At 73.7% G+C, this 56424-nt stretch carries 52 protein-coding genes (2 of these 52 running past the window's edge); 23 read left to right on the forward strand and 29 right to left on the reverse strand.

Annotated features, from left to right (window positions below):
• Both ACK8HX_RS09975 and ACK8HX_RS09980 read right to left on the reverse strand, forming a co-directional pair.
• Positions 1 to 707 carry the 5' end (the start) of an ABC transporter permease gene (locus ACK8HX_RS09975; RefSeq protein WP_411940538.1) on the reverse strand. It extends 892 nt beyond the left edge of the window, so the window shows 707 of its 1599 coding nt (coding positions 1-707); the start codon lies at positions 705 to 707; its stop codon lies beyond the left edge, outside the window.
• Entirely contained in the window at positions 704 to 1618 is a 915-nt protein-coding gene (locus tag ACK8HX_RS09980; protein WP_411940539.1) for an ABC transporter ATP-binding protein, read from the reverse strand. The genes ACK8HX_RS09975 and ACK8HX_RS09980 overlap by 4 nt, the downstream gene beginning before the upstream one ends.
• Before the next feature lie 60 nt (positions 1619 to 1678).
• Here ACK8HX_RS09980 and ACK8HX_RS09985 point away from each other — a divergent pair, with 60 nt between their 5' ends.
• Genes ACK8HX_RS09985 through ACK8HX_RS09995 form a run of 3 tightly spaced genes read left to right on the forward strand, consistent with a single transcriptional unit; the run spans position 1679 to position 3848 of the window.
• Positions 1679 to 2158: a GbsR/MarR family transcriptional regulator gene (locus ACK8HX_RS09985; RefSeq protein WP_411940540.1), complete on the forward strand. Its 480-nt coding sequence runs from the start codon at positions 1679 to 1681 to the stop codon at positions 2156 to 2158.
• A gap of 38 nt (positions 2159 to 2196) precedes the next feature.
• Positions 2197 to 3414, forward strand: a complete 1218-nt coding sequence (locus ACK8HX_RS09990) for an amidohydrolase (RefSeq protein WP_411940541.1) — start codon at positions 2197 to 2199, stop codon at positions 3412 to 3414.
• Entirely contained in the window at positions 3411 to 3848 is a 438-nt protein-coding gene (locus ACK8HX_RS09995) for a cytidine deaminase (protein WP_411940542.1), read from the forward strand. The genes ACK8HX_RS09990 and ACK8HX_RS09995 overlap by 4 nt, the downstream gene beginning before the upstream one ends.
• Positions 3849 to 3899: 51 nt before the next feature.
• Here ACK8HX_RS09995 and ACK8HX_RS10000 read toward each other — a convergent pair whose 3' ends face one another.
• Entirely contained in the window at positions 3900 to 4553 is a 654-nt protein-coding gene (locus ACK8HX_RS10000; protein WP_411940543.1) for a potassium channel family protein, read from the reverse strand.
• Positions 4546 to 5916, reverse strand: a complete 1371-nt coding sequence (locus tag ACK8HX_RS10005) for a TrkH family potassium uptake protein (protein WP_411940544.1) — start codon at positions 5914 to 5916, stop codon at positions 4546 to 4548. Before ACK8HX_RS10005 ends, ACK8HX_RS10000 begins: the two co-directional genes overlap by 8 nt.
• Before the next feature lie 151 nt (positions 5917 to 6067).
• Between ACK8HX_RS10005 and ACK8HX_RS10010 the strand changes: the two genes are divergently transcribed.
• The gene (locus ACK8HX_RS10010) at positions 6068 to 7357 is read left to right on the forward strand and encodes a thymidine phosphorylase (protein ID WP_411940545.1); all 1290 of its coding nucleotides are present in this window, start codon (positions 6068 to 6070) and stop codon (positions 7355 to 7357) included.
• The gene (locus ACK8HX_RS10015) at positions 7357 to 8457 is read left to right on the forward strand and encodes an adenosine deaminase (RefSeq protein ID WP_411940546.1); all 1101 of its coding nucleotides are present in this window, start codon (positions 7357 to 7359) and stop codon (positions 8455 to 8457) included. Before ACK8HX_RS10010 ends, ACK8HX_RS10015 begins: the two co-directional genes overlap by 1 nt.
• Positions 8458 to 8478: 21 nt before the next feature.
• Here ACK8HX_RS10015 and ACK8HX_RS10020 read toward each other — a convergent pair whose 3' ends face one another.
• Entirely contained in the window at positions 8479 to 9309 is an 831-nt protein-coding gene (locus tag ACK8HX_RS10020; RefSeq protein ID WP_411940547.1) for an RDD family protein, read from the reverse strand.
• Between the two features lie 78 nt (positions 9310 to 9387).
• On the opposite strand from ACK8HX_RS10020, the gene ACK8HX_RS10025 reads away from it, so the two are divergent.
• Entirely contained in the window at positions 9388 to 10386 is a 999-nt protein-coding gene (locus ACK8HX_RS10025; protein WP_411940548.1) for a stage II sporulation protein M, read from the forward strand.
• Between the two features lie 12 nt (positions 10387 to 10398).
• Here the strand turns inward: ACK8HX_RS10025 and ACK8HX_RS10030 are convergent, their stop codons facing one another.
• The 11 genes from ACK8HX_RS10030 to ACK8HX_RS10080 form a co-directional block, all read right to left on the reverse strand.
• Positions 10399 to 11691: a DUF58 domain-containing protein gene (locus tag ACK8HX_RS10030; RefSeq protein ID WP_411940549.1), complete on the reverse strand. Its 1293-nt coding sequence runs from the start codon at positions 11689 to 11691 to the stop codon at positions 10399 to 10401.
• The gene (locus ACK8HX_RS10035) at positions 11691 to 12683 is read right to left on the reverse strand and encodes an AAA family ATPase (RefSeq protein WP_411940550.1); all 993 of its coding nucleotides are present in this window, start codon (positions 12681 to 12683) and stop codon (positions 11691 to 11693) included. Before ACK8HX_RS10035 ends, ACK8HX_RS10030 begins: the two co-directional genes overlap by 1 nt.
• A complete protein-coding gene (locus ACK8HX_RS10040; RefSeq protein ID WP_411940551.1) occupies positions 12680 to 13930 on the reverse strand; it encodes a DUF4350 domain-containing protein in 1251 nt (416 codons plus the stop codon). Before ACK8HX_RS10040 ends, ACK8HX_RS10035 begins: the two co-directional genes overlap by 4 nt.
• Positions 13927 to 14568, reverse strand: a complete 642-nt coding sequence (locus ACK8HX_RS10045) for a DUF4129 domain-containing protein (protein WP_411940552.1) — start codon at positions 14566 to 14568, stop codon at positions 13927 to 13929. Before ACK8HX_RS10045 ends, ACK8HX_RS10040 begins: the two co-directional genes overlap by 4 nt.
• Before the next feature lie 4 nt (positions 14569 to 14572).
• The gene (locus ACK8HX_RS10050) at positions 14573 to 15496 is read right to left on the reverse strand and encodes a hypothetical protein (RefSeq protein ID WP_411940553.1); all 924 of its coding nucleotides are present in this window, start codon (positions 15494 to 15496) and stop codon (positions 14573 to 14575) included.
• Between the two features lie 289 nt (positions 15497 to 15785).
• The gene (locus ACK8HX_RS10055; protein WP_411940554.1) at positions 15786 to 16442 is read right to left on the reverse strand and encodes a uridine kinase family protein; all 657 of its coding nucleotides are present in this window, start codon (positions 16440 to 16442) and stop codon (positions 15786 to 15788) included.
• Positions 16443 to 16504: 62 nt separating this feature from the next.
• Entirely contained in the window at positions 16505 to 17425 is a 921-nt protein-coding gene (locus tag ACK8HX_RS10060; protein ID WP_411940555.1) for an aldehyde dehydrogenase family protein, read from the reverse strand.
• A complete protein-coding gene (locus tag ACK8HX_RS10065) occupies positions 17422 to 18870 on the reverse strand; it encodes an aldehyde dehydrogenase family protein (protein ID WP_411940556.1) in 1449 nt (482 codons plus the stop codon). The genes ACK8HX_RS10060 and ACK8HX_RS10065 overlap by 4 nt, the downstream gene beginning before the upstream one ends.
• Before the next feature lie 32 nt (positions 18871 to 18902).
• Positions 18903 to 19892: a deoxyribose-phosphate aldolase gene (gene deoC, locus ACK8HX_RS10070; RefSeq protein WP_411940557.1), complete on the reverse strand. Its 990-nt coding sequence runs from the start codon at positions 19890 to 19892 to the stop codon at positions 18903 to 18905.
• Positions 19893 to 20043: 151 nt separating this feature from the next.
• Positions 20044 to 21792 carry a phospho-sugar mutase gene (locus ACK8HX_RS10075; RefSeq protein WP_411940558.1) on the reverse strand — a complete coding sequence of 583 codons (1749 nt, stop codon included), beginning with the start codon at positions 21790 to 21792 and terminating at the stop codon, positions 20044 to 20046.
• Positions 21728 to 22567, reverse strand: coding sequence for a purine-nucleoside phosphorylase (locus ACK8HX_RS10080; RefSeq protein WP_411940559.1), 840 nt, complete (start codon positions 22565 to 22567; stop codon positions 21728 to 21730). Before ACK8HX_RS10080 ends, ACK8HX_RS10075 begins: the two co-directional genes overlap by 65 nt.
• A gap of 333 nt (positions 22568 to 22900) precedes the next feature.
• Between ACK8HX_RS10080 and ACK8HX_RS10085 the strand changes: the two genes are divergently transcribed.
• A complete protein-coding gene (locus ACK8HX_RS10085; RefSeq protein WP_411940560.1) occupies positions 22901 to 23119 on the forward strand; it encodes a hypothetical protein in 219 nt (72 codons plus the stop codon).
• Here the strand turns inward: ACK8HX_RS10085 and ACK8HX_RS10090 are convergent.
• Genes ACK8HX_RS10090 through ACK8HX_RS10105 form a run of 4 tightly spaced genes read right to left on the reverse strand, consistent with a single transcriptional unit; the run spans position 23050 to position 27008 of the window.
• Positions 23050 to 24129, reverse strand: a complete 1080-nt coding sequence (locus ACK8HX_RS10090; protein WP_411940561.1) for an ABC transporter ATP-binding protein — start codon at positions 24127 to 24129, stop codon at positions 23050 to 23052. The two genes, ACK8HX_RS10085 and ACK8HX_RS10090, sit on opposite strands and share 70 nt — an antisense overlap.
• Positions 24126 to 24977, reverse strand: a complete 852-nt coding sequence (locus ACK8HX_RS10095) for an ABC transporter permease (protein ID WP_411940562.1) — start codon at positions 24975 to 24977, stop codon at positions 24126 to 24128. The genes ACK8HX_RS10090 and ACK8HX_RS10095 overlap by 4 nt, the downstream gene beginning before the upstream one ends.
• Positions 24974 to 25867 carry an ABC transporter permease gene (locus ACK8HX_RS10100; protein ID WP_411940563.1) on the reverse strand — a complete coding sequence of 298 codons (894 nt, stop codon included), beginning with the start codon at positions 25865 to 25867 and terminating at the stop codon, positions 24974 to 24976. The genes ACK8HX_RS10095 and ACK8HX_RS10100 overlap by 4 nt, the downstream gene beginning before the upstream one ends.
• Complete coding sequence (locus tag ACK8HX_RS10105; RefSeq protein WP_411940564.1) at positions 25860 to 27008, reverse strand: ABC transporter substrate-binding protein; 1149 nt, start codon at positions 27006 to 27008, stop codon at positions 25860 to 25862. The genes ACK8HX_RS10100 and ACK8HX_RS10105 overlap by 8 nt, the downstream gene beginning before the upstream one ends.
• A gap of 234 nt (positions 27009 to 27242) precedes the next feature.
• On the opposite strand from ACK8HX_RS10105, the gene ACK8HX_RS10110 reads away from it, so the two are divergent.
• The 7 genes from ACK8HX_RS10110 to ACK8HX_RS10140 all read left to right on the forward strand — a co-directional run bounded on the left by ACK8HX_RS10110 (position 27243) and on the right by ACK8HX_RS10140 (position 36339).
• Positions 27243 to 28646 carry an NAD(P)H-quinone dehydrogenase gene (locus ACK8HX_RS10110; RefSeq protein ID WP_411940565.1) on the forward strand — a complete coding sequence of 468 codons (1404 nt, stop codon included), beginning with the start codon at positions 27243 to 27245 and terminating at the stop codon, positions 28644 to 28646.
• A gap of 302 nt (positions 28647 to 28948) precedes the next feature.
• Positions 28949 to 29227: an antitoxin gene (locus tag ACK8HX_RS10115; protein ID WP_411940566.1), complete on the forward strand. Its 279-nt coding sequence runs from the start codon at positions 28949 to 28951 to the stop codon at positions 29225 to 29227.
• 449 nt (positions 29228 to 29676) lie between these two features.
• Complete coding sequence (locus ACK8HX_RS10120) at positions 29677 to 34215, forward strand: Ig-like domain-containing protein (protein ID WP_411940567.1); 4539 nt, start codon at positions 29677 to 29679, stop codon at positions 34213 to 34215.
• A gap of 27 nt (positions 34216 to 34242) precedes the next feature.
• Complete coding sequence (locus ACK8HX_RS10125; protein WP_411940568.1) at positions 34243 to 34749, forward strand: phage tail protein; 507 nt, start codon at positions 34243 to 34245, stop codon at positions 34747 to 34749.
• A 16-nt stretch (positions 34750 to 34765) separates the two neighbouring features.
• Entirely contained in the window at positions 34766 to 35275 is a 510-nt protein-coding gene (locus ACK8HX_RS10130) for a phage tail protein (protein WP_411940569.1), read from the forward strand.
• Positions 35276 to 35282: 7 nt separating this feature from the next.
• On the forward strand, positions 35283 to 35810 hold the full coding sequence (locus tag ACK8HX_RS10135; protein ID WP_411940570.1) for a phage tail protein: 528 nt from the start codon (positions 35283 to 35285) through the stop codon (positions 35808 to 35810).
• A gap of 1 nt (position 35811) precedes the next feature.
• On the forward strand, positions 35812 to 36339 hold the full coding sequence (locus ACK8HX_RS10140) for a GNAT family N-acetyltransferase (protein ID WP_411940571.1): 528 nt from the start codon (positions 35812 to 35814) through the stop codon (positions 36337 to 36339).
• On the opposite strand, the gene ACK8HX_RS10145 is transcribed toward ACK8HX_RS10140, so the two are convergent.
• From ACK8HX_RS10145 to ACK8HX_RS10160, 4 genes are all read right to left on the reverse strand, one after another.
• Complete coding sequence (locus tag ACK8HX_RS10145) at positions 36318 to 36608, reverse strand: DUF6916 family protein (RefSeq protein WP_411940572.1); 291 nt, start codon at positions 36606 to 36608, stop codon at positions 36318 to 36320. The genes ACK8HX_RS10140 and ACK8HX_RS10145 overlap by 22 nt on opposite strands.
• 1 nt (position 36609) lies before the next feature.
• Entirely contained in the window at positions 36610 to 36987 is a 378-nt protein-coding gene (locus ACK8HX_RS10150) for a DUF6916 family protein (RefSeq protein WP_411940573.1), read from the reverse strand.
• Between the two features lie 147 nt (positions 36988 to 37134).
• Positions 37135 to 38922, reverse strand: coding sequence for an acetyl/propionyl/methylcrotonyl-CoA carboxylase subunit alpha (locus ACK8HX_RS10155; protein ID WP_411940574.1), 1788 nt, complete (start codon positions 38920 to 38922; stop codon positions 37135 to 37137).
• A 137-nt stretch (positions 38923 to 39059) separates the two neighbouring features.
• Positions 39060 to 39563: a MarR family winged helix-turn-helix transcriptional regulator gene (locus ACK8HX_RS10160; protein WP_411940575.1), complete on the reverse strand. Its 504-nt coding sequence runs from the start codon at positions 39561 to 39563 to the stop codon at positions 39060 to 39062.
• A gap of 31 nt (positions 39564 to 39594) precedes the next feature.
• Here ACK8HX_RS10160 and ACK8HX_RS10165 point away from each other — a divergent pair, with 31 nt between their 5' ends.
• The 4 genes from ACK8HX_RS10165 (at position 39595) to ACK8HX_RS10180 (ending at position 43348) form a co-directional block, all read left to right on the forward strand.
• On the forward strand, positions 39595 to 40536 hold the full coding sequence (locus tag ACK8HX_RS10165) for a DMT family transporter (RefSeq protein WP_411940576.1): 942 nt from the start codon (positions 39595 to 39597) through the stop codon (positions 40534 to 40536).
• 79 nt (positions 40537 to 40615) lie between these two features.
• A complete protein-coding gene (locus ACK8HX_RS10170; RefSeq protein ID WP_411940577.1) occupies positions 40616 to 41857 on the forward strand; it encodes a DUF2157 domain-containing protein in 1242 nt (413 codons plus the stop codon).
• Positions 41854 to 42438, forward strand: a complete 585-nt coding sequence (locus ACK8HX_RS10175; protein ID WP_411940578.1) for a GDYXXLXY domain-containing protein — start codon at positions 41854 to 41856, stop codon at positions 42436 to 42438. The genes ACK8HX_RS10170 and ACK8HX_RS10175 overlap by 4 nt, the downstream gene beginning before the upstream one ends.
• 52 nt (positions 42439 to 42490) lie before the next feature.
• Positions 42491 to 43348, forward strand: coding sequence for a tryptophan 2,3-dioxygenase (locus ACK8HX_RS10180; protein ID WP_411940579.1), 858 nt, complete (start codon positions 42491 to 42493; stop codon positions 43346 to 43348).
• A 102-nt stretch (positions 43349 to 43450) separates the two neighbouring features.
• Here ACK8HX_RS10180 and ACK8HX_RS10185 read toward each other — a convergent pair whose 3' ends face one another.
• Positions 43451 to 44353 (reverse strand): hypothetical protein, encoded by a 903-nt coding sequence (locus ACK8HX_RS10185; protein ID WP_411940580.1) that lies wholly within the window; start codon positions 44351 to 44353, stop codon positions 43451 to 43453.
• A 199-nt stretch (positions 44354 to 44552) separates the two neighbouring features.
• Between ACK8HX_RS10185 and ACK8HX_RS10190 the strand changes: the two genes are divergently transcribed.
• Together ACK8HX_RS10190 and ACK8HX_RS10195 are read left to right on the forward strand one after the other, a co-directional pair.
• Positions 44553 to 45476 (forward strand): PfkB family carbohydrate kinase, encoded by a 924-nt coding sequence (locus ACK8HX_RS10190; protein ID WP_411940581.1) that lies wholly within the window; start codon positions 44553 to 44555, stop codon positions 45474 to 45476.
• A 302-nt stretch (positions 45477 to 45778) separates the two neighbouring features.
• Positions 45779 to 47665: a hemagglutinin gene (locus ACK8HX_RS10195; RefSeq protein WP_411940582.1), complete on the forward strand. Its 1887-nt coding sequence runs from the start codon at positions 45779 to 45781 to the stop codon at positions 47663 to 47665.
• Between the two features lie 100 nt (positions 47666 to 47765).
• Here ACK8HX_RS10195 and ACK8HX_RS10200 read toward each other — a convergent pair whose 3' ends face one another.
• Positions 47766 to 48221: a MerR family transcriptional regulator gene (locus ACK8HX_RS10200; protein ID WP_411940583.1), complete on the reverse strand. Its 456-nt coding sequence runs from the start codon at positions 48219 to 48221 to the stop codon at positions 47766 to 47768.
• A 96-nt stretch (positions 48222 to 48317) separates the two neighbouring features.
• Between ACK8HX_RS10200 and ACK8HX_RS10205 the strand changes: the two genes are divergently transcribed.
• The gene (locus ACK8HX_RS10205; RefSeq protein ID WP_411940584.1) at positions 48318 to 49508 is read left to right on the forward strand and encodes an acyl-CoA dehydrogenase family protein; all 1191 of its coding nucleotides are present in this window, start codon (positions 48318 to 48320) and stop codon (positions 49506 to 49508) included.
• Positions 49505 to 51079: an acyl-CoA carboxylase subunit beta gene (locus tag ACK8HX_RS10210; RefSeq protein WP_411940585.1), complete on the forward strand. Its 1575-nt coding sequence runs from the start codon at positions 49505 to 49507 to the stop codon at positions 51077 to 51079. The genes ACK8HX_RS10205 and ACK8HX_RS10210 overlap by 4 nt, the downstream gene beginning before the upstream one ends.
• Before the next feature lie 47 nt (positions 51080 to 51126).
• On the opposite strand, the gene ACK8HX_RS10215 is transcribed toward ACK8HX_RS10210, so the two are convergent.
• The gene (locus ACK8HX_RS10215) at positions 51127 to 51801 is read right to left on the reverse strand and encodes a Maf family protein (RefSeq protein WP_411940586.1); all 675 of its coding nucleotides are present in this window, start codon (positions 51799 to 51801) and stop codon (positions 51127 to 51129) included.
• 149 nt (positions 51802 to 51950) lie between these two features.
• Between ACK8HX_RS10215 and ACK8HX_RS10220 the strand changes: the two genes are divergently transcribed.
• A complete protein-coding gene (locus ACK8HX_RS10220) occupies positions 51951 to 53042 on the forward strand; it encodes a winged helix DNA-binding domain-containing protein (protein ID WP_411940587.1) in 1092 nt (363 codons plus the stop codon).
• Between the two features lie 19 nt (positions 53043 to 53061).
• On the opposite strand, the gene ACK8HX_RS10225 is transcribed toward ACK8HX_RS10220, so the two are convergent.
• The gene (locus ACK8HX_RS10225) at positions 53062 to 54960 is read right to left on the reverse strand and encodes a cation:proton antiporter domain-containing protein (RefSeq protein ID WP_411940588.1); all 1899 of its coding nucleotides are present in this window, start codon (positions 54958 to 54960) and stop codon (positions 53062 to 53064) included.
• A gap of 73 nt (positions 54961 to 55033) precedes the next feature.
• Positions 55034 to 56424: the 3' portion of a DUF885 domain-containing protein gene (locus ACK8HX_RS10230; protein ID WP_411940589.1), read on the reverse strand. It continues 295 nt past the right edge of the window; the window shows 1391 of its 1686 coding nt (coding positions 296-1686); the start codon falls outside the window, past its right edge; its stop codon occupies positions 55034 to 55036.

The following is a 56424-nucleotide window of genomic DNA, read 5'->3' on the forward strand; positions in this document are numbered from 1 at the left end:
CAGCGTTCCTCCCCGAACGCGTCGAGGGCCTGCGCCCACCCGAAGGGCGAGAGCCACACGACCCCGGAGTCGCGCATCGCCCCGAGCCCCCGCACGAGGTAGCCGACCGCGACCGCGCCGCCTGCGATGGCGAGGGCGCCCCGGGTCGAGGTCGACAGCTGCGCGGCCACCAGTGCCACGGCCGTGTAGCAGACCCCGAGGAGGGTGAGCCCGAGCCCGTAGGCGAGCGTGCCCGTCGTGTCCAGGCCGGCCCCGAGCATCGAGGCCGTCGTGACGAGCCCGACGAGCGCGGCGGCGAGCACGCCGTAGCCGAGGCCGGCCACGGCCGCCGCGTTGCGCCCGAGGACGGTCGAGCGCAGCAGCTCGGCCCGGCCGGACTCCTCCTCGGCCCGGGTGTGCCGCACGACGAGGAAGGTCACCATGAGGCAGGTCCCGAGCTGGGCCACCTGGGAGATCTCGTTGGCGGTGATGCCGCCGATGGTGTCGATGCCGGCCTGGCGCCCCGACATCAGCAGGCTCACCGGGCTGGCGCCGACGCTCGCGGCGTAGCCGGCCACCTTGGCGGGGGTGTCGTACACGCCGGGGACGGCGGCGGCGCTCGCCGCGATGACGCCCCCGAGCCCGGCGACCCACAGGGGCAGCCGGACCCGGTCGCGCCGCAGGACGAGCCGGGCGAGGTGTCCGGTGCCGGCGAGGGTGCCGCTCACGCCGCACCCGTGTCGGTCGTGGTGGGGATCTCCTCGCCGTAGTGGCGCAGGAAGAGCTCCTCGAGCGTCGGGGGGTGGGCCGTGAGCGAGCGCAGCCCGAGCCCGGAGAGCACCGCGACGGCGCCGTCGAGGTGGTCGGAGTCGACGTCGAAGGTGACCCGCCCGTCCTGGAGCTGGGGCCGGTGCACCCCCGGCATCCCCGCGAGGGCCGTGGCCGGGGACGCCGTCTCGGCGACGACCGTGGTCCGCGTGAGGTGCCTCAGGTCGGCGAGGGTGCCCGACTGCACGACGCGCCCCGCCTTGATGATGCTCACCCGGTCGCTGAGCGCCTCCGCCTCGGCGAGGATGTGGCTGCTGAGCAGGATGGTGGCGCCTTCGGCCCTGACCTCGTGGACGCACTCCTGGAACTCGGCCTCCATGAGCGGGTCCAGCCCGGAGGTGGGCTCGTCGAGGAGGAGCAGCTCGGCACGGGAGGCGAAGGCCGCGACGACCGCGACCTTCTGCCGGTTGCCCTTGGAGTAGGTGCGGGCCTTCTTCGTCGGGTCGAGGTCGAACCGCTCGAGCAGCTCGGCCCGGCGCGCCTCGTCGATCCCGCCGCGCATCCGGGCGAGGAGGTCGATGACCTCGCCGCCGGTGAGGTTCGGCCACAGGGTGACCTCTCCCGGGACGTAGGCGAGCCGGGCGTGCAGCGTGCTGGCGTCGGCCCAGGGGTCACCGCCCAGGAGGCGGGCCGTGCCGCGGTCACGGCGGAGCAGGCCGAGGAGGATGCGGATCGTCGTCGACTTGCCGGCGCCGTTGGGGCCGAGGAAGGCATGGACCTCGCCGGTGCGGACCTCGAGGTCGAGGTCGTCGAGGGCGCGGGTGGTGCCGAAGGTCTTGACGACGCCGTGGAGCTCGATCGCGTGGGTCACGCGATCCAGAGTGTCACAAGTTTCACAAACTTGTGAAGAGTGTGACCTACACTCGCCCCCATGGACGGTCTCGCCCAGGCGGTGGAACGGCTCGGGCAGGTGCTCGAGGACAGCGGCATCCCCCGGATGCCGGCACGCGTCTTCGCGTACGTGCTCGCCGAGGACCGCGACCGGTACACCGCCGCCGAGCTGGCCGAGGGTCTCGACGTCTCGCCCGCGGCCATCTCGGGGGCGGTGCGGTACCTCACCCAGACCGGCCTCGTCGTGCGCGAGCGGCGCCCGTCCGGCCGCGGCGACCTGTACCGGATCGTCGACGGCGACGTGTGGGGGACGATCATGCGGGCGCGCCTGCCGATCCTCGACCACTACGTCGCCTCGCTGCAGGAGGCCGTCGCCCTCCTCGACGCCGGCAGCGCGGGGCGGGCCCGGCTCGAGGAGACGCGGGCGTACTTCGACTTCGCGCGCCGGCAGATGGCCGACCTCGCGCAGCGGTGGGAGGCCGAGCGCACGGGGGCGCGCGCGGACTCGTCCCGAACCTGACGGGGGAGGTGCCCCCGCCGAGTAGACTCGGCGCCCTGATGAACGACGATGCCCTTCTCGCCGCCCTCGGCGAGCGCATCTCCCACCTCGCAGCCGAGCTGATCGACGTCCGCCGGGACCTCCACGCCCACCCCGAGCTGTCCCGTGAGGAGACGCGCACGACCGAGCTCGTGGCCGCCCGCCTCGGTGCCGCCGGTGTCCGCGTGCGACTCCTGCCCGGAACGGGCCTGCTCGCCGAGGTCGGGGCCCCCGACCCCGAGCACCGCGTCGCGCTGCGCGCCGACATGGACGCGCTGCCCGTCAGCGAGCGCACCGGCCTCGACTACTCCTCGCAGGTCCAGGGCGTGTGCCACGCGTGCGGTCACGACGTCCACGTGGCGGCGCTGCTGGGCGCGGTGCTCGCCCTGCGCCAGTGCGAGCCCGCCCTCGTCGAGCGAGGGATCGCCGTGCGCGGCATCTTCCAGGCGGCCGAGGAGATCATGCCCGGCGGCGCACTCGAGGCGATCTCGGCCGGAGCCCTCGACGGCGTCGACACCGTGTTCGCCGTCCACTGCGACCCGACCCTCGACGTCGGTGAGGTCGGCCTGCGCGAGGGCCCGCTGACCGCCGCCTGCGACCAGGTGGCGGTCTCCCTCCACGGGCGCGGCGGCCACACCTCACGCCCTCAGCTCACGGAGGACCTCACCTTCGCCCTCGCCAAGGTCGTCACCGACGTGCCGGCCGCGCTGTCGCGCCGCCTCGACCCGCGCACCGGGACCGCGCTCGTGTGGGGGGCGATCAGTGCCGGTCGGGCCCCCAACGTCATCCCGTCCACCGGCGAGTGCCGAGGCACGCTGCGGATGCTCGACGCGCAGGCATGGCAGACGGTCGGACCGCTCCTCGAGGAGATCGTCCACGCGGTCGTCCAGCCGTACGGCGTGCAGGCGAAGGTCGAACGGGTCAAGGGCGTGCCGCCGGTCGTCAACACCGCGGCCGGCATCGAGGCCTTCCGCCTCGCCTCGCTCGCGAGCGGGATGCACCCGGTGCCCACGACGCAGTCCCTCGGGGGCGAGGACTTCTCGTGGTACCTCGCCCACACGACCGGCGCGATGGCGCGGCTCGGCACCCGCACCCACGGCGGGCCGACCTTCGACCTGCACCAGGGCGACCTCGTCGTCGACGAGGGCGCCGTCGTCCTCGGGGCCCGGCTCCTCGCTACGGTCGCCGTGCTGCGCCGCGGCGCCCGCCCCGACGAGCGCTCGCTGGAGGCCACATGAGCACCGTGCCCGGGTCCACGCCCCTCGACGTCGACTGGGACGCCCTCCACGCCGAGGCGGTCCGGATGACGACCCTCGCCTACGCCCCCTACTCGGGCTTCCCGGTCGGGGTGGCCGGGCTCGTCGACGACGGACGCGTCGTCTCGGGGTGCAACGTCGAGAACGCCGCCTACGGCGTGGTGCTGTGCGCCGAGTGCGGGATGGTGTCCGAGCTGCACAAGACCGGCGGAGGGCGGCTCGTCGCCGTGTCCTGCGTCGACAAGCACGGCGCCCCACTGATGGCGTGCGGCCGGTGCCGACAGCTGTTGTGGGAGAACGGGACTCCCGACACGCTCCTCATGACGCCCGAGGGCGTGCTGACCCTGCGCGAGGTGCTTCCCCAGGCGTTCGGGCGCGAGACCCTCGACGCCGTCTCACCCGTCCGCCCCGCCTGAGGCCCCGGGCGCCGGGGGTGGGTCCGGGCCGGGCGCCGCCGGCGTGGGACCTCACCGCGAGAGCTCGTCGACGGCCGCCACCGCGCCCGCGACCACGACGACGTCACCCGGGTCGATGCGGGTGCCGGGGGTGGTGTCGACGAACGCCCCGGTCCCGCTCCGGCGCGCGATGACCCGGACGCGGGGGCCGTTCGGCAGCCGGAGGAGGTCATCGAGCGGACCGTGCAGCGTCCTCGACGCCGTGCAGACGGCCACGGAGTAGTCCTCGCCGAGGCTCACGACGTCCCCGAGCCCGCCGGCCAGCAGCACGGACAGGCGCCGGGCGGCGTCCCGTTCGGGCCGGACCACGTGATGGGCCCCCATCCGCTCGAGGATCCGGGCGTGCCTGTCGCTGGTGGCCTTCGCCCAGATGTCCGGGACCCCGAGGTCGGCGACCAGCGAGGTGGCCAGCACGCTGGCCTCGAGCCCCTCGCCGATCGACACGACGACGCTGTCGTACCCGGCGATGCGGAGCTGGTCCAGGGCCTCGCGGTCGGTGGCGTCGGCGATGACGGCATGGGTCAGCTCGTCGGCCCAGGCCTGGACGACGGAAGGATCGGCGTCGAGGCCGAGCACCTCGGCGCCGCGGCGCTGGAGGTCCCGGGCCAGGGAGCCGCCCATCCGTCCCAGACCGATGACGGCGATGCGGCGACGGGTGCTAGCCAACGATGGGCCTCTCCTCCGGGTAGGCGACACGGCGCGGTCGCGTGCGCAGGGCGAGCGCGGCGCCCAGGGTCAGGGGGCCGAGGCGGCCGAGGAACATCAGGCCGGCGACGAGCAGCTGTGCGCCGGAGGGGAGCCCGGCCGTGATCCCGGTCGACAGGCCGACGGTCCCGAAGGCCGAGGCCGCCTCGAAGAGCACCTCGCCGAAGGGCAGGTCGGTCATCCAGAGCAGCGCGTAGGTGCTCCCCACGACGGCGGCCACCGAGAGCAGGGCCACCGTGAGGGCCTGTCGTTGGACGTCGGCAGGGAGCGTGCGGCCGCCGACGCTGACCCGGCGCTCGCCCCTCAGCTCGGCCCACAGGACGAAGCCGAGCAGGAGGAAGGTCGTCACCTTGATGCCCCCGGCCGTGCCCCCACTTCCTCCGCCGATGACCATGAGGACGGTGCTCGCCAGCAGGCTCTCGTCGTGCAGGTCACCGACGGGCACGCTGTTGAAGCCCGCGGTGCGCGTGTTCGTCGCGTGGAAGAAGCCGGCGAGCAGGCGAACCGGTCCGGGGTGCGCCCCGAGCGTGGCGTCGTTCGACCACTCGGCCGCGGTGATGACGACGGTGCTGAGGGGGAGGAGGGCCGCGGTGCCCCACACGGTGATGCGGGTGTGCAGCGACCACCTCCGGGGCGCGCGCCACGCGCGGCGCAGCTCCCACAGGACCGGGAAGCCGATGCCACCGCAGATGATGGCGAGCGCGACCGCCCCGCAGACCACGGGATCGGCGACGAAGCGCTCCAGGCTGTCGGCGTAGAGGGCGAAGCCGGCGTTGTTGAACGCCGAGACGGCATGGAACACGCCGAGGTACGCCGCCCGGCCGGGGGGCTCGCCGTGCGCCGTGGCGAGGCGGACGGCGAGGACCACGGCGACGGCCACCTCGAAGAGCAGGGCCGTCCGCACGACCGACCGGACGAGCTGGAGCGATCCGAGGGCCGGTGACCCGCGCTGCGCCTCCACCTCGGCGAGCCTGCTGGCCCGGATCCCGAGCCTGCTCCCGATGAGCAGCGCGACGACCGACGCGGTCGTCATCACGCCGAGGCCGCCGACCTGGATCAGGCCCAGGATGACGAGCTCCCCGGCCGTCGACCAGTGCGTGGAGGTGTCGACGACGACCAGGCCGGTGACGCACACCGCGGAGGTCGCGGTGAACAGGGCCGTCACGAGGTCCGCGGGTTCGCCGGTCTCGGTGGCCACCGGCGTCATCAGCAGCGCGGTGCCGACGCCGACGGCGGCAGCGAACGCCACGACGACGAGACGGATCGGGTTCGCGAAGACGTCGGTGAGCGTCGAGCGCTGGAGGACGACCGAGCCGAGGCGCACTCCACGACCCTACGAAGGGGCCGGGGCGGGTGGGAGGACCACGGCGTCAAGATGGCGTCAAGATCCGCCACTCCCGGGCCCTCCGACGGTGGGGGCTCGCGCCCGTCCGGGGTGGTGACGGGCCGGCCCCCACCCCTGCCATGATGGCCGGATGAGCGAAGCCTTCGACGCCGTCGACGTCATCATCCGCAAGCGCGACCGCCACGAGCTCTCCGATGACGAGATCCGCTGGGTCATCGACGCCTACACGCGCGGGGCCGTCGCCGACGAGCAGATGAGCGCGCTCGCGATGGCCGTCCTCCTCAACGGGATGACGCGCCGCGAGATCTCGACGTGGACCGCCGCGATGATCGCCTCCGGCGAGCGGATGGACTTCTCCTCGCTCTCCCGTCCGACCGCCGACAAGCACTCGACCGGCGGCGTCGGCGACAAGATCACCCTCCCGCTCGCACCCCTCGTCGCCGTGTTCGACGTCGCCGTCCCGCAGCTGAGCGGCCGCGGCCTCGGCCACACCGGCGGCACCCTCGACAAGCTCGAGTCGGTCCCCGGCTGGCGGGCCGGCCTGAGCAACGAGGCGATGATGGCCCAGCTCGAGGACGTCGGTGCCGTCATCTGCGCCGCCGGCTCCGGCCTGGCTCCGGCCGACAAGAAGCTGTACGCCCTGCGCGACGTCACCGGCACGGTCGAGGCGATCCCGCTCATCGCCTCCTCGATCATGAGCAAGAAGATCGCCGAGGGCACGGGCGCGCTCGTCCTCGACGTCAAGGTCGGCAGCGGCGCGTTCATGAAGAACCGCGACGACGCCACCGAGCTCGCCCGCACCATGGTCGACCTCGGCACCGACGCCGGTGTCAACACCGTCGCCCTCCTCACCGACATGTCCACCCCGCTCGGCCTCACGGCGGGCAACGCCCTCGAGGTCCGCGAGTCGGTCGAGGTCCTCGCCGGCGGCGGCCCGGCCGACGTCGTCGAGCTGACCGTGCGCCTCGCCGAGGAGATGCTCGAGGCCGCCGGCCGTGGCGGCGAGGACGTCGCCGCCGCGCTCGCCGACGGGCGGGCGATGGACGCCTGGCGCCGGATGATCGCGGCGCAGGGCGGCGACCCCGACGCGCCCCTCCCCACGGCGAAGGAGACGCAGGAGGTCCGCGCCACGAACAGCGGTGTGCTGCAGACGCTCGACGCGTACGCCGTCGGCGTCTCCGCCTGGCGGCTCGGTGCGGGCCGGGCCCGCAAGGAGGACCCGGTCCAGGCCGGGGCAGGCATCGAGATCCACGCCAAGCCGGGCGACACCGTCCGCGAGGGCGACGTCCTCCTGACCCTCCACACCGACACACCCGACCGGTTCGAGCGGGCGCTCGCCGCCCTGGACGGCGGCATCGAGATCGCCCCCGAGGGCACGACCGTCGAGCGCACCCCCATCGTCATCGACCGGATCGCCTGATGACGACCGCCGCCGTCCCCGCGACCGTCGTCGCGCGCGCCCCGAAGGCCCTGCTCCACGACCACCTCGACGGCGGCCTGCGCCCCGCGACGGTCGTCGAGCTCGCCGAGGCGTCCGGCTACACCGACCTGCCGACGACCGACGCCGACGCCCTGGGGCGCTGGTTCCGCGACGCGGCCGACTCCGGCTCGCTCGAGCGCTACCTCGAGACCTTCTCGCACACCGTGGCGGTCATGCAGACCGAGGAGCAGCTGAGCCGGGTCGCCCGCGAGTGCGCCCTCGACCTCGCCGCCGACGGTGTCGTCTACGCCGAGTCGCGCTTCGCCCCCGAGCTGCACATCGAGGGCGGGCTCTCCCTCGAGCGCGTCGTCGAGGCCGTCCTCGCCGGGTTCCGGGAGGGGGAGCAGGAGGCGGCCGCGGCCGGCACGCCCATCCGGGTGCGCACCCTCCTCACCGCGATGCGCCACGCGGCCCGCAGCCGCGAGATCGCCGAGCTCGCCGTCCGCTACCGGGACCGCGAGGTCGGCGGCTTCGACATCGCCGGGGCCGAGGCCGGCTTCCCTCCCACGCGCCACCTCGACGCCTTCGAGTACCTGCGCCGCGAGAACGCCCACTTCACGATCCACGCGGGCGAGGCGTTCGGCCTGCCCTCGATCTGGGAGGCGATCCAGTGGTGCGGCGCCGACCGGCTCGGGCACGGTGTACGGATCGTCGACGACATCACGCGCGGGACCGACGGCGGGCCGGCCTCGCTCGGCCTCCTCGCCGCCTACGTGCGCGACTGCCGCATCCCCCTCGAGATGTGCCCGAGCTCGAACATCCAGACGGGCGCCGCGGCCTCGGTGGCGGAGCACCCCATCACCGTGCTCAAGGACCTCCGCTTCCGCGTCACCGTCAACACCGACAACCGGCTCATGAGCGGGACGTCGATGACGCGCGAGATGCAGCTGCTCGTCGACGAGGCCGGCTGGTCGATCGAGGACCTGCGCTGGACGACGATCAACGCGATGAAGTCGGCGTTCCTCCCGTTCGACGAGCGCCTCGAGCTCATCGAGCACGTCGTCAAGCCCGGCTACGCGGCCCTCGGGGCGCACGCCTGACCCGAGTGGGGCCGGCAGGGGTCAGCCGCGGGGGAGCAGCGGGTCGGAGGGGAGGACGCGCGCCCGCAGGCGCTCCTCGCGCCACAGCCGTTCGAGGTCGCGCCGGCGCCGCTCGGCGACGACGGCCGCCAGGACGACCTCCGGGTGGTGACCGGCCGGGGGCGGCGGGCTGACGTGCGGGAGGGTCGTGTGGAGCAGCTCGACCCCGAGTCGGTGGCGCGACTCGGGTGAGAGCGACGGCGCGCGGGAGAGGAACTGCCGCACCGCGACCGTCAGCCCCGAGGGCAGGGCGGCGACGTCGGCCCCGGCGGCCCACTGCTGCAGCGACGGGTGCACCATCGGGGGCGCGGTGAGCCGCAGCCGGGCTCGCTGGGAGACCACCATGGTCCCGGCAGCCATGTCCCCCAACCGTTTGCCGCGCGGGTGGATCATCGCCGCAAGGAGCGCAGGGACACCGGTGAGGATGTAGACCTCGACGTACGCCACCAGCGCCCGGACGACGGCGTGCCGGGCCGTGATGGGCCCGCCGTCGTCGCGGACCACCCGCAGGCCGAGGGCGAGCTTGCCCAGGGTGCGTCCCCGGGTCACGGTCTCGAGGGTGGCGGGGAGCACGACGATGACGATGGTGCTCCACGCGATGCCGACGATGCCGACCATCGCGTCGGAGGCGTCGCCGAGGGCCAGGCCGAAGGCGATGATCCCGCCGATGAGCAGGGTGAGGGCGAGCACGACGTCGATGAGGCCGCTGGCCATCCGGGCCGCGACGCTCGCGGCCGGCACCTCGACGGCCACGCCCTCGCCGGTGACGAGGTCGTCGCCGGCGTAGCTGCGGTAGCCCCCGGGGTCGCTCACGCGGCGAGCCTAACCCGCCGACGGAGCGGGTCCCCCGGGTCCGCCGCGGCGGACGAGGGCCCGGGTTACGCTCACGGCGTGGACCTCGACGCCTACCTCATGGTGCACCAGCCCCAGTGGCGTCGGCTCGAGGAGCTGGCCTCCCGCCGGCGGCTGTCCGGCGCCGAGGCCGACGAGCTCCTCGACCTCTACCAGCGCGTCAGCACGCACCTGTCGGTCGTGCGGTCGGCCAGTCCCGACCCCTCGGTCGTCACCTACCTCTCGTCCGTCCTCGCGCGGGCGCGGGTCGCGGCGGCGGGCGGGCGGTCCTCCACGTGGTCCGACCTCCTCGCGTTCTTCACCCGCACCTTCCCCGCGGCGCTGTACCGCACGCGGTGGTGGTGGGGGACGACAGCGCTCCTCTCGGTCCTCCTCGCGACCGCCACGGCGTGGTGGGGCCTGTCGCACCCGGAGGTCTGGGAGTCGCAGATGACACCCGCCGAGATCGAGGCCTACGTCGGCACCGACTTCGAGAACTACTACTCGGAGTTCCCGCACGGGGAGTTCGGAACCCTGGTGTGGCTGAACAACGCCCGCGTCGCCGCGCTGTGCATCGCGCTCGGCGTCCTCGGCCTCCCGGTGCTGTGGATCCTCGGGCAGAACGTCGTCAACGTCGGGGTGGCCGCCGCCTTGATGATCGACCACGACCGGGGGGCGCTGTTCTTCGGGCTCATCCTCCCGCACGGCCTCCTCGAGCTGACCGCCGTCTTCGTCGCGGCCGGGGTGGGCCTGCGGCTGTTCTGGTCGTGGGTCGAACCGGGGGCGCGCAGCCGCCTCGACTCCTTCGCCGCGGAGGGGCGCACCGCCATCGCGATCTCGCTCGGCCTCGTCGCGGTGCTGCTCGTCAGCGGCTTCATCGAGGGCTTCGTGACCCCCTCCGGACTGCCGACGTGGGCGCGCATCGCCATCGGTGTCGTCGCCGAGGTGCTCTTCCTGCTCTACGTGTTCGTCGCGGGGCGGATCGCGGTCGAGGAGGGCGTGACCGGCGACGTCCTCACCCGCGACGCCGGCGACACCGCCCCCGTCACCGCCACCTGAGGACGCTCCGGCTCAGAGCAGGCCCTGGCGCTTGAGCATCAGGTAGTGGTCGGCGAGCCGCACCGGCAGGACCTCGGGGGTCGCGTCGAGGACGTCGACCCCGAGCTGCTCGAGAGCCGTGGCGGTGCGCCGCCGCAGAGACAGGGTGCGCTCGGCGGCGGCCGCGTCGTAGACGGCCCCGGTCGACCCGCGCTCGGTGCGCATCGCCTCGACGGCCGGGTCGGTGACCGACGCGATGACGACCCGGTGGTGCGCGACGAGCGGGGGGAGGACCGGCAGCAGGCCCTCCTCGACCGCCGACGACTCCAGCGCGGTGAGGAGGACGACGAGCGCCCGGTGCGTGCCGAGCCGGACGACCTCGGTGGCGAGGGCCGACCAGTCGGCCTCGACGAGCCGGGCCTCGACGGGCGCGAGCGTGCTGATCGTGTCGTGGAGCAGTCTGGCGCGGTCGGTGCCGGACACCCGGGCGTGGACGACGCGGTCTCCGGCGAGGACCTGCACGCGGTCGCGTGCGTGCCCCGCCAGCGCGGTCAGGAGCAGCGCGGCATCCATCGCGGCGTCCAGGCGTGGCGCGTCGCCGATGCGGCCGGCGCTCGTGCGCGAGGTGTCGAGGACGATGACGACCCGCCGGTGCTGCTCCGGCTGCCAGGTCCGGACGACGAGGTGCTGTCGGCGCGCCGTGGCCCGCCAGTCGATGGAGCGGACGTCGTCGCCGTCGACGTAGTCGCGCAGGCTGTCGAACTCGGTGCCCTGGCCGCGGGTGCGCACAGCCGCTCGCCCGTCGAGCTGGCGGAGGACGGCCAGCCGGCTGGGCAGGTGACGACGCGACGGGAAGGGGTGCAGGGCCCGGAACGACCCGGGCACCTCCACCGACCGCTGCCGGGCCGCGAGCCCCAAGGGTCCATGCAGCCGCAGGGTCACGCGGTCGGCGAGCCGGTCGCCGCGGCGGGTCGGGCGCAGGCGGGTCGTCACGCGGACCCGCTCGTGCGGCGGGACCTCGAGGCGGTGGACGGCGTCGACCGCACCCGCCGACGGCGGCCACGCGTCGCGGAGCAGCCCGCGCACCCCGCGGTCACCGGTGTTCGTGACCCACAGCGAGGTCGACGTCTCCTCGCCCAGGCGCACCTGGGTCGACGGGCCCCGCGACAGCCGCAGCACCCGCGGTGACGGCGCCAGGAGGACGTCGAGCGCGACGAGGACGACGACGACGAGGACCCACCAGCGCACCGTCGACCCCGTGGGCCACACGGCGACGGGCGCCAGCCCCAGCAGGGCCAGCGCGACGGCACGCCAGGTGATCGCCATCAGCGCGGGACGGCCACCGAGCCGAGGGCGCTGTCGAGGACCGACGCGACGCCGACACCTTCGAGCTCGGCCTCGGGGCGCAGGGAGAGCCGGTGGGCGAGGGTCGCGTGGGCGAGCGCCTTGACGTCGTCCGGGGTCACGTAGGTGCGCCCGGACAGCCAGGCCCACGCACGCGCGGTGTTCATCAGCGCGGTCGCGCCACGGGGGGAGACCCCGAGGGCGAGCGAGGGCGAGCTGCGGGTCGCGCGCGCGATGTCGACGACGTAGCCCGCGACCTCGTCCGAGACGGTGACGGAGCGCACCGCCGCAGCACCGGCGTCGAGGTCGGCCGCCGTCGCCACGGGCCGGATACCGGCCGCCGCGAGGTCGCGTGGGTCGAACCCGCCGGCGTGGCGGCGCAGGACCTGCACCTCGTCGGACCGCTCGGGCAGCGGCAGGACGACCTTGAGCAGGAACCTGTCGAGCTGGGCCTCGGGCAGCGGGTAGGTGCCCTCGTACTCGACGGGGTTCTGGGTCGCGGCGACCATGAACGGCGCGGGCAGTGGGTGCGGCTGGCCGTCGACCGACACCTGCCGCTCCTCCATCGCCTCGAGCAGGGCCGACTGGGTCTTCGGCGGGGTGCGGTTGATCTCGTCGGCGAGGAGGAGGTTGGTGAAGACCGGCCCCTGGCGGAACGAGAAGTCGCTGGCGCGGGCGTCGTAGACGAGGGAGCCGGTGAGGTCGCCGGGCATGAGGTCGGGGGTGAACTGGACGCGCTTGGTCCCGATGTCGAGGGCGGCGGCGAGGCTGCGCACGAGCAGGGTCTTGGCGACGCCCGGCACGCCCTCGAGGAGGATGTGCCCGCGGCACAGCAGCGCGACGAGGAGGCCCGCGACCGCGGCCTCCTGGCCGACGACGGCCTTGGCGACCTCGGCGCGCACCGCGAGGAGCGCCGCGCGGGCACCTTCGGCCGACGGGGCGGGCTGCGGTGGGGCGGACTGGTGGTCGGTCATGGGTGTCGGGCCCTCTCCTCGAGGTCGGTGAGCTGCTGCGCGAGCTGGATCAAGGCGGTGTCGTCGCCGGGGAGGGGGCCGGAGAGCGCCCGGGCGACGTGCAGGGGGTCGACGCCCGTGGCCCGGGCCACGGCATCGACGAGGACGGCGTCGCCGGCGGCCACCGGGACCGCGAGGCGGCGCCCGAGGCGTTCCCGGGTCGCGAGGCGCAGCACGGCGGCGGCCCTCGCCCGGTCCCCGGACCGGCGGTAGAGGCGGCCACGCGACTCGGTGGTCTCGACGGCCCGGACGACGACGGGAAGCGGCTCGCGGACGAGCCGACCGAGGCGGCGACCGCGCGCGGCGGCGAGGAGGACGACGGCGATGCCCAGCAGGGCGATGACCGGCCCGGTCCACACCGGCCAGACGTCGGAGAACCCGCCGTCCTCGCCCGGTCCGGGGGCGGTGAGGTCGCTCGTGCCCGGCTGGTACCAGACCACGCGCGGCAGCGACCCGAGGGCGCGGACGGCGAGCCCGGCGTGGCTGTCGGTGGTGATGTCCTCGTTGGTCCACGCCCCGCCGAAGCCGACGACGAGGGTCGACGGGTGGGCGGCGGACGCCGGCAGGTCGACGAGGGCCACGCCGGACGCCTCGGGGTCCGGTTCACCGTCCTCGCCCGGCAGGGGGAAGCACGAGGTGGCCCCGCGGGCCGCGGGCTCGGGCACGAAGCGGGTGTCGGTGCCGCTGACCTCGTCGTCGTCGCGGACGATCGGCGAGTCGCACCGCGCCGGGACGTCGTCGGCGCCACCGGGGTACGAGGCCAGTGGCACCTCGAGCCGGTCGAGCTGCTCGGTGCGCGGGCCGACGAGGACGAGCCGGCCGGCCGACCGCGCCGCTCCCGAGAGCCGCCGGGCGGCTCCGGGTCCGAGGTTCGTCGGGTCGGCGACGAGGACGGTGGTGCGGCCGTCGGGAGCGGCGCCCTCGAGCCCGGAGATGCTCCGCACGACGTCGACCTCGACGCCCCGGGCGCGCAGCACCTCAGCGAGGGCGCGCGCGCCCTCCGGCCCGGTGCCGCCGGGGTCGAGCGGGGCGACGGGGCGCTGGGCCGCCACGGCCAGGAGGGCGAGGAGGACGATGCCGAGCGCGACGACGCCGAGGTACGTCGCGGCGCGGCGCGGCGAGACGTCACGCCAGCCGCGCGGCCCGGTCGGTGTCGGGGCGTCCCGGGACACGGGGGCGGTGCCGGTGTCGGCCGATGTGGCGCTCAAGGCGTCACGACCAGGCCACCGGGGGCCCCGGGCAGGACCGGCCGCAGCACCACGAGCGCCTCGTCGAGGGCGACGACCTCGCGGGCCGACCCGGCGGTGGCCGGACGGCGCCCGTACCGCACCGCGTCGAACGCGTCGGCGGCTGCCGCCAGCCGCGCCGCCTCGGCCGGGAAGACCGGACCGAGCTGCACCGCCACCTCGTGGGCCGTGCGACCGGGGAGGTCGTCGAGGACGGTGCGCTCGACCGCGGCGCGCGCGATGGCGCGGTAGGCCTCGAGCACGGCGGTGTCGTGGTCCCCGGCGGCCAGGGCCTCCCGGGCGAGCGCCCGGTGCTCGGCCGCCGACCGGACCGGGCCGTCGAGGACACCCTCCCGGCGAGCACCCGTCATCCGGCGCTCGGCCCGCAGGGTGCGCGCGAGGACGAACGCGACGACCGCGATGCCGAGGGCGGCGACGAGCCAGATCGTCCACGACGGGAGGAGGGACGCCGAACCGGTGGAGCCGAGGAGCTCGACGAGCCACGTCCACAGCCGTTCGAGCAGCGAGGGCTGCTCGTGGTACATCCCCTTGCGGAGCTCGTCCTCGAGCCACTGCCGCGCCTCCGGCGACGTGGGGTCGAGGGGTGGGGCCGCGCGCACCGGCTCAGTGGGTCCGGGCGGCGCTCGGCCACGGCGCGGGCCCGCCGTGCTGGGCCGCGTGGATGAGCTGGACGTCGAGGCCCTCGCGGCGGATCCGCTGGTCGACGGTGAGGAGAGCGTCGACCCCGGCCGAGAACGGCGTGGTGACGGCGCCGCTGATGAGGCTGGCGACGCCGGTGAGGATCGCCTGCCACATGAACAGCTGGTCCTCGGCCCCGGCCGCGAGGACGAGGAGCACCCCACCGAGCGCGACGGGGATCGTGATGACCTGCGCGGCGAACCCGACGATGATCGCGGTGAGGAACCGGATGCCGAGGATCCGCCAGAAGTCGTGCCCGGACGTCAGCCGCCACGACCGCCCGAACGCCGCCCCGACGCCGCGCCCCTCGAGGACGATGAGGGCCGTGGTGAACCCGAGCCGGACCCAGAGGAAGAGGTAGAGCAGGAGCGCCACCAACGTCCCCACGACGGTGACGAGCAGCGCCACGGCGTCGAAGCCGTCGGCCTGCACGAAGAGGGCGACCCCGGGGCCGACGAGCACGGCGAGGACGACGACGGAGCCGAGCACGACGACGAGGACGGCGCCGAGCAGGGCCGGCAGGCGGCGCTTCGTGCCGTCCCACGTCTCGCCGATCGACACCTTGCGCCCGAGGACGGCCTGGCCGACGACGTAGGCGAGGAACCCGGTGAGCGCCACCGTGGACAGGAACGACCCGAGCGCCGGGACGTACTGGGCGAACAGGCCCACCCCGACCTCGGTGGACTCGAGCGACCCGGTCTCGAGGCTGCCCATCCAGCCGCCGAGGGCCGTGGTGGGGACGAGGCAGACGAGGGAGGTGACGACGGCGAGGCCGATCGTGGCCCCGACGTTGCCCCGGATCGCCTTCGTCACGGCCGAGTAGAGGTCACCGAGGGTGAGCGGCCGCAACGGGATGATGCCCGGCCGGAACTCCAGGCCGGCGACGTACGGCGAACCGGGGGTTCCGGGGGTCGGCGTGCCGCGCCCACCCGGTGGCGGGGGAGCCGGGGCAAACCCCGGCCCGGGCGGCGGGGGAGGTCCGGGCGGCGGGGCGGAGGGCGGGCTGGACCCGGGTGCCACCCACGGCTGGTCACTCATCGGTTCGCCCCCGTCTCCACCACGGCTCGACCCTAACCGACGCGGCCGACGCGGACGGCACGCTCGGTGCTTCCCCGTGACCGCCGCGGGTCACGGGTGATCACGGGGCGCCGCGCAGGGCCCGCTCGACGTCGGCCGCCCGCGCCGGGGTGGCGCCGAGGGCGGTCTGCCGACGGACGATCTCGGGCTCGTCGTGCATGAGGGTCAGGCCGCGGCGGACGAGGACGAGCGGCGGCTTGCGGCGCTCCTTGAGGTCGCGCAGGAGCCGGCGGACGAAGGTCACCACCGGACGGTGGTGGACGCTCCACGCGCTGTGCAGCACCCCGGACCCCTGTAGCCGCGCGATCACCTCGGCGGCGAAGATCCCCTCGGCCACGACGAGGTCGTGCGGGCCCGCGGTGAGCTCACGGCTGCCGACCGCCCGGCTGCGCGAGAGGTCGTAGACGGGGGTCCCGGTGCGTCCGGTGTCGACGAGGGCGCAGAGGGCGTCGACGGCCCGGTCGGCGTCCCAGCTGTCGGGGTGGTCCCAGTCGATGATGCCGAGCCCGACGTGCCGTGGCATCGCCGGGTCGTCCTCGTCGCGGTAGAAGTCGTCGAGGCGGAAGATCGGCCAGCCGTGGGCCTGGTGCAACCGCTCGGCCAGCCGGGACTTGCCGGCGCCGCTCGGTCCGGCGAGGACGACGACGCGGCGGCGGTCGGCGGCCCGGAGAGGAGGAGAGCCGGGGGCGGAAGCGGTCCCCGGCGCCTCGTCATCCACGGGTGAGGAGTCTAGAGGGGCGAGGGTCCGGTCCCGACGGTCGGCCCCGCCGGGCCGAACGGTCAGCGGCCCTTCGGGTGCCAGACGGTCTTGGTCTCGAGGAACGCCGCGAGCCGCGAGAGGTCGGGGACCGGCTCGAAGTCGGGCTCGACGGCCTCCGGGCCGGACCCGCCGGGTCGCACGACCCGCTTGAGGTTCTCGGCGGCGGCCAGCTCGAGCTCGCCCCAGACCACGCCCTCGGCATCGGCCGCGCCGGTGAGGTCGATGGCGTTGACGTCACGGTGGCTCGCGAGCCACGGGGCGACCTCGGCGGTGCGTCCGGTGATGATGTTGACGACACCACCCGGGACGTCGGACGTCGCGAGGCACTCGGCGAGCGTGACGGCCGGCAGGGGACGGTCCTCGCTGGTGAGGACGACGACCGTGTTGCCCGAGACGATGACGGGCGCGACGACCGACACCAGGCCCAGCAGGCTCGACGCCTGGGGCGCGAGGACCGCGACGACGCCGGTGGGCTCGGGGGCCGAGATGTCGAAGTACGGCCCGGCGACCGGGTTGAGGCCACCGAGCACCTGGGCGAACTTGTCGGACCAGCCCGCGTACCAGACCCACCGGTCGACGGCGGCCGAGACGACGGCCTCCGCGCGCGCGGGCGTCAGGCCCTCGCTGTCGCGGACGTCCTGGACGAGCTGGGCGCGGCGGCCCTCCATCACCTCGGCGACGCGGTAGAGCACCTGGCCGCGGTTGTACGCGGTGGCACCGGCCCACGCGGGCTGCGCCTTGCGGGCCGCGACGACGGCGTCGCGGGCGTCCTTGCGCGAGCCCATCGCCGCGTTGGCGAGGAAGCGCGGCGCGGCCGCGGCACCCCGGCGGCCGCCGGTCGGCGCGGCGAACACCTCGTACGAGCGGCCGCTCTCGCTGCGGGGGAACGTGCCCCCGATGTAGAGCTTGTACGTCTTGCGGACGTCCACGCGCGCGCTCACTTCGCCCCCCCGGTCGTGACGTAGGCCTCGAGGCCGTGGCGACCGCCCTCGCGGCCGTAGCCCGACTCCTTGTAGCCACCGAACGGCGAGGTCGGGTCGAACTTGTTGAACGTGTTGGCCCAGACGACACCGGCCCGCAGCTGGTCGGCCATCCAGAGGATCCGGCTGCCCTTCTCGGTCCAGATGCCGGCGGAGAGACCGTACGGGGTGTTGTTCGCCTTGGCCACGGCCTCACCCGGGGTGCGGAAGGTCAGGACCGAGACGACCGGGCCGAAGATCTCCTCCTGGGCGACGCGGTGCGCCTGGCTGACGCCGCTGAACACCGTGGGGCGGAACCAGTAGCCGGAGGTCGGCAGGTCGCAGCCGCTGTCCCAGCGCGTCGCGCCCTCGGACTCGCCGGCCTCGACGAGCGCCTCGATGCGGGCGAGCTGCGCGGCGCTGTTGATGGCGCCGACGTCGGTGTTCTTGTCCATCGGGTCGCCCACGCGCAGCGTCCCGAGGCGGCGCTGGAGCCGGGCGAGGACGTCATCGGCGATGTTCTCCTGCACGAGCAGGCGGCTCCCGGCGCAGCAGACGTGGCCCTGGTTGAAGAAGATGCCGTTGACGATGCCCTCGACGGCCTGGTCGATGGGCGCGTCGTCGAACACGATGTTCGCGCCCTTGCCACCGAGCTCGAGGGTCGCCTTCTTGCGCGACCCGGCGATGGCGCGGGCGATCATCTTGCCGACACCGGTCGAGCCGGTGAAGGCGAGCTTGTCGATGCCCGGGTGGTCGACGATCGCCTGGCCGGTGGTGCCGGCGCCGGTGACGATGTTGACGACGCCCGGCGGCAGGTCGGCCTGCTGGCAGACCTCGGCGAAGAGCAGCGCGGTCAGGGGGGTGGTCTCGGCGGGCTTGAGGACGACCGTGTTGCCGCACGCGAGGGCCGGCGCGATCTTCCACGCGAGCATGAGGAGCGGGAAGTTCCACGGGATGACCTGGCCGACGACGCCGACCGGACGGGGGTCGCGGCCGAGCGCCGCGTGCTCGAGCTTGTCGGCCCAGCCTGCGTGGTAGAAGAAGTGCGCCGCCGCGAGGGGGACGTCGACGTCGCGGCTCTCCTTGATCGGCTTGCCGTTGTCGAGCGTCTCGAGGACGGCGAACTCGCGGGCGCGCTCCTGCAGGATTCGGGCGATCCGGTAGAGGTACTTGCCGCGGTCGGCGCCGCTCATCCGCGACCACACGCGGGTGTAGGCCTGCCGGGCCGCGCGGACGGCGGAGTCGACGTCCTCCGGGGTCGCCTCGCTCACCTCGGCGAGGGTCTCCTCGGTGGCGGGGTTGACCGTCTTGAACGGGGTGCCGCCGCTGGCGTCGACGAACTCGCCGCCGATGAACAGCCCGTAGCTGCTGGCGATGTCGACGACGCTGCGCGACTCGGGGGCCGGTGCGTACTCGAAGGGGGGCATCTGTCGCTTCCTGGGGATCCGTGGTCGGCCGGTCAGTAGCCGCTGGGGGCGTCGTCGGCGACGTAGTCCGCGCCGGAGTAGGCCCCGGTCGCCATCTTCTGCCGCTGGAGGATGAGGTCGTTGAGCAGGCTGGACGCGCCGAAGCGGAACCACGTGTTGTCGAGCCACTCCTCGCCGGCGACCTCCGAGACCGTGACGAGGAACTTGATGGCGTCCTTGCTCGTGCGGATGCCGCCGGCCGGCTTCACGCCGACCATCTCGCCCGTGAGCCCCTGCCAGTCGCGGACCGCCTCGAGCATGACGAGGGTGACGGGCAGCGTCGCCGCGGGCGAGATCTTGCCGGTGGAGGTCTTGATGAAGTCGCCACCCGCGAGCATCGACAGCCACGAGGCGCGACGGACGTTGTCGTAGGTGACGAGCTCGCCGGTCTCCATGATGACCTTGAGGCGCGCGTCGCCGCAGGCCTCCTTGGTCTCGGCGATCTCGCGGAAGACCCGCAGGTAGTCGCCGGCCAGGAAGGCGCCGCGGTCGATGACCATGTCGATCTCGTCGGCCCCGGCCTGCACGGCGTCCGTGGTGTCGGCGAGCTTGACGGCGCGGCTCGCGCGCCCGCTCGGGAACGCGGTGGCGACCGCGGCGACCTTGACCCCGGTGTCGCCGAGGGCCTCCTTGGCGATCTCGACCATGTCGCCGTAGACGCAGACCGCGGCGGGGCGCGGCGTGGTGAGGTCGCTCGGGTCGGGGGTGACGGCGCGCGCGGCGAGGCCGCGGACCTTGCCGGGGGTGTCCGCGCCCTCGAGGGTCGTGAGGTCGATCATCGAGATGGCGAGGTCGATGGCCCATGCCTTGCTCGAGGTCTTGATCGACCGGGTGCCGAGCCCGGCGGCGCGGGCCTCGCAGCCGACCTGGTCGACGCCGGGGAGCCCGTGCAGCCAGGTCGTCAGCGCTTGGTTCGTCAGGCGGGAGACGCCGAGGAGGTCGCGGGCGCGCGCCGTGGGGTCGACAGCGGTCGTGGTGCTCACCGGTCGATTCTACGGGGGTGTCCGGTCCGTGGACACCGCCGGAGGGGGCAGCACCCGACGACGAGGCGCCGCGGATCCTGTCACTCCTCGCCCCGAGCCGGCCTGGGTCAACATCGACCAATAGGGCGATGTTGACCCGGCGCGGGTGGCCTCAGAGGCCGGTGGCGGCTTCGAGGTCGGCGCGGACGGCGGCGAGGCGGGTGGCCGCGCGCTCGCGGGCGCCCTTGAGGTCCTCGCCGGTCACCGGCTCGACGACCTCGAGGTAGACCTTGAGCTTCGGCTCGGTGCCCGAGGGCCGCACGATGACGCGGGAGTCGTCGGCGAGGTAGTAGCGCAGCCCCTCGGTGGGGGGCAGCCCCCCGTCGCCCCGCGCGAGGTCGTCGGCACGGGTCACGTCGACGCCCGCCACCGACGTCAGGGGCTCGGCGCGGAGCCGGTCCATGATCAGGCCGATGAGCGAGAGGTCCGCGACCCGGATGGAGAAGGCGTCGGTGGCGTGGACGCCGTGGTCGCGGGCGAGGTCGTCGAGCCGGTCGGTGAGCGACCGGCCCTGCGCACGGAGCGTGGCGACGAGCTCGGCGACGAGGAGCGCCGCCGAGACGCCGTCCTTGTCCCTCACGTGGACCGGGTCGACGCAGTAGCCGAGGGCCTCCTCGTAGCCGTAGCGCAGGCCCGGGACCCGGGCGATCCACTTGAACCCGGTGAGGGTCTCCTCGTGGCGCACGCCCGCGGCCCGGCACATCGCGGCGAGCATCCGCGAGGAGACGATCGAGTTGGCGAACACGCAGTCGGGGGAGTCGGGCCGCACGCCCCCGGCCGCGCCGCGCGCGAGGACGTGGGAGCCCAGGAGGACGCCGACCTCGTCGCCGCGCAGCATCCTCCAGCCGCCCGGACCCGGGACCGCCACCGCGCAGCGGTCGGCGTCGGGGTCGTTGGCGACGACGACGTCGGGGCCGGTCTGCTCGGCGAGGTCGAGGGCGGCGTCCATCGCGCCGGGCTCCTCGGGGTTCGGGAAGGACACCGTGGGGAACATCGGGTCGGGCTCGGCCTGTGACGGGACGGGGATCGGCTCCGCGTACCCGGCGGCCGCGAAGGCCCGACGGACCGTCTCCGAGCCGACGCCGTGCAGCGCGGTGTGGACCACCGTGACCTCGCGCGGGCTGTCGGCCTCGACGACCGTCACGACGTCGCGCAGGTACGACTCGAGGGTCTCGTCGTCGAGGGTCTCCCAGCCGTCGTCGGCGCGCGGCACCGAGGCCACGGACTCGATGGCGGCGATCTCGGCGGCGATGAGGCCGTCGACGGGCGGGACGATCTGTGACCCGTCGCCGACGTAGACCTTGTACCCGTTGTCCTCGGGCGGGTTGTGCGACGCGGTGACCATGACGCCGGCGTCGGCGCCGAGATGGCGGATCGCGTACGCCAGGACGGGGGTCGGCAGCGGGCGGGGGAGGACGACCGCGCGCCCCCCGGCCCCGGTCACCACCGCGCAGGTGTCGGCGGCGAAGACGTCCGAGCTGGTCCTTGCGTCGAAGCCGACGACGACGAACGGCTGCGGCCTGACGGTGCGCAGGTACGCGGTGAGGCCGGCCGCGGCCCGGATGACGACCGCCCGGTTCATCCGGTTGGGACCACCGCCCAGGCGGCCGCGGAGGCCGGCGGTCCCGAACTCGAGCATCCCGGACATGGCGTCGGCCAGCTCGGCCGTGGCCTCGGCGTCCCCGCCCTCGGCGCGGACGGCCAGGGACTCGAGATCGGCACGCGTCGCGGGGTCCGGGTCGTCGGCGGCCCAGGTGCGGGCGGCGGCGAGGAGGTCGGCGTCGCTCACGGGTTCCTCAGATGCGCTCGACGACGGCGGCGAGGAGGCGACCGCAGCGTGCGGCGGCCGCCTGCCCCGCATCGAGGACCTCCTCATGGCTCAGCGGCGTCTCGCTGATGCCCGCGGCGGGGTTCGTGACGAGGGAGATGCCGAGGACCTCGAGGCCGCTCTGCCGGGCGGCGATCGCCTCGAGGGCGGTCGACATGCCCACGAGGTCGCCGCCGATCGTCCTGGCCATCCGCACCTCGGCCGGGGTCTCGTAGTGGGGGCCGCGGAACTGGACGTAGACGCCCTCCTCGAGGGCCGGGTCGACCTCCTGGGCGACGGCGCGCAGCCGCGGCGAGTACAGGTCGGTGAGGTCGACGAAGTTCGCGCCCTCGATGGGGGAGTGGGCCGTCAAGTTGATGTGGTCGCGAATGAGCACCGGTGTGCCGGGGGCCCATTCGGGCCGGACGCCGCCGCAGCCATTCGTGATGACGATCGTCGTGCAGCCCGCCGCGGCGGCCGTTCGCACGCCGTGGACGACCGCCCGGACGCCACGGCCCTCGTAGAAGTGGGTGCGCGTGCCGTAGACGAGGGCCCTGCGTCCGGTGTCGCCGATGGCGACCGAGCGCATCTGCCCGCTGTGGCCCGCCACCGCGGCCCGGCCGAACCCGGGGACGTCGGTGTTCTCGATGGTCGCCAGGGTCTCGCCGATGAGGTCGCCCGTCTGGCCCCACCCGGAGCCGAGGACGAGGGCCACGTCGTGGCGCTCGACGCCGGTGCGCTCGCGGATGACGGCCGCGGCCGCCTCGGCGACAGCGAACGGGTCGGTGCTCGGGTCGGACAGGTCGTGGCTGGCGGCGCTCTCGGTCACGCAGGGGAGCCTACCGACGCGGCGTCCGCCCTCCTACGCCCCGCCTCGAGCGCGACCTACCGCCTGGTCAGTGCTGTGATCACGACCCTGACCAGGCGGTAGGTCGCTCCTTGAGGTGCCGAGGGGGCGCCGACCGTCGACGTCCTGCATCGGCAAGGTGTGGCAACCGCCGCGAGCTGCGCCTCACGGCACTCGGGGCGAAGCGGCTCGCCGCGGCCGGGGCCGTCCTCGGCGACGGCTTCGACGGCCTCGTCCGCTCGCTCGGTCTCGACCCCGCCGAAAGGGAGACCGGCCCCACCGCCACCTGGCTCGTGGCTCGGCTCGGGAACCGCGATGGTCTTCGCCTTGGCGGTCCCGGACCGGATGATCCCGACGTTCGCCGTCGAGGAGCCCCTCGGCGTGGCCACCGCCCTCGCCGCGGTGGGGCTCACGGTGGCGCTGCTCGTCGTGGCCGGCGACCGCCTGGCCCGCCGGGCCGACGGTCAGTCGGTCGTCACGGCGAGGGCGGCGTCGCCGCGCGGGGAAAGGCGCACGGGGTCGCCGGGCGCGTAGTCGGTGACGTCGGTGTTCGACACCTGCACGGTGACGAGCTCGTCGGACCCGGTCCGCGCGATGACACGGCCGTGCCCGCCGAGGAAGCTCGCCGACACGACGGTCGCGGACGACCCGTCGGACACCGTTCCCTCCGGGGCCCGTTCGACCCGTACGCCCTCCGGCCGGACGAGCACGACCGCCTCCGGCCCCGACGCGGACCCCGGCAGCAGCGGCACCGACCCACCGAGCACGTGCGCCCGCCCGTCGGCGATGCGTGCCCTCAGGCGGTTGGTCAGCCCGACGAAGTCGGCGACGAACGGGGTGACGGGGGCGTTGTAGAGCTCGTCGGGGGAGGCCAGCTGCTCGAGCCGGCCCACCGACATCACCCCCACCCGGTCGGCGACGGCCAGCGCCTCCTCCTGGTCGTGCGTGACGAACAGCGTCGTCGTGCCGACCTCGAGCTGGATGCGGCGGATCTCGTCGCGCAGCTGGGTGCGGACCTTGGCGTCGAGCGCCGACAGCGGCTCGTCGAGCAGGAGCACCTGCGGCTCGATGGCGAGGGCGCGGGCCAGGGCCACGCGCTGCTGCTGCCCGCCGGACATCTGGTGGGCGAACTTGTCGGCGTGCGCGCCGAGTCCGACGAGGTCGAGCATCTCGGCGGCCCGGGCCCGCCGGGACGCCTTGTCGCGCTTGCGCAGCTCGAGGCCGAACTCGACGTTCTGTCGCGCTGTCATGTGCGGGAAGAGGCTGTACGCCTGGAAGACCATCCCCATGTCGCGCCTGTTCGTGGGGATGCCGGTGACGTCGCGGCCGCCGACCTCGATGGTGCCGCTCGTCGGGTCGTCGAGCCCGGCGAGGCAGCGCAGCGCGGTGGTCTTGCCGCACCCGGAGGGCCCGAGGAGGGCGACGAGCTCGCCCGGCTCGAGGTGCAGGGTGAGGCCGTCCAGCGCGGCGACCCCGCCGTAGACCCGCCGCAGGTCGGTGAGCTGCACGGCGGTGCCGGTGCGCGTGGGCGTCGAGGTGGTCATGCGGAGGGCTCCTTGCGACGACGGAGTCGGGAGAACGGGGCGGTGCCGGCGCGACCGCTGCCGACGAACGACATCGCGAAGAGGATCGCCGCGACGAACACGAGCGAGGCCAGCCCGACGGCGACCGAGACCTTCGAGTCGGACTTGCCGAGCTCGTACATCGCGACCTGGAGGTTCTTCTTGGAGAACAGGTTCGCGATCGTGAACTCACCGAGGACGAGGGCCACGGACAGGAAGGACGCGGACAGCACCGCGGTGCGCAGGTTGGGGAGGATGACGCGCCACATCACCGTGCCCCAGCCGGCGCCGAGCGACCGTGCGGCCTCGGCGAGGGTCCGGACGTCGATCGAGCGGAGGCCGGCGTCGATGGCGCGGTACGCGTACGGCAGGACGAGGACGACGTAGGCGAGCCCGAGCCAGAGGGTCGAGTCGCCGAGGAGGTAGTAGACCCACGCGTAGACGGGGGTGAGCCCGACGACGAGGACGATCGCCGGCACCGTGAGCGGCAGCAGGCAGATGAACTCGACCGTGCGCGAGAGTCCGGGCAGGCGCAGCCGCACCCAGGTCATCGTCGGGACGAGGAGCAGGAGCATGACGACGACGGTGATGACGGTGAGCCCGAGCGAGGCGAGGAAGCCCTCGCGCAGCGCCGGGTACTCGAGCGTCACCGCGTCGACGTCGGCCAGCGTCCGCCACGTGTCGAGCGTGCGCCCCACCCCGCCCGGTCCCTGCGTCGTGAAGTCGAGCATCGCGAGGAGGGGAAGGGTGAAGAAGGTGAGGACGACCGTGAGGACGAGCCACCGGAAGAGCCGCTGCCGGCGGTGGAACGCCGCCCGCTGCCCGCTCATCGCTGCATCCAGCGGCTGGCCCGCTTGTCGAGCCACGCGTACAGGGCCATGACGACCGCGACGACGACGACCATGGCCAGGGCCATCGCCTTGCCGAGGTTCTCCTGTCCGAGGATGACCTCGGAGCGGAAGGTCGCGGCGATCTGGAGCGGGATGAGCGGCGAGCCCTGGGAGACGAGTGCGGCGGCGGTGGCGTACGCGGAGAACGCGTTGGTGAACAGCAGCAGCGTCGCGCCGACGAAAGACGGCAGGAGGATGGGGGCCGCCACGCGGCGCCAGTACGTCCACGACGTCCCCCCGAGGGTCTCGGTGGCCTCGCGCCACTGCGGGCGCAGGCCCTCGACCGCGGGGAGGAAGACGATGAGCATGAGCGGGATCTGGAAGTACAGGTAGACGAGCATGAGGCCCTTGTCCCACTCGTAGAGCCAGATCCCCGTGCCGGTGCTGACGCCGACCTTTCCGAGGAGCACGGTCAGCAGACCGGTGGTCCCGAAGGCCGCGATGAACGCGAACGCCAGTGCGACACCGCCGAACTGGGCGAGCACACCGCACAGCGAGGTGACGAACCGCTTGGTGACCGACCCCTCCCGCGCGGTGCTCACGGCATAGGCGAGGAGCGCGCCGATGAGGGCGCCGCCCACGGCCGTGACCGCCGAGAGGACGAGCGACTGGGTCAGGCCGCGGACGACGGACGGCGAGGTCAGGCCCTCGAGGTTGCCGAGGGTCGGTCGGTTCGACCCGTCGAGGAACGCCCCGATGACCACGACGAGCGTCGGGATGAGCAGGAAGACCGTCGTGTACGCGAAGAACGGTACGACGCCCACGAGGGCGCCGGACGGCCGCAGCCGTCCGAGCGCCCCCGCGGGTCGGGAACGGACCCTGTCAGCCAACCGCGTTGGCCCAGTTGTCGGCGAGGTACTTCTTGCCGGTGTCGGAGTCGGCCTGGGTCGGGACGACCGGCGTGCCCTCGACGGCGGGCAGCGCCGCGGCGGCCGTGGCGTCGAGCGTGCCGGCCTTCTGCATCGCGTCGAAGCGGACGGGGCGGGCCCCACCCTTGAGCCAGAGGTTCTGGCCCTCGTCGCTGTAGAGGTACTCCTGCCACAGGCGCGCGGCGGCCGGGTGCGGCGCGTCGACGTTGATCGCCTGGTAGTAGTACCCGGCCACGACGGCCTCCTTCGGCACGTAGACCTTCCACGTCGGGAGCTTCGCCGCGTACGCCGCGTTGAGGTAGTCCCAGTCGATGACGAGCGGGGTCTGCCCCGACTCGACGGTCGCGGCGGTCGGGTCGACGGGCAGGAAGTTGCCCGCTGCCTTGAGCTGCTTGAAGAACTCGACGCCCTTGGCGAGGTCGCCGGCCGTGCCACCCTCGGCGATGGAGACCATCTGCACGCCCGCGAAGGCGGCGCCGGCCTCGGTCGGGTTGCCGTTGAGAGCGACCTTGCCCTTGTAGTCGGCCTTGAGGAGGTCCTTGACGCTCGTCGGCGCGGGGACCTTGGCGGAGTCGTAGCCGATGCTCATGTAGCCGCCGTAGTCGTTGATCCACTTGCCGTCCGGGTCCTTGAAGTCGGCGGGGACGTCGTCCCACGTCGAGACCTTGTACGGGGCGAACATGTCGGTGTTCGCGAGGGCGACCGCGGCACCGAGGTCGAAGACGTCCGGAGCGCCGGACTGCCCCTTCAGCCGCTTGGCGGTGGCGATCTCGTCGGCGCTGCTGGCGTCGGGCTGGTCGCTCGTGACCTTGATCTCGGGGTACTTCGCCTGGAAGCCCTTGATGACCTCGCCGTAGTTCGCCCAGTCCGGCGGCAGCGCGATGACGTTGAGCGCCCCCTCCTTCTTGGCGGCGGCCTCGAGGCCCGCCATCCCGCCGAGGTCCGCGGCGGACGTGGCGGTCTTGGCGTCGCCGGCGGCGGCGGAGCCCGATCCCGAGCTGCCGGAGCCGCTCTCGGTGGGCGGGGAACACGCGACGAGCGCGACGGCGACGAGCCCGGTGGCCGCGAGGACCCCCGCGCGCCGGCCGATGTGGTGGGACATGTGCCTGACCTCCTGAAGGGGTGCGGCGCGAGCCATCGAGCGGCGTCGCTCCTGAGCCGCACTGTAGGGACATCGGTGAAGGTCCGGAAGCGCACCATTGGCTTTTCGCGCATTCGTTCCCGGGTCGTGACCTGCTCGTCAGCCCCCGTGCACCGAGACGTTGCGCGATGCGCACCCCTCCCGAGGGGCGCCGGGCCTTCGGGCCGGGGCCCGCCCGGATGGTTGGATGGGCCCGTGAACGCGCGCTCCAGCAGAGTCGTCATCCTCGGCGGCGGCCCCGGCGGGTACGAGGCCGCCCTCGTCGCCGCGCACCTCGGGGCCGACGTCACCGTCGTCGAGCGCGACGGCATCGGCGGGGCGGCCGTCCTCACCGACTGCGTCCCCAGCAAGACGCTGATCTCGACCGCCGACTACATGAGCGAGTTCGAGACCGCCGCGGACCTCGGCGTGCACCTCGAGGACGTCGAGGGCGACGAGGTGACCGACGCCGTCGCCGACCTCCCGGAGGTCAACCGCCGTGTCCTCGCCCTCGCGGGCGCGCAGAGCCGCGACATCGCCGCCCGCCTCGCCGAGGTCGGCGTGCGCACCGTCGAGGGCACCGGCTCGCTCGTCTCGCCGACCCTGGTCCGCGCCACGACCGCCGAGGGGCACGTCGACCTCGGGGCCGACATCGTCCTGCTCGCCACGGGGGCCCGGCCGCGGGTCGTGGACAGCGCCCAGCCCGACGGCGAACGCATCCTCACGTGGCAGCAGATCTACGACCTGCGCGAGCTGCCCCGCCGCCTCGTCGTCGTCGGGTCGGGTGTCACGGGCGCGGAGCTCGCGCAAGCCTACCTCGGGCTCGGCTCGGAGGTCGTCCTCGTGTCCTCGCGCGACCGGGTCCTGCCCGGTGAGGATCCGGACGCCGCGCAGGTCATCGAGGACGTGTTCCGCAAGCGCGGGATGGAGGTGCTCGGCCGCTCGCGGATGGCGTCCGTCGAGCGCACCGCCGACGGTGTCGTCGTCCGGCTCGAGGACGGCCGCGAGGTCGCCGGGTCGCACGCGCTCCTCGCGGTCGGGTCGGTCGCCCAGACGCAGGGGATCGGCCTCGAGGAGGTCGGGGTCGACCTCCTCCCCTCGGGCCACGTCGCCGTCGACCGGGTGTCGCGCACCTCGGTCCGGGGTGTCTACGCAGCCGGCGACTGCACCGGGGTGCTGCCGCTCGCCTCGGTCGCCGCGATGCAGGGCCGGATCGCGATGTCGCACGCCCTCGGCGACGCGGTGGCCCCGCTCGCCCTCGGCGTCGTCTCGGCGAACATCTTCACCGACCCGGAGATCGCCACGGTCGGGGTCTCCCAGAAGGACGTCGACGAGGAGCGCGTCGACGCCGACGTCCTCACGCTCGCCCTCGGTCGCAACCCGCGGGCCAAGATGCTCGGCATCACCGACGGATTCGTGAAGCTGTTCGCGCAGAAGGGCTCCGGGGCCGTCATCGGCGGTGTGGTCGTCGCCCCGCGAGCCTCCGAGCTGATCTTCCCGGTCACGCTCGCGGTCCAGCACCGGCTCAACGTCGACCAGGTCGCCTCGACGTTCACCGTCTACCCCTCGCTCTCGGGCTCGATCGCCGAGGCGGCGCGCCGCCTGCACGCCACCGGCTGAGCCTGCCCGGACGGAGCGGGAGCCCTCGCCGTCCGCCCGCTCGGATGGCTCGATCGGGCCATGGGCAGCCGCGCCCGGCGCTGCTACGGTCGCGCCACCAGAGGAGCCGTCACCGACGCGGCCCCCTCGTCGGGGCGAGTCGGTGACGGGTCTCGGGTGCAGCGTCGCCCCGGACCGCACGTCACCCCCCACGGTCCCCTCCCCACGGGGGTGGCGTGCTTCGCCTGCTCGCCGCGGAACTCCGGGACCGCCTGACGGGTTACGGTGTCAGACCCTGCCGACACCACACCGAAGGCACACCGATGGCCAAGATCCCCACGAAGTCCCTCATCGCCATGGCGGGAGCAGCCGCCATGAAGGCCCGTGACTACGCCCGCCAGAACCCCGACCAGGTGGCGAAGGCGCTCGACCGCGTCGAGGCGACCGTGAGCAGCCGCACCCACGGCAAGTACGACGCCAAGGTCGGCAAGGGCAGCAGCGCCCTGCGCAAGTCCCTCGGCCTGCCCACGACCGGCACACAGCGCCCCGGCGTCACCAGCACCCCGCCCCCGCCCCCGCCCCCGCCGCCCACGGCGGGCTGAGGCCCGCGGGTCCCGCAACCCCCTGTCGCCCGTCCGCCGGTCTAGCGTGACGAGGGTCCGCAGCGCCGTGCACGGAGCGAGGGAGTAGGACCGATGACTGGTCAGCAGCCGTTGAAGGACCCGGGGTCGACGCCCGACGTCCCGCCGACCGAGCCGGACCAGCCGGCGCCCACCCCGGACGCGCCGCCGCCGGTGACGGAGCCGACGACCGCGCCGAACCCGGCCCCCGGAACCTGGGACGACCCGCAGCCGCGCTCCGTGCCGGCTGGTGACGGCTGAGCGAGTCCGGGCGCAGGAGTGGGCAGTTCGCACGTGCCGCATGGCCCGATGTGACTATGTCCCGCCACCCGGCGCCGGTGCTACGTTCGGCGAGCCCGCGGCACGTCCGGGGGGCGCGGCACTGACCAGGCGGGGCTGCGCCCGTGAGGCGGTACGGGCAGGGAGTCCGAATGCGCTCGTTGCTCGTCCGTCTCGTCGCGATCGTCGCCCTCGTGCTGGCCGGTGCGGCCGTTCCCCTCCAGGGGGCCGCCGCCAACGGGACCACCCCGCCGGAGCTGTCCTTCGCGTGCGCCCTCAAGAGCAACGGCCAGCTCCGCGTGGTCACCTCGCTCTCGCAGTGCACGAAGAACGAGACGAAGATCCAGATGAAGCCCGGTCCGGTCCTCGTCTGCGTCCAGCCGTCGGGCTCGTCGAGGTACGTCACGTCGTTCTCCCAGTGCAAGCCCCCGGCCCGCACACTGACCCTCCCGCCGACGAGCGGGGTCGTGACCTTCTGCGCGGACAACGCCACCCGTGTGCTGCGGTACGTCACCGACCCGTCCCAGTGCCTCGCCACCGAGACCGCGTACCAGGTCACGCCGAACGACGCCGCGCCGACGCTCGCGTCGAGCACGCCGGCCGACGGTGCCACCCGGGTCGCCACGACGGCGACCGTGAGGCTGACGTTCTCGGAGGCGGTCAGCGCCCCCGCCTCCGCGTTCGTCCTCGCGTGTGGGGGTGGACCGCTGGCGACCGTCCTCACGGGGAGCCCCGGGACGACGCTGCAGCTCTCACCCATCGCCGCACTGCCCGAGGGGGCCACGTGCACCGTCGACGTGACCGGCAGCGCCGTCAGCGACGTCGACACCCTCGACCCCCCGGACACGATGGCGACGAACCCGCGCGTGTCCTTCAGGGTCGACACCGCGCCGACGCTGACGTCCACGACCCCGGCGCACCTCGCCACCGGTGTCGCCGTCGACGGTGACCTCGAGCTGACCTTCAGCGAGCCGGTCGACCTGGACCCGGGGGCGGTGTCCCTCACGTGCGGTGACAGCGAAGGCCTCGCGCTCGGCGTCACCGGCAGCGGCACCTCCACCGTCACCGTCGACCCCGTCGCCACGCTGCCGGGCGGCAGCACCTGCAACCTCGTGGTGACGGGCAGCAAGGTGCACGACGTCGACGCCGGCGACCCCCCGGACGTCATGGCGACCGACCGGAGCGTCGTCTTCGTCACCGAGGACGCCGCCCCGACGGTGGTCTCGACGTCGCCCGTCGACGGAGCGGTCGACGTGAGCCCCAGCACGACGCTGTCGGTGACCTTCAGCGAGTACGTCACCGCCGCAGCCGGTGCGTTCTCGCTCGAGTGCGGCGCGAGCCCCGTCGCGGTGACCTTCGACCCCGGTCCCGCCCTCACCCTCGTCGTGACACCGACCGCCGCGCTGCCGAAGTCGAGCGCGTGCACGCTCACCGGCTCGGCCACCGCCATCAGCGACAGCGACACCGTGGACCCGCCGGACCACCCGGCCTCCGACCTCGAGGTCTCCTTCACGACCGCCTCGAACAGCGACCCGACCGACATCGCCCTCTCCCCGAGCGCCGTCGCCGAGAACCAGCCCCCCGGGACGACCGTGGGCTCGCTGAGCACGACCGACGCCGACCCCGGTGACACCTTCACCTACACGCTCGTCAGCGGCACGGGCGACACCGACAACGGCCTGTTCCAGGTCGACGGGACCTCGCTCGAGACGGCCGCCGTCCTCAGCGCGGAGGACGGGGCCACGCGCTCGGTCCGCGTGCAGACCGAGGACAGCGCGGGCGGAACCTTCACGAAGGTCCTGACCGTGACCGTGACCGACGTCAACGAGGCGCCGACGAGCCTCGCCCTGAGCCCCCGGTCCGTGGACGAGAACGAGCCGGCCGGCACGACGGTCGGGGCCCTGAGCGCCAGTGACGAGGACACCCCGCCGCAGGCCCTCACCTACAGCGTCGAGTCCAGCGGCTGCGGCGGCACCTACCCAGACGCGGCGGCCTTCGCCGTCTCCGGTAGCGACCTCGTCACCGCAGTGGTCCTCAACTACGAGGTCAAGAGCTCGTACGAGGTCTGCGTGCGCGTCACTGACGACGGCACGCCGGCACTGGGTGCCGACCGGCTCTTCACCGTCACCGTCAACGACGTCAACGACGCACCGAGGACGCTCCCCGACAGCTACACCGGCGCGGTCGGCAACACCATGTTCGCGCTCAACCTGCCCGGCACGCCGGCGCCGCGCGTGGCGGTCACCGGGTCGGTCCTCACCGCGAACGACTCGGACGAGGACGGGGACACGGTCACGGCGGTCGCCGAGACGGTGACCTCCGCCGGAGGCGGGACGGCCACCATCGACACCGCCGGCAACTTCACGTTCCTCCCGGGGGTCGGTGACAAGAACCAGACCGACTCCTTCACCTACCGCGTCACCGACGGCACCGCGACGACGGCGGGCACGGTGCAGGTCGCGATCACCGGGGCGCTCATCTGGTGGGTCGACAACTCCTCCACGACGGCCACGCCCGACGGTCGCTCGACGTCGCCCCTCACGAGCCTCACCGCGCTCAACGGGGCCGACCCGTCGGCCGACCTCGACGGCACCGGCGAGACGATCTTCGTCTGGACCGGGAACGCCACGTACGCGGGCGGGCTGCGCCTGGAGGCGAACCAGTCGCTGCTCGGCGAGCGCGCAGGCGTGACCGTCGGCCCCATGCCGCTGCTCCCTGCGGGCGCCACCGCGCCGGTGCTGACGAACGCCTCCGGCAACGGCGTCGACCTCGCCGACGTCACGACGGTGTCCGGCATCGACATCGCGAACGCCTCCGGCGACGGGGTCCACGGCGTCGGCATCGGCACCGCGACGATCGGCTCCAGCGGGAACGTGACCATCTCCGGTTCCGGCGCCGACGGCATCGACCTGTCGGGAGCCGGCTCGGGCGCGATCTCGGTCGGCGCCTCGGTGACCACGAGCACCGCGCGGTCCCTGGCCGTGAGCGGCCGGACCGGGTCCACCGTGGCCGTGTCCGGGGCCATCACCGGCAAGGGCGTCGAGCTGTCCGGCAACACCGGCGCCACGATCGCGTTCACCGGAGCCCTCGCCCTCTCGACGACGACCACGCCGGCGTTCTCGGCGACCGGCGGCGGCACGGTGACGGTCGCCGGCTCGACGAACACCGCAACGAGCACCACGGGCGGGGCGGTGGTCGTGGAGAACACGACGATCGGCGCCGCCGGGATGACGTTCCGCTCCGCGAGCGCGAACGGTGCCGTCAACGGGATCCGGCTCACCAACACCGGCGCAACGGCGGGCCTGTCCGTCACGGGAACCGGCTCGGTGGTCCAGGGCGGCGACGCGTCCGGTGGGACGATCCAGGCGACGACGGGCGCCGGCATCGTCCTGACGAACACGAGGACCCCGTCGTTCAACAACGTCTCGGTCCTCAACGTGCCGACGGCCGCCGGTGTCCGGGGCACCAGCGTCTCCGGGTTCACCTTCACGAACGGAAGGGTCAGCGGCAGCGGGCTCACGGGCAGTGACAACGCCAGTGCCAACCTCGCCTTCAACGCGGTCTCGGCCGGTGTGACGAACCTGTCCGGTGCCGTGAACGTCTCGAACTCGGTGCTCGAGAACGCCTACGGCAGCGGCGTCGACGTCTACAACGAGAGCGGCACGATCTCCTCGCTCACGGTCAGCGGCAACCTCATCCAGAGCACGACCTCAACCGCGACGTCGAAGGGCCACGGCGTCATCGTGCAGTCCCTGGGCTCGGCGAGCGCCGCATCCGGTGTGACGACCGCGTCGATCGCGGACAACCGCGTGCTCCACTTCCCGTCCGGTGGCGGCATCCTCCTCTACGGCGGCAACGTCTCCGGACTGGCTGCCCCGGCGACGACGCTCGGCGCCGGCGCCGGCGCCAAGGTGCTCGTCTCGGGCAACGTCGTGCGCGGAGCGTCGGATGCGGTGCCGATGAACACCAACTGCATCTACGTCAGTGTCGCGGGGCGCGGCACCGGCTTCGTCGACGTGCAGGCCAACGGCACCGCCGGTGAGCCGCTCGGCGCCAACCGGGGCAACTGCATCTCGGTGAACTCGACGGGGTCGGCCACGCTGGTGTCGCAGGTGACGGGCAACCGGGTCAGCCCGGGGGCGGGCCACGTCGACGGGGCCTTCGGCATCACCGCCGGTGCCGCCAAGCAGACGGTGGTCGGGCCTGCCGACCTCAACAGTGCCGTCCTCGACCTCACCGTCGACGGCAACACCGTGAGCGCGAGCAAGAGCACCGGCATCTTCCTCCTCACCCGCGACAGCGGCACGCTGCGGACGCGGGTGCAGAACAACACCGTGGCCGCACCGGTGGAGCTGGCGGGTGAGGCGGGCATCGTCGTGCGTTCCGGTGACCTCGCCGCCGGGGACGCCAGCGTCTGCCTGCAGATCCAGTCGAACACGACTGCCGGCAGTGTCAACGGCGCGACCGGCGACCGGGCGCCCGGGATCGGCCTGCGCAAGCAGGGCGCCGACGCGGCGATCAACGACTTCGGCGTGGTCGGGCTGGTCAGCAGCCCAACCCTGCAGGCCGGCGTCGTCTCTCACGTCTCGAACAGCAACCCCGCGAGCGCGCTCGGGACGGGCGGTTACGGAACAAGCGGTGCCTACGTCATCAGCGGGAACAACTTCGTGCCCTGCACCCTGCCCTTCTGACCGTCGAGGCGACCCCGAGGAGCCACCGTGTCCGAGCCCTTCCTCTCCGAGATCCGGCTGATGTCGTTCGTCTTCGCCCCCCGCGGCTGGGCCCTGTGCAACGGCCAGCTGCTGCCGATCAACCAGAACCAGGCCCTGTTCTCGCTGCTCGGCACGACCTACGGCGGCGACGGGCGGGTCAACTTCGCGCTGCCGGACCTGCGGGCCCGCGCACCCGTCCACGAGGGCGACGGGCACACGCTCGGGGAGCGAGGCGGGGAGCAGGCGCACACCCTCTCGATCGCCGAGCTGCCCACCCACGCCCACACGGTGGTGGGCACGACCGCGTCCGCCACCGGCCGCCTCGTGGGGCCCACCGTGGGCCTCGCGGCGAGCACGGGGTCGGCGGCGTACTCCCCTCCCGGGGCGCCGGTGACCATGGCCCCCAACGCCTTGGGAAACGTCGGGGGCAGCCAGGCCCACGAGAACCGGCAGCCCTTCCTCACCGTCAGCTTCTGCATCGCCCTCCAGGGCATCTTCCCCTCTCCCAACTGACAGCAGGAGGCACGCCATGGGTCAGCCGTTCGTGGGGGAGATCAGGATCTTCGCCGGCAGCTTCGCGCCCGCGGGGTGGATGTTCTGCGACGGCCAGCTGCTGGCCATCAGCGAGAACGAGACGCTCTTCCAGCTCATCGGCACGACCTACGGCGGCGACGGGCAGAGCACCTTCGGCCTGCCGGACCTGCGGGGCCGGATGCCGGTGCACCAGGGCAGCGGGCTCGTCCTGGCCGAGACCGGAGGGGTCGAGTCGGTCACCCTCACCTCGCAGCAGATCCCGGTCCACACCCACCCCCTCGTCGGATCGGCCGCGAACGCGTCGGCGACCAGTCCGGCGGGTGGAGTGCCCGGGACGATGCCCGAGGTGGCCGCCTCCGCCTACGGCAGCGATGCGCCGCTGACGACGCTGACGCCCCAGAGCATCTCGCCCGTGGGGGGCTCGCAGCCGCACGAGAACATGCAGCCGTACCTCTGCGTGGCCTTCATCATCTCGCTCTTCGGCATCTTCCCCTCCCCGAGCTGAGGACACCATGACCGACCCCTTCATCGCCGAGATCCGGCTGTTCCCCTTCAACTTCGCACCCAGGGGCTGGGCGTTCTGTGACGGGCAGCTCCTGCCCATCTCGCAGAACACGGCCCTGTTCTCGCTGCTCGGCACCTTCTACGGGGGAAACGGCACGTCGACCTTCGCGCTCCCGGACCTGCAGGGCTGCGTGCCGGTGCACCCGGGCCAGGGTCCGGGACTGTCCGACCGTGTCCTCGGGGAGACCGGTGGCAGCAGTGCGGTCACCCTGCTGGAGAGCGAGGTCCCCGTCCACACGCATGCTCTGGCGGCGTCCGCTGCCGCCGCCTTCGCCCGATCCCCCTCGGGTGAGCTGTTCGCCAACCAGAGCGGCGGGGTCAACTCGTATGCGGCCCCCGGTGGCGCGCCGGCCGCCCTGCTCGCAGCGGCCTCCCTCGGGCCGTCCGGCGGGAACCAGCCGCACAACAACCTGGCGCCCTACCTCGTCGTCAACTTCTGCATCGCGCTCCAGGGCATCTACCCGCCCCGCACCTGAGGTGACGCTGACCTCCCGGCCGACGGTCGACGGCGATCTGCCGTTCCTGCTCGACCTCTACGCTGCGAACAGGTCCGACGAGTTCTCGCTGCTCGGATGGACCCCGGAAGCGCTGCGCTCCTTTCTCGAGCAGCAGTACCGTGCGCGCCAGGTCGCCTGGGGGCTGACCGCGCCCGCGGCGGACGACAGGGTGCTCGTGCGCGACGGCTGCCCGGTCGGCCGACTCGTTCTCGACCGGAGAGCAGAGGGCGTCCGGGTCGTCGACATCGCCGTGGTGCCCGAGGAGCAGGGCCGCGGCATCGGGACCACCGTGCTGCGCCGGGTCCTGGACGAGGCGGAAGATGCCCGCCTGCCGGTCACGCTGCACGTCGTTGCCGCGAGCCGGGCGCGACGACTGTACGAGCGCCTCGGGTTCCGGACCCTGCGCGAGGACGGGGTGCACGTGCTGATGGGCCGGACGGCTGGGCAGGCGCCGGAGACCTCCAGGCGCGCGGAAGGCGCTGCCGTTCAGCCGAACACGGCCACGTAGAGAGGACCGTCAGCGTCGGGGGCCGCCGGCACGAGGAACAGCTCGAGGGAGCCAGCCGTCTCGTGGGTCAGCGACATCATGCCCTGCGGCAGCGGTGGGGTGGGGCCGCCGCGGAACACCAGGCGAAAGGAGCGTGGTCCGGTTCCGCTGGAAGCCCGCTCGACCGCGACCAGGACGAGGTCGAGGGCATCGCCGTCGGGCAGGGCGGCGCGCCACGGCGTGTCGACGAGCGGCTCGAAGTGCGACGGGCCCGCAGTCGCGAGGTCCACGTCAGATGCAGTTGACGGTGGCGAGGCCACCGCCCCCACTCGCCACGATGAACAGCGGTGTCGCCGCGAAACCCTTACGGGCGAAGGAGTAGACCCCGTCACCCGGGCCCGCGCCGGAGAACGCCGCGGCGAACTGCTTCTCCGCCCCGGGGACCCCACCGGGCGCCAGGTCCTCGACGGCATCCAACACGACCGACCAGCGCCCGGCAGGCGACGTCATCGTGAACGTCGACCCGACGTGCTGCGTGAACCGCGACCGGCGCAGCAGGTCGGTGGCCGGACGCGCCGCGTGTGCAGCGGGTGCCGTACCTGCGCCCACGGCGCCGACGACCGCAACCGCGGAGCCCGAGATGACGGTCCGACGTGGGGGAGCGGTCATGGGGGCCTCGTCTCTCTGCGCGCGAAGGCGCACCCAAGGGGTGCGTCAGGCTCCCAGTGTGCCGGGCGGGGATGCGGCTGTCACCGGCCCGAAAGGACCATCTGCCGGTCCGACTCGATGGGCCGGGGGCGCGGGCACCTCTCGGTGTCAGGCGTCGGTGATCTCGCAGAGGACCGCGCCGTTGGTGACGGTGGCCCCGACCTCGGCGGTGAGCCGGGAGATGGTCCCGGCCTTGTGCGCGGTGATGGGCTGCTCCATCTTCATGGCCTCGAGGACGACGACCAGGTCGCCCTGGGCGACGGTGGCACCGTCCTCGACGGCGATCTTGACGATGGTGCCCTGCATCGGCGCGGTGAGCGAGTCGCCCGAGGCCGCGGCCCCGGCCTTGCCGCCCGAGCTGCGCCGCGGGGCCTTCTTGCGGGCCGCGCCGGCGCCGCCGTTGCCGCCGTTGCCGCCGCCGAGCGACAGCCCGCCGGGGAGGGAGACCTCGAGGCGCCTGCCGCCGACCTCGACGACGACGGTCTGGCGCTCCTCGGCCTCGGGTGCGTCGGCCGACGGCCCGGACCAGGGCGTGATGGTGTTGTCGAACTCGGTCTCGATCCAGCGCGTGTGCACCGAGAACGGATCGTCGGCCTCGGCCGGGGCGAAGGCGGGGTCGGCGACGACGGCACGGTGGAACGGGGTGACGGTGGGCATCCCCTCGATGACGAGCTCGGCCAGCGCCCGGCGGGCCCGCTCGAGCGCCTGCTGGCGGTCACGGCCGGTGACGACGAGCTTGGCGATCATCGAGTCGAACGCGCCGGCGACGGTGTCGCCCTCGACGATCCCGGAGTCCCAGCGCACGCCCGGGCCGTGGGGGACGACCATCGTCGTGACGGTGCCGGGCGCGGGCAGGAACCCGCGGCCGGCGTCCTCGCCGTTGATCCGGAACTCGATGGAGTGCGCGTGCGGCTCGGGGTCGGGGTAGCCCAGGGCCTCGCCGTCGGCGATGCGGAACTGCTCGCGGACGAGGTCGATGCCGGTGACCTCCTCGGAGACCGGGTGCTCGACCTGGAGGCGGGTGTTGACCTCGAGGAAGGAGATGTCGCCGGCAGGCCCGACGAGGAACTCGCAGGTGCCGGCACCGACGTAGCCCGCCGCCTTGAGGATCTCCTTCGAGGCGCGCAGGAGCTCGGCGTGCTGGGCCTCGGTGAGGAACGGCGCGGGCGCCTCCTCGACGAGCTTCTGGTTGCGGCGCTGCAGCGAGCAGTCGCGGGTGGAGACGACGACGACGGTGCCGTGGCGGTCGGCCAGGCACTGGGTCTCGACGTGGCGCGGGCGGTCGAGGAAGCGCTCGACGAAGCACTCGCCGCGACCGAACGCGGTGACGGCCTCGCGGACGGCGGACTCGTAGAGCTCGGGGATCTCCTCCATCGTCCGGGCGACCTTGAGACCGCGGCCACCGCCGCCGTAGGCCGCCTTGATCGCCACCGGCAGGCCGTGCTCGGTCGCGAACGCGACGACCTCCTCGGGGCCGGAGACGGGGTCCTTGGTGCCCGGGACGAGCGGGGCGTTCGCGGCGAGGGCGATGTGCCGCGCCTTGACCTTGTCACCGAGGGCGTCGATCGCCTCCGGGCCGGGGCCGATCCACGTCAGTCCGGCGTCGATGACCTTCTGGGCGAACTCGGCGTTCTCGGCGAGGAAGCCGTAGCCGGGGTGGACTGCGTCGGCCCCGGCAGCCCGCGCGACCTCGATGAGCTTGTCCTGAAGCAGGTACGAGTCGGCCGGTGTCGTGCCCCCGAGCGCGTGCGCCTCGTCGGCGACCCGGACGTGCAGGGCGTCGCGGTCGGGCTCGGCGTACACGGCGACCGAGCGCAGCCCGTGGTCGCGACACGCCCGCGCGATGCGCACCGCGATCTCACCCCGGTTCGCGATGAGGACAGTGGAGATGGCCATGGTCCCGGACTCTAGCGGCCCGGGTGGGGCCCCACCCGGTGGCCCCGGTGCGTCCCGCGCCACACTCGTGGCCGTCCTCGCGCGGGTCGCGGCGGCGCTGCGCGGGCGCCGCGCCCGGCTGGTCCGGCAGGGGTCGGTCAGACCCCCAAGGAGGCCGCGAGGCGCCCGAGGAGGGCGGCCAGCGCCTCGCGCTCTGCGGCGTCGAGGCCGCCGAGGAGTCGGGCCTCGTTGGCGACGTGGTCCTCCATCGCGGCGTCGATGACGCCTCGCCCCTTCGCCGTCAGGACGACGGTCCGTGACCGCCGGTCGGTCTCGCTCGGCCGGCGCTCGACGAGCCCGCGGGCCTCGAGCCGGTCGACCCGCTTCGAGACAGCGCCGGACGTGACGAGCGTTCGCTCGACGAGCTCGCCGGGTGTGAGGGCGTAGGGCGCCCCCTGGCGCCGCAGGGTCGCGAGCACGTCGAAGTCGCCCTCGCCGAGGCCGTGCCGGGCGTACACGGCCACGAGCTCGGGGGTGAGGGCGTTCGCGACCCGGTGCACGCGCCCGATGACGAGCAGGGGGGAGGTGTCGAGGTCGGGGCGCTCGTGCCGCCACTGGTCGACGACGTGGGCGACGTGGTCGGTCTGCCTCGAGGGATCCATGGCGGGGAATGTATCTTCCGTGGAAGGTATTATGTCTTCCGTGGAAGAGAAAACTGCCGGACCGTGGACCGTCGTCCTCACCGCCGTTCCGCCCGTCGTGTGGGGCTCGACCTACGCGGTGACCCAGCTCTGGCTCCCGGCCGACCGCCCGTTCTTCGCGGCGGCCGCCCGGGTCCTGCCGGCCGGGCTGCTGCTGCTCCTCTGGGTGCGGCGGCTGCCGACCGGTGCGTGGTGGGGCCGCTCGCTCGTCCTCGGCGCCCTCAACCACGCCGTCTTCTTCGCGCTGCTCTACGTCGGCGCCTACCGGCTGCCGAGCGGCCTCGGCTCGACCCTGACCGCCGTCGCACCGCTCGTCATGATGGCGGTCGCCTTCCTCGTCCTCGGCGAGCGGCAGGCCCGCGTCACGGTCGTCGCCGCGCTCGCAGGCGTCGGCGGGGTCCTCGCCCTCGTCCAGCAGGTCGACCGGTCCGGCCCGGTCGACCCGGTCGGGGTGGCGGCGGTGCTGGGGGCGGTCGTGTCGTCCTCGGTCGGGTTCGTCCTCGTCAAGCGGTGGGCGCCGCCCTCGGACGTGCTGACGACGACCTCGTGGCAACTCGTCGCGGGCGGACTGCTCCTCGTCCCGCTCGCCTGGGGGGTCGAAGGGCCCCCGCCGGCGCTCGACCTCGCCGCCGTCGCCGCCCTCGCCTACCTCGGGCTCGCCGGCACCGCGCTCGGCTACGTCCTGTGGTTCCGGGGTCTCACCCGGATGGAGGCCGGCGCCGTCGCGATGGTCGGCCTCGTCAACCCCGTCGTCGGCACGACGCTCGGGGTCGCCCTCCTCGGCGAGCCGTTCGGCCCGGTGCACCTCGTCGCGATGGCCGTGACGCTCGGCAGCGTCCTCGTGGCCCAGGCGCCGGTCCGCCGGGTCCTCGCTCGGCGCGTCGAGCCCCTGACCTCACCTCGACTGTGGCGGACCAGACACGCCGCTGAGTAGCGGTGCTCATGGCGGCGTGTCGCGGCCGGGAGGACGATGGAGGGGCACCCACGAGGGTGCCTGACCCCAGGAGCCCGCGATGACCGCGCCCCCCGCCGCCGCACCTGACGCTCCCGCGCACCGAGACCCCACGCTGCACGCCGCCAGCCCGGCCCAGCTCCACTGGCTCGAGACCGAGCTGCGCGCGTGGCACGCCGAGGGCATCGTCGACGACCGGACGGCCGCGTCGATCCGTTCCCGCTACGTCGAGGTCCGCAAGGTCACGCTCGCGCGCATCGTCCTCACCCTGGGTGCCTGCTTCGTCGGGCTGGGCCTCATCTGGCTCGTCGCCTCCAACCTCGACGCGATGGCCCCGCTCACCCGGTTCGGCCTCATGGTCCTCATCTGGCTCGGCCTGGTCGTCGCGGCCGAGCTGCTCGCCACCCGGCGCGACCGCGAGGGCGACGTCGCCTCACCGGTCGTCGGTGCCGTGCGGCTGCTCGCCGCCGGTGCCTTCGGGGCCGTCGTCTTCCAGGCCGCCCAGAGCCTGCAGGTGCCCGCGTACGAGCCGCTGCTCCTCGGCGTGTGGGGGCTCGGGGCGGTCCTGTGGGCGTACGCCGTGCGGGGCGTCGCCCCGCTCGTCCTCGGGGTCGGGCTGCTCGCGGCATGGTTCGTCTGGCAGGTCGGTGACGTCGCCGACGACGCCTTCTCGGTCTCCACGGCCCTGGGTGCGGCCGCTCTCGCGGCGGTCGCCCTGGGGGTCGGCACCGCAGCCCTCGGCCGGCGCGAGCTGGCCGTGCCCTGGCGCGAGGTCGGCGCCGCCCTCGCCCTGGTGGCCCTCTTCGTCGCCGCCCTCCCGTACGCGTGGGGCGAGCCCGCGACCTCGTGGGCCCTCTGGGCCGGCCTGGGCGCGGCCGTCGTCCTCGGCGCCCTCGCGGCCCTGCGCGGCGACCGGCACGACCGCCTCGAGGTCGCCCTCGCCGCGGTCGCCCTCGCGATGACCGTCGGGCTGGCGCTGTGGCGCTACGAGACCGACTCGATGTCGCCCGAGGACCTCTCGGCCGGGATGTGGCTGCGGGCCTTCCTCTCCGTCGCCGCCTACCTGCTCGTGGCGAGCGGGTACGCGGTGCTCGGCGGGCTGCGCGACACCGGACGCCTCACCTGGATGGCGACCGCCGCCCTCGTCGTCTTCGTCACGACCCAGGCCTTCGCCGTCTTCGCGCCGATCCTCTCCGGCGCCACCTTGTTCCTCGTCGTCGGCGTCGTCCTCCTCGTCACCGGGGTCCTGGCCGACCGTGGCCGACGACGGCTCGTCCGCGAGGCGAAGGAGGCCCGGTCATGACGACGTCCCCCGGCACCGAGGTGCTCCCCCCGAACCCGCCCGCCCAGCCTCCCGCCGCCCTGCCCGAGGGCATCCGCCGCCGCCGGATCGCCGTCCTCGTCGTCGTCCTCGTCCAGCTCGCGCTCGTCGTCGTGGCGGTGTGGTCGCCGCTGGCGGCGCGGCTCACCGGCGAGGAGGTCCGGCTGCGCGTCGCGCCCGTCGACCCCGTCGACCCGTTCCGGGGCGCCTACGTCGACCTGGCCTACCCGGACCTGCCCGACCAGCCAGGTGGCCGGTCCGAGCCGCTCACCGACGCCGAGCAGAAGGCCGTCGACGAGCAGCGGGGCGAGGCCTTCGTCCCGCTCACGCGCGAGGGCGAGGTCTGGGTCGGGGGTCCGGTCCAGCGCACTCGCCCGACCGACGGGCTCTACCTGCGCTGCGACGACTCCGACTGGCGCCTGGACTGTGGCATCGAGAGCTGGTTCCTGCCGCAGGACGAGGCGCGCGCCCTCGAGGACGCGGTGCGCGCCGGGACGGCGGTCGCGACGCTGCGGGTCGACGGGCGCGGCAACGCTGCCCTCGTCGGCGTCGACCCCCGCTGACGCGCGCGTGCCGCCGGACGCTGGGGCGCCCGAGGCCCGGCATGATGCGCGCATGAGCAGCGACGCCGTCGACCGTGCCCAGCGCGCCCTCGAGGAGGGCATCTCCACCGACTTCAGCCGGGCCATGTCGTACGGCGACTACCTCGACCTGCCGACCCTGCTGTCGGCCCAGCACCCGCGCAGCGAGCCCGCGCAGCACGACGAGCTGCTCTTCATCGTCCAGCACCAGGTGGCCGAGCTCTGGCTCAAGCTGCTCCTCCACGAGGTGCACTCGGCGCGCTCCCTGCTCGCGTCCGACGAGCTCGCGCCCGCCCTCAAGCGGCTCGCGCGGGTCAAACACGTGCAGAAGCAGCTCGTCGAGCAGTGGGACGTCCTCGCCACGCTGACCCCGAGCGAGTACGCGCAGATCCGGCCCTTCCTCGCGACGAGCTCGGGGTTCCAGAGCCACCAGTACCGCGCGGTGGAGTTCCTCCTCGGCAACAAGAACGCCGACATGGTGCGGGTGTTCGAGCACTCGCCGGAGGAGCACGCGGGGCTGCAGCGGCTGCTCGGCGAGCCGACGCTGTACGACGAGTTCCTCCGCCACCTCGCCCGTCAGGGCTACGCGGTGCCGGCCGAGGTGCTCGAGCGAGACATCACCCAGCCCTACCGGATGTCCGAGGCGCTCGTCGACGTCGTCGCCGAGGTCTACGCCGACCCGGCCTCGCACTGGGGCGTCTACGAGACCTGCGAGGAGCTCGTCGACATCGAGGACCTGTTCCAGCAGTGGCGTTTCCGGCACCTCCAGGTCGTCTCGCGCACCATCGGACAGCGTCAGGGGACCGGCGGCAGCAGCGGCGTCGACTTCCTGCGGCGCGCCCTCGACCTCACGTTCTTCCCCGAGCTGTACGCCGTCCGCACCCGCGTCTGAGGCCGGCGTTCGTGCGTTCGGCCGCGGGGTGGGTCCGGCGAAGGGTGGCGAGTGGCTGCTCGTCCGGTGCCCGAGGCGCCCTTTCCCACCCCTCACGGCATCTCAGGGGAGCAGCAGGCGGGTGAGCCGGCGGCGGAGTGTCTCCCGGCGCGGGGCGCTCGAGAAGGACAGGGCGGTCATGTCGACGTAGGCCCAGCCCGAGTCCTCGATGGAGGCGCGTCGCTCGCGGTCTCGCTGCCAGGTGCGGCGGTCGGTGCGGTGGACGTCCCCGTCGTACTCGCCGACGACCCGCTGCCGGCGCCACACGAAGTCGCTCGTCGCGAGCCAGCCGCCGTGCTCGTCGCGGACCGCGGCGTTGAGCTCGGGCTCGGGTAGCCCCCACATGGCGAACCACCAGCGCGCGACGCTCTCGCCGGGCGAGGCCGACGCCGAGCGGGCCAGGGCCGCGACGGCCCGGAGGTCCGCGGCTCCACGCCGTCCGGTGCGGGCGGAGGCGGCGGTGCGCATCCCGTCGCCCGTGGTGTGTCGGCGACGGAGCAGGACGTCGGCGGCCGCCAGCAGGTGGGCGGGGTCCCACCGGCCAGCGAGGTCGCACCACGTGTCGAGTGCTGACGTCACGCGCAGCCCGGCGACGACGTGCACCTCCCGGTCGCCCAGTCCCCGGTGGTGGCGGCAACCGGAACGCTCGATGCGCGGGCGGTCGTCGGCGCGCATGACGTCGAGCACCTCCGCGTGTCCCGCCCAGGCGAGCGGCGTCGGCAGGCCATGCAGGCGCGCGGCGGTGGTGTGGCTGAAGGCGCAGTCGGGCGGGAGGGCCATCGCGAACGCCTGCGCATGGGTGAGGTGGTCGACGTCGAGGTCGGCCCGGCGGCGCACGCCTCGCGTCGGGGCGACGAGGTCGGAGCCGCGCAACCGTCCTCGGGACAGCTCGAGGTCGCGCGCCCGCTCCAGCGTGAACGGACCGGCGAAGAGCTGGTCCGGGAGCCGGATCCGCGGTGTGGCCATGCCGAGACCCTGACGGTCGCGTATGGCCGGGGACAGCCTCCGCCCCGGGCTGTGGAGGACGCGTCCGGAGGGCCACCCCTGTGGACGACGGTCCGAGGGGTGGCCATCGGCTCTCCAGAAGCCCGCCGGGCAGCCGGTGACCACCCTTCGCCGGTCGGGCCGGCGGTCCGAGCGGACCCGTCCCGGCATACTCGGCCGCATGCCCCGCGTCATCCACACCGCGCAGGCCCTCGTCGACGCCGTCATGGAGGTACCGATCCTGCCGGGGCGGGGCGGCAACGTCATGGCGACCTCGTACGAGCGGTACGCCGGTGGCGCCGTGACGATCCTGCTCGCCGCCGCCCGGTCCGGGGCCACGTGCGTGCACGCCGGGTCGGTCGGCACCGGGCCGAACGGCGACCTCGTCCGGGCGGCGCTGGCGGCCGAGGGCGTGGCGCTCTCCGCTCCCGCCGTCGCCGACCTCGACACCGGGGTGTGCGTCGTCCTCGTCGAGCCCAGCGCCGAGCGGTCCTTCGTCACGACCCAGGGCGCCGAGCGACACATCAGCGTCGCCTCGCTCGACGCCTGCGCCCCCGAGGCCGGGGACCTCGTCTGCGTCAGCGGCTACTCGCTCGTCGGTCGGACGCGGGACCCCCTCGTCGAGTGGCTCGGGTCGCTCGCCGAGGAGGTCGTCGTCGTCCTCGACCCCGGTGCGACCTTCGCCGAGCTCGACCACCGCACCCGCGAGACCGTCCTCGCCCGCACGGACGTCTGGACCGGGAACGCCGACGAGGCCGCGTCGCTCGCGGGCGTCACGGGGACGGAGGAGGCGGCCCTCGTCGTCGAGTCCCTGCTCCCCGCCGGCTCGGTCACGATCGTCAGGGACGGACCGCGTGGTTGCACCGTCAGGGAGGGCGGACGCAGCACGCACCTCCCCGGGCACCCCCAGCGGCCGGTCGACACCAACGGGGCCGGCGACACCCACACGGGCGTCCTCCTCGCCGAGCGCGCGGCAGGGGCGACGTGGGCCGAGGCGGCCCGGCGCGCCAACGCCGCGGGTGCCATCAAGGTGACCAGGCGGGGCCCGGACACCGCACCGACGAGGGCGGAGATCGACGCGTTCCTGCGGCTCGCCGCGCGCTGAGCCAAGCGGCCCTCACGAAGCTCTCAGGAACGGGGGAAATGGCTCGTTCGGGTCATGGGCAGCGGTGCGGCACACGGGCATAGTCACTTCTCGGTGGGTGACCACCACCGCACCCGGACCCGACTCGCGGGGGCCCTGAACCGGACGCGGTCATGACGTGCACCGGCACGTGACGCGGGCTCACGCCTCGAGCCCGTCGATGACCGACCGAGGTTCCCGGAGGACCAGGTATGTCCGTCTTGCACTGGGCACGTGCTGCTGCCGCGCCCGTATCAACCACCCGTTCCGTCCGTCGCCGCAGGTTGCGCGCGCACGGCACCACGGTCGCGCTCCTCGCGACCCTGACGTTCGCCCCCGTCGCGCTGATCGCCGCTCCCGCGGCCATGGCGGCCGATGGCCCGTTCGTCATCGACGGCAACGTCCCCGACCCGAACACCGCCTTCCTCGAGGACCCCGAGGGCAACGTCAAGGAGCTCGGCCCGCTCAACTCCAACACCACGAAGATCGGCGTCATCCACGGCGACGCGGTGCCGACCCTCGGCCTGACCAACCCCAACGGCCAGGTGGACCTGCGCGGCGCCTGGCTCGACACCGAGCGCGAGGCCGGCAAGGACTGGCTGTACTTCGCGTGGGAGCGCGACAACTCGACCGGCAGTGGCTTCATCGCGTACGAGTTCATGCAGGACGCCGCCCCCGCCGCGTGTGCGTACGGGACGGCAACAGCGGAGCAGCTCATCGCGAACTGCAACCCGTGGGCGAACCGCAAGGCGGGGGACTTCCTCATCCTCTGGGACCAGCAGGGCGGCAGTCGTGACCTCTTCCTGCGAGTCTGGTCGGGAACCGCTCCGAACCTGACGCTGAGCCCCCCCGGCGCACCGCTCGACGCCGCCGTCTCGCAGGCCGAGTACAGCCCGGACGGCTTCTTCGGCGAGGCAGCGGTGAACCTCACGGACACGATCTTCGGTGGCAGCACCGCGTGCCGGGTCTTCGCCAACACGATCCCCAGCACGGTGACCGGCAACTCGGACACGGCCGACTACAAGGACACGATCCTGCAGACGGCCCCCCCGATCACGAACTGCACCTCGACGACCGTGACGACGCCCCAGACGTCCACCGGTTCGGTCATCGGCTCCGGTGGGATCTCCATCGGCACCGGTGTGGCAGCGGTCCGTGACTCGGCCGTCGTGAACATCGCGGGCGGCACCGCCACCCCCGCAGGCTCGGTCGCGTTCTTCCTCTGCAAGGTCGACTCGCCCGGGCTGTGCACGACAGGCGGCACGAGCGTCGGGTCGACGAACCTCAGCGGCGCCTCGTACCCGGTGACCGTGAACTCGCCCACGGCCTACGTGACGTCGGCCGGCCGGTACTGCTGGCGAGCCGTCTTCAGCGGTGACAGCGCGAACGGCATCCCCGGCTCGAGCGACTCGTCGGCCACCGAGTGCTTCGTCGTCAACCCCGTGACGGCGACGCTGTCGACGTCGGCCGGTGCTGACGTCTTCCTCGGCAACGCGGTCACCGACCAGGCCACCTTGGGTGGCACGGCCACCCAGCCGGCCAACCCGGTCATCAACCTGACCGGCACCGCTGGCGCCGCCGCCGGCGGGACGATCACGTTCAAGCTGTACGGCCCGAGCACGACCGGCTGTGGAGCACTCGTGTACACCTCGCCCACGGTCGCGGTGAGTGGCAACGGCACATACGACTCGCCCAACCCGCAGTTCGTGCCGACGGCCGCCGGTGACTACCACTGGGTCGCCGTGTACAGCGGCAACCTGCCGAACACCCTCGGTGTGACGCACAACTCCGACTGCACGGACACCGGCGAGGACGTCACGGTCAACACCGTCGCGTCGTCGATGACGACCGCGCAGCGCTGGGTCCCGAACGACACCGCCACCATCTCGGCACCCGCCGGTGGGGCTCTGGCCGGTGACGTGACGTTCACGCTCTACGCCAGCGCGAACTGCACCGGCACCGTCGTGTACGGCCCGGTGGACGTCGCGGTCGCCGGGGCGTCTCCGCAGCAGGCGTCGACGTCGAACACCACCGCGGTCACGGCCAGCGGCTCCTACTCCTGGCTCGTCGCCTACGACAGCGACAACTCGGCCCAGCGCGACATCCCGGGCAGCTGCCACGAGACCACCGCGCTGACGATCTCGAACGGAGGCACGGTCTCCAGCCCGTGATCGCAGGACTGCGGTCGGCCCGTCACCGGTGACGACGGGCTGACCGCCGGCGGGGTCGGTCTCCTGAGGCGGGAGGCCGGCCCCGCTCCGTGCGCGCGCGTCAGGCCAGGGAGTCGAGGTCGCTGCGGCACCGCTGCTCGAACTCGGTGAGCTCGGACAGGGCGGCGTCGAGGTCGCGCCGGCGCTGCTCGAGGTCGGCGCGGCGGGCGTCGATCTGGTCGAGGACGTACTCGAGCTGGCTGCGGCGACCGCGGGGCGCGTCGTAGAGGTCGATGATCGTGCGGATCTCGTCGAGGGGGAACCCGAGGCGGCGGCCGCGGAGGATGAGGCCGAGCCGGGTGCGGTCGCGGCGGTGGTAGACGCGGGTGGTGCCGCGCCGCTCGGGGGAGATGAGCCCGAGGTCCTCGTAGTGGCGCACCGTGCGGTGGGTGACCCCGAACTCGTCGGCGACCTGCGCGATCGACCACGTGCGGCCGCGATCGTGGGCCTCCTCGGCGGCCTCGGCGGAGCCGGCTGAGCCGGCGGAGCGGGCCGCGGTGGCGCTGGGGGTTGGCATACCGGGGAGTATTGCTTTACGTTGACGTCAACGTCAAGAACGTGACCGCACCCCGAGCGCCCGAGACCCGGGCGCCCACCGCGCGAAGGAGCGCCGATGTTCGAGCTGGGCAAGGACCACGAGGACTTCCGGACCGTCGTCCGCGAGTTCGCCACGGAGGCCGTCGAGCCGCACGTCGCGCAGTGGGACCGCGAGCACCACTTCCCCGCAGACCTCGTGCCGCGGATGGGCGAGCTGGGCCTGTTCGGCCTCGTCGTCCCCGAGGAGTACGGCGGCTCCCTCGAGGACGCCGACGGCGGTGCGTTCACGAGCCTGTGCATCGCCATCGAGGAGCTCGGCCGCGTCGACCAGTCGATCGGCATCACGCTCTCGGCCGGTGTCGGACTGGGCATCAACCCGATCCTCACCTACGGCGACGAGGAGCAGAAGGCGCGCTTCCTCCCCGACCTCGTCGCAGGTCGGGCGCTCGCGGGCTTCGGCCTCACCGAGCCCGACGCCGGGTCCGACGCCGGTGCCACGCGCACGAAGGCCGTCCTCGAGGACGGCCAGTGGGTCGTCGACGGCGCGAAGGCCTTCATCACGAACTCCGGCACCGACATCACCTCGGTCGTCACCGTCACGGCCCGCACCGGCACCGACGCCGAGGGCCGCCCCGAGATCTCGGCGATCATGATCCCCTCCGGCACACCGGGGTTCACGGTCGAGCCGGCCTACGACAAGCTCGGCTGGAACATCTCCGACACCCACGGCCTGTCCTTCAGCGGCTGCCGCGTCCCCGAGGGCAACCTCCTCGGCGAGCAGGGTCACGGTTTCCGCCAGTTCCTCAAGACCCTGGACGACGGGCGCATCGCCATCAGCGCCCTCGCCCTCGGCCTCATCACCCGGATGCGGGAGGAGGCCATCCGGTACGCCTCCACGAGAACGGCGTTCGGCAAGCCGATCGGGGTCAACCAGGGTGTCTCGTTCCCCATCGCCGACCTCGCCGTCATGGAGGAGAACGCGCGGCTGGTCACCTACCGCGCCGCGTGGCTCAAGGACGAGCACGAGGCCGGTCGCCGCTCGGTCGCCGAGGTCAAGCAGGCCGCCGCCGTCGCGAAGCTGTACACCTCCGAGGCCGCGGTGAGCGCCACGCGCATCGCGACGCAGGTCTTCGGCGGCAACGGCTTCATGGAGGAGTACCCCGTCGCCCGCTTCTACCGCGACGCGAAGATCCTCGAGATCGGCGAGGGCACCTCCGAGGTGCAGCGGATGGTCATCGCCAAGGGCCTCGGCCTCCCCACGGCATGACCTCGACCCCCGACCCCGCGCTCGGCGACCCGCGCGTCGCCGACGTCCGCCGACGCCTCGAGGGTGCCCTCGAGGCCTCGGCCCGGCCCACCGAGGCCGCGGCGGCGAAGCTCGAGCGGCAGGGCAAGCTCTACGTCCGTGACCGCCTCGCCCTGCTCCTCGACGACGGGTCGTTCGTCGAGGACGGCAGGTTCGCCAACGCCCTCGCGCCGGGTCTGCCCGCCGACGGGGTCGTCACGGGCCGGGGCACGGTCGAGGGGCGACCGGTCGTCGTCATCGCGAACGACCCCACCGTCAAGGCCGGGTCGTGGGGGGCGCGCACCGTCGAGAAGATCGTGCGCGCCACCGAGACCGCGCTGCGCGAGGAGCTGCCCGTCTTCTGGCTCGTCGACAGTGCCGGCGCGCGGATCACCGACCAGGTCGAGATGTTCCCGGGCCGTCGCGGCGCCGGGCGGATCTTCCACAACCAGGTCGCCCTGTCGGGCAAGGTGCCGCAGATCTGCTGCCTGTTCGGCCCGTCCGCGGCCGGTGGCGCCTACATCCCCAGCTTCTGCGACGTCATCATCATGGTCGAGGGCAACGCCTCGATGTACCTCGGCAGCCCGCGCATGGCCGAGATGGTCGTCGGCGAGAAGGTCTCGCTCGAGGAGATGGGCGGGGCGCGGATGCACTGCACCGTCTCAGGGGTCGGCGACCTCCTCGCGCACGACGACGCCGAGGCGATCGAGCTCGCCCGCCTCTACCTCAGCTACCTCCCGGACAGCTGGCGCTCGCCCCTGCCGACGTACCACCCGGAGCAGCCGTCGGCGCCCCTCACCCGGGCCACCGTCCCCGAGCGCGAGAGCCAGCCGTTCGACGTCCACGACGTCATCGACGGCCTCGTCGACGAGGGCAGCTTCTTCGAGGTCAAGCCGCTGTTCGCCGCCGAGCTCGTCGTCGGCTTCGGACGGATGGACGGCGAGACGGTCGGCATCGTCGCGAACAACTCGGCCGTCAAGGGCGGGGTGCTCTTCACCGACTCCGCCGACAAGGCCGCGCGGTTCATCTGGCTCTGCGACGCCTTCTCCGTCCCGCTCGTCTACCTCGCCGACGTCCCGGGCTTCATGATCGGCTCCGAGGTCGAGCGCGGCGGCATCATCCGGCACGGCGCGAAGATGGTGTCGGCCGTCGCGTCGGCCACGGTGCCCCAGTTCTGCGTCGTCGTCCGGAAGGCCTACGGCGCCGGGCTGTACGCGATGGGCGGCCCGGGCTTCGGCCCGGACGCCACCATCGCGCTGCCCACCGCCCGCATCGCGGTCATGGGCCCCGAGGCCGCCGTGAACGCGGTGTACGCCAACAAGATCGCCGAGGTCGAGGCCGCCGAGGGCGTCGAGGCCCGCGACGCGTTCGTGGCCGCCCGCCGGGCCGAGTACGAGGAGGACGTCGACCTCGAGAGGCTCGCCGCCGACCTCGTCATCGACCAGGTCGTCGAGGCCGAGGACCTGCGCGGCGAGCTGCTCCGGCGGCTGCGGTACGCATCCCGGCGCGACCGGCACTTCGCCGACAAGCGCCGGGACGTCCCTCCCGTCTGAGGCCCGCCGGCAGACGGCGTGCGCTCGGCGCCGCGGTTCGCGTTCGGTCAGCTCGTCGCGCGCAGGTCGTGCCAGGCGACGCCGAGCTCGCGGAGCAGCTCGCGCACGAGGGGGAGCGAGACGCCGACCACGTTGCTCGGGTCGCCCTCGATCCCGCTGACGTACGGGCCGCCGAGGCCGTCGAGGGTGAAGGCGCCGGCGACCCGCAGCGGCTCGCCGGTGGCGACGTACGCCTCGACCTCGGCATCGGTGAGCTCGGCGAAGTGCACGGTCGTCGAGGCCGTCCCGCCGACCATCCCCCCGGTGCCGCCGTCCTCGGAGTCGCGGGTGTCGACGAGCCAGTGCCCGGTGTGGAGGACGCCGCTTCGTCCGCGCATCCGGCGCCACCGCTCGGTGGCCTCGGCGGCGTCCGCGGGCTTGCCGTGGACCTCGCCGTCGAGCTCGAGGACCGAGTCGCAGCCGAGGACGAGGCCGCCGTCCACGTCGTCGGCGTCGTCGGCCTCCAGCGCTTCCACGACGTCCTCGGCCTTGGCGCGGGCGAGGAGGAGGGCGACGTCGGAGGCCTCGAGGGCGCCGTGGACCTCCTCGGCCGCGGCGACGGCGGCGTCCTCGTCGACGGAGGAGACCCGGACGGCCGGGTCGATGCCCGCCGCCCTCAGGGTCGCCAGCCGCGCGGGGGAGGCGGAGGCGAGGAGGAGCGTCGGGGCGGGGGCGTCGGTCACGGGGACCACCGTAACGACGCGGCCGGCCCCGCCGTCGAGTGGCCACGGCACGCTGATGGTCGGCTCCACCGGTCAGCGTGTCGTGACCACTCGACCGGGGGCCGACGGTGAGGGGGCGCGGCGTCGGTGGTCGTCGGTAGGTTCGGCGCGTGGAGACGATCGAGCGGCGGCGGCTCACGCTCGCGACCCTCGACCGCCAGCTGCTGCTCCGGCGCCACGACCGGTCGGTCGAGGACGCCCTCACCCACCTCGTCGGCCTCCAGGCCCAGGAGCCCCTGGAGCCCTACACCGGGCTCTGGTCCCGCCTCGAGGGCTTCGAGCCGTCGGCGCTGGCCGGGGCGCTCGAGCACCGCGGGCTGGTGCGCACGCTGACGATGCGCCGTACCCTCCACCTGCACACCGCCGCCGACTGCCTCGCGCTGCGCCCGGCCCACCAGGGCATGCTCGTGACGAAGATGCTCGGGCTGTACCGGCGCACCCTCGAGGGCATCGACCTCGACGAGCTCGCCGCCGCGGCCGCGCCGCTGTTCGCCGCCGAGCCGCGGACCGCCGTCGACGTCGCCCGTGAGGTCGGCGTGCGGTGGCCGCACGTCGAGGCGCGCGCACTGGGTGACGCCCTCACCTGCCTCCTGGCCCTCGTCCAGGTGCCGCCGCGCGGGGTGTGGGGGCGCACCGGTCCGGCCCGGCTGACGACGGTGGCGGCCTGGCTGGGCCGCGAGCCGGAGGCACCGCCTGACGTCCTCGCCTCGATGGTGCTCCGCTACCTGGCTGCGTTCGGCCCTGCGTCCGGCTCGGACCTGCGCGCCTGGTGCGGCGTCCCGGGGCTGCCGGCGGTCGTCGCGGAGCTGCGCCCCTCGCTCGTCGGCTACCGCGACGAGTCCGGCCGCGAGCTGCTGGACCTCCCCGGCGGGTCGCTCCCGGACGACGACGTCGAGGTGCCGGTGCGGTTCCTCCCGGCGTTCGACAACACCGTGCTCGGCTACGACGACCGGCGCCGCGTCATCGACGACGAGCACCGCCGCCTGTCGGTCGCGGGTGCGAGGTTCGTCCTCGTCGACGGGCGCGTGGCGGCGGTCTGGGTGCCGCGTCGCGCCCCCGACGGGACGGGCGTGACGGTCGCCGTCGAGCTCCTGCGCGCCCTCAGCCCCACCGAGGCCGATGCCGTCGTCGAGGAGGGGAGGGCGCTGGCCACCTTCCTCGGTGACGGCGTGCCGGGCGGGGTCGAGGTCGCGACCGCGTGAGGGGCGTGGCGCCGCGGCGTCAGCCGAGCACCTCGTCGACGTAGCACCAGCGCCACGCCTCGCCGGGCTCGATGCTGCGCATCACGGGGTGGCCGGCCTCCGCGGCGTGCGCCGAGGCGTGCCGGCCCTCGGAGGAGTCGCAGCAGCCGACGGCGCCGCAGTGGGCGCAGGCCCGCAGGTGCACCCAGCGCATTCCCTCGGCGAGGCAGGTCGGGCAGCCCTCGGCGGTCCGCGGCGGCACCGGCACCTCCGTGGCGAGGAGGTGCTCGCAGCCGCCGACGATCCGGTCCGGAGGCCGCAGGGGCGACTCGCGCAGCGCCGCCCCGCGCGTGGCCGCCCAGGCGAGCGCGGTCTCCTCGGCGTCCAGCTGGCCGAGGATCGTCGTGAGGACCGCGTGGTCGACCTGCCCGGCGTCGCGGATCCGGAGCAGCTCGGCGCGCTCCTCGCGGATCATCGTGGTCCGCAGCCGGGCAGCGGCCTCGCTCGGGGTCTCGTCGTCGGCCGGGCCGAGCGTGCCGAGGCGTTCCCACGCCCGGTTGACGCGCGCTTCCGCCATCGACTGGAGGGTGCCGATGACGGCCGGGTCGGCGGCCGGGTCGGCCTCGACGAGGCGCAGCCCGGCGCCGGTCGTCGCCCCGAGGACGGTCGCCTCGACGAGGGCGTCCTCGCGGGGGTCGGGGCCGCGGACGTCCAGGGCGCGCGCCAGGGCCGGCAGCGTCGTCCCCTGCAGGACGAGGGTGCCGACGGTGACGACGAGGGCGATGACGAGCAGCTCGGCGCGCAGCGGCGTCTCCTCGGGGAGGGTGAGGGCGGCCGCGAGCGTGACGACCCCGCGCATCCCCGCCCACGAGCCGAGCGCGGCGCTGCGCAGCCTCGTCCGCCGGACCTCCGGGTCGACCCGGTGCACCGCGAGCCAGATCGCCGCCTGCCCGAGCATCCACACCGGTCGCAGGACGAGGCACGCGACGAGGACGGCGAGCCCCACGAGGAGGGTGCGGCCCAGGTTCTGTGAGCCGACGTCGGACAGCAGCGCGGAGACCTGCAGCCCGATGAGGAGGAACACGGCGTTCTCGAGGACGAAGGTGATGCTCGACCAGTTGATCCGTTCGGACAGGCGCGACGGCGCGCTCTGCAGCGAAGGGGCGCGGTGGGCGAGGAGGAGTCCGGTCGTCACGACCGCGAGGACGCCCGAGGCCCCGACCTGCTCCGCCGGGACGTAGGCGAGGTACGGGGCGACGAACGACAGGGCGGTGTCGGCGGGCACCTCGGTGAGCTGGCGGCGCAGGGTGCCGATGAGGAGGTACGCGACGACACCGACCGCCACGCCCCCGAAGGAGGCGATGAGCAGGTCCTGCGACACCGACATCACCGTGACGTCCTCGGGGCCGTGGTCGCCGGCGCCGTGGGCGGCGAGACCGGCGGCGGCGAGCGCGGTGCGCAGCGTGACGAGGGCCGTCGCGTCGTTGAGGAGCGACTCGCCCTCGAGGATGGTCCGGATGGGCCGGGGGAGGCCGATGCGGCGCGCGACGGCGGTGGCGGCCACGGCATCCGGGGGCGAGACGATGGCGCCGAGCGCGACGGCGAGCGCGAACGGGATCGGCAGGAGCAGCCAGGCGACGAGGCCGACCCCGAACGCGGTGAACAGGACGAGCCCGACGGACAGGCTGAGGATCTTCGCCCGGAACGTGCGGATGTCGAGGAGCGAGGTCTGCAGGGCGGCCGCGTAGAGCAGCGGCGGCAGCAGGCCGAGGAGGACGACGTCGCTCGAGAGCCGGACGTCGGGCAGGGCCGGCACGAACGACAGCACCGCCCCCACGCCCAGGAGCGCCAAGGGCGTCGGGAGGCCGACGGGCGCGATGGCGCGGCTCACGAGGATGACGACGAGGACGACGGCCACGAGCAGCAGGGCGAGCTCCACGGGGAGATCCTGCCCCGACGGGGTGCCGCAGGGCGAGCACGTCCCGTGACGGCCCCTGCCGCCGGGCGGCGCGTCAGCCGAGCACGGCCTCCCGCAGCACGTCGAGGCCAACGGACCCGACGTCGAGCGCGCGTCGATGGAAGTCCTTGAGCGAGAACGCATCTCCCTCGCGGCGGGCGACCTCGTCGCGCAGCTGCATCCACAGCCGCTCGCCGATCTTGTAGCTCGGCGCCTGGCCGGGCCAGCCGAGGTAGCGGTTGAGCTCGAACCGCAGCATCTCCTCGCCCTGGTTCGCGTGGGCGTCGAGGAAGGCCCAGGCCTTGTCGTAGTCCCAGGCGCCGCCGCCGACCTCGGCCGGGGCCTCGAAGCCGCAGTGGACGCCGATGTCGAGGACGACGCGCGCGGCCCGCAGCGACTGACCGTCGAGGAGCCCGAGGTAGTTGCCGGGGTCGTCCATGTAGCCCAGCTCGGCCATGAGGCGCTCGGCGTACAGGGCCCAGCCCTCGCCGTGCCCACTCGTCCAGCACATCATCCGGCGCCAGCGGTTGAGCAGCTCGCGGCGGTGGATGGTCTGCGCGATCTGGAGGTGGTGGCCCGGGACGCCCTCGTGGTAGACGGTCGTCAGCTCGCGCCAGGTGCCGAACTCGGTGACGCCCTTGGGCACCGACCACCACATCCGGCCCGGACGGGCGAAGTCGTCGCTGGGGCCGGTGTAGTAGATGCCCCCGGTCTGGGTGGGGGCGATGCGTGCCTCGATGGTGCGGACCGGGTCCGGGATGTCGAAGTGGGTGTCGGCGAAGTCGGCGATGACCTCGTCGGCCTTGCCCTGCATCCACGCGCGCAGCGCGTCGGTGCCGTGGAGGACGTAGCGGGGGTCGTGGTCGAGGTGGGCGATGGCCTCCTTGACACCGGCGCCGGGGAGGATGCGCTCGGCGGTCGCGCGCATGTCGGCGTCGATGCGGGCGAGCTCCTCCTGGCCCCAGGCGTAGGTCTCCTCGAGGTCGACGGTGGCGCCGAGGAACTGGCGGCTCGCCAGCTGGTAGCGCTCACGGCCGGCGGCGTCGGACTCGGGGGCACGGTCGAGCAGCTCGGTGCGCAGCCGCTCTCCCGCGTCGCGGTAGGCCCGGGCCGCGGCCTCGACACCCCGGCGCAGGTCGGCGGCGACGGCGCCCTCGAGGTCGTCCTCGCCCGCCCTGGCCTCGGCGAGGAAGGTCGCGAAGAAGCCGTCGTCGGCGGTGAGGTCGGCACACTGCCGCACGCACTCGACCACCTGGCGGCGCGGGGTGACCAGCCCTCGGTCGGCCGACTCGCCGAGCGTCGCCAGGTACTGGTCGAGGGCGCGGGGGACCTTGGTGAGGCGCGCGGCGATCGTCGCCCACTGCTCCTGGGTCTGGGTGGGCATGAGGTCGAGGACGTCGCGGACCCCTTGGAGCGGCGACGCGAGGACGTTGAGCTGCATCCGGT

The organism is Oryzobacter faecalis, from assembly GCF_046764005.1.
GTDB lineage: Bacteria > Actinomycetota > Actinomycetes > Actinomycetales > Dermatophilaceae > Oryzobacter > Oryzobacter faecalis.

Bases quoted from the DNA above. Each gene is read 5' to 3' on its own strand.
- ACK8HX_RS09985 (WP_411940540.1), top strand. From the start codon at position 1,679: ATGGACGGTCTCGCCCAGGCGGTGGAACGGCTCGGGCAGGTGCTCGAG.
- ACK8HX_RS09990 (WP_411940541.1), top strand. From the start codon at position 2,197: ATGAACGACGATGCCCTTCTCGCCGCCCTCGGCGAGCGCATCTCCCAC.
- ACK8HX_RS09995 (WP_411940542.1), top strand. From the start codon at position 3,411: ATGAGCACCGTGCCCGGGTCCACGCCCCTCGACGTCGACTGGGACGCC.
- ACK8HX_RS10010 (WP_411940545.1), top strand. From the start codon at position 6,068: ATGAGCGAAGCCTTCGACGCCGTCGACGTCATCATCCGCAAGCGCGAC.
- ACK8HX_RS10015 (WP_411940546.1), top strand. From the start codon at position 7,357: ATGACGACCGCCGCCGTCCCCGCGACCGTCGTCGCGCGCGCCCCGAAG.
- ACK8HX_RS10030 (WP_411940549.1), bottom strand. From the start codon at position 11,691: ATGGCGATCACCTGGCGTGCCGTCGCGCTGGCCCTGCTGGGGCTGGCG.
- ACK8HX_RS10035 (WP_411940550.1), bottom strand. From the start codon at position 12,683: ATGACCGACCACCAGTCCGCCCCACCGCAGCCCGCCCCGTCGGCCGAA.
- ACK8HX_RS10065 (WP_411940556.1), bottom strand. From the start codon at position 18,870: ATGCCCCCCTTCGAGTACGCACCGGCCCCCGAGTCGCGCAGCGTCGTC.
- ACK8HX_RS10075 (WP_411940558.1), bottom strand. From the start codon at position 21,792: ATGCGGGGCAGGCGGCCGCCGCACGCTGCGGTCGCCTCCTCGCCGCCG.
- ACK8HX_RS10085 (WP_411940560.1), top strand. From the start codon at position 22,901: ATGGTCTTCGCCTTGGCGGTCCCGGACCGGATGATCCCGACGTTCGCC.
- ACK8HX_RS10090 (WP_411940561.1), bottom strand. From the start codon at position 24,129: ATGACCACCTCGACGCCCACGCGCACCGGCACCGCCGTGCAGCTCACC.
- ACK8HX_RS10095 (WP_411940562.1), bottom strand. From the start codon at position 24,977: ATGAGCGGGCAGCGGGCGGCGTTCCACCGCCGGCAGCGGCTCTTCCGG.
- ACK8HX_RS10105 (WP_411940564.1), bottom strand. From the start codon at position 27,008: ATGTCCCACCACATCGGCCGGCGCGCGGGGGTCCTCGCGGCCACCGGG.
- ACK8HX_RS10115 (WP_411940566.1), top strand. From the start codon at position 28,949: ATGGCCAAGATCCCCACGAAGTCCCTCATCGCCATGGCGGGAGCAGCC.
- ACK8HX_RS10120 (WP_411940567.1), top strand. From the start codon at position 29,677: ATGCGCTCGTTGCTCGTCCGTCTCGTCGCGATCGTCGCCCTCGTGCTG.
- ACK8HX_RS10130 (WP_411940569.1), top strand. From the start codon at position 34,766: ATGGGTCAGCCGTTCGTGGGGGAGATCAGGATCTTCGCCGGCAGCTTC.
- ACK8HX_RS10135 (WP_411940570.1), top strand. From the start codon at position 35,283: ATGACCGACCCCTTCATCGCCGAGATCCGGCTGTTCCCCTTCAACTTC.
- ACK8HX_RS10150 (WP_411940573.1), bottom strand. From the start codon at position 36,987: ATGACCGCTCCCCCACGTCGGACCGTCATCTCGGGCTCCGCGGTTGCG.
- ACK8HX_RS10155 (WP_411940574.1), bottom strand. From the start codon at position 38,922: ATGGCCATCTCCACTGTCCTCATCGCGAACCGGGGTGAGATCGCGGTG.
- ACK8HX_RS10160 (WP_411940575.1), bottom strand. From the start codon at position 39,563: ATGGATCCCTCGAGGCAGACCGACCACGTCGCCCACGTCGTCGACCAG.
- ACK8HX_RS10165 (WP_411940576.1), top strand. From the start codon at position 39,595: ATGTCTTCCGTGGAAGAGAAAACTGCCGGACCGTGGACCGTCGTCCTC.
- ACK8HX_RS10170 (WP_411940577.1), top strand. From the start codon at position 40,616: ATGACCGCGCCCCCCGCCGCCGCACCTGACGCTCCCGCGCACCGAGAC.
- ACK8HX_RS10175 (WP_411940578.1), top strand. From the start codon at position 41,854: ATGACGACGTCCCCCGGCACCGAGGTGCTCCCCCCGAACCCGCCCGCC.
- ACK8HX_RS10180 (WP_411940579.1), top strand. From the start codon at position 42,491: ATGAGCAGCGACGCCGTCGACCGTGCCCAGCGCGCCCTCGAGGAGGGC.
- ACK8HX_RS10185 (WP_411940580.1), bottom strand. From the start codon at position 44,353: ATGGCCACACCGCGGATCCGGCTCCCGGACCAGCTCTTCGCCGGTCCG.
- ACK8HX_RS10190 (WP_411940581.1), top strand. From the start codon at position 44,553: ATGCCCCGCGTCATCCACACCGCGCAGGCCCTCGTCGACGCCGTCATG.
- ACK8HX_RS10200 (WP_411940583.1), bottom strand. From the start codon at position 48,221: ATGCCAACCCCCAGCGCCACCGCGGCCCGCTCCGCCGGCTCAGCCGGC.
- ACK8HX_RS10205 (WP_411940584.1), top strand. From the start codon at position 48,318: ATGTTCGAGCTGGGCAAGGACCACGAGGACTTCCGGACCGTCGTCCGC.
- ACK8HX_RS10210 (WP_411940585.1), top strand. From the start codon at position 49,505: ATGACCTCGACCCCCGACCCCGCGCTCGGCGACCCGCGCGTCGCCGAC.